The following is a 55,199-nucleotide window of genomic DNA, read 5'->3' as shown; positions in this document are numbered from 1 at the left end:
GAGGTCCGCGATCCCCCAGCCGGCGCGGTCCAGCGCCTTAGCCGTGGCCGGGACCGGGCCCATTCCCATGATCTCCGGCGCGAGTCCTGCGCTGGCACCGCCGGCGATGCGCGCCCGCGGGGTCAGCCCGTACTTCTCCACGGCGGCCTCGGAGGCGACGATCACCGCGGAGGCGCCGTCGTTGAGCGAGGAGGCGTTGCCCGCGGTGACCACGGAGCCGCCGGCGACCACGGGGCGAAGCCCGGCGAGGGTCTCGGCGGTGATCCCGCGTCGGGGGCCCTCGTCGGTGTCCACCACGGTGATCGCGCCCTTGCGTCCGGGGACCTCGACCGGGGTGATCTCCCGGGCCAGCCGGCCGGCGTCGATCGCGGCGAGCGCGCGGCGCTGGGACTCGACGGCGAAGGCGTCGGCGTCTTCACGGGTGACGCCTTCGACCCGGGCGACCTCCTCGGCGGTCTCGGGCATGGAGAAGGTGCGCTTCTCGATGGCCTGGAACTTGGGGTTGGGGAACCGCCAGCCGATGGAGGTGTCGACCACCTCTCCGGGCTTGCCGAAGGCGGTGGTGGGCTTGGCCATCACCCAGGGGGCGCGGGACATGGATTCGACTCCCCCGGCGACGACGATGTCGGCGGCTCCGGCGGCGATCATGTGCTGGGCCTGGGAGATCGCGCTCATCCCGGAGGCGCAGAGCCGGTTCACGGTGATGCCCGGAACGCTGTCCGGGAAGCCGGCGAGCAGCCACGCCATCCGCGCGACGTTGCGGTTCTCCTCCCCGGCGCCGTTGGCGTTGCCGAGGATGACCTCGTCGACGTGGGCCGGGTCGATGCCGGATTCCTCGACCACCTGGCGCACCACCAGGGCGGCGAGGTCATCGGGACGTACCGAGGACAGAGCGCCGCCGTAGCGGCCGACGGGAGTGCGGGTGCCGGAGACAAGATATACAGGGCTGATCGCCACGTCATGCGCCTTTCACAGGAATAACTGACCGATCGTTCACCTGTCACTCTTCCATGAGTGCACTGTGTGGTCAATCACAGCATGATCCCCGGCCGACCCCCACCCTGGTCCACAATGGGGAACATGAGCGAAATCATTGCAGGCATCACCATTCCCGACTCCACGATGGCGCGCGAGGCGACCGAGCTGGTCCGCGACGTGGCCGCCCCGCTGGTCTTCCACCACTCTCGCCGGGTCTACCTCTTCGGGTCGCTGCGCGGCGAGGAGCTGGGCACCAGCGCAGACCCGGAGCTGCTCTACATCGGCGCGATGTTCCACGATCTGGGGCTCACCGAGACCTACCGGCGGACCGACCAGCGATTCGAGATCGACGCCGCCGATGAGGCCCGCCGCTTCCTGCTCAGCCATGGCATCGCCGCGGAGGACGCGCAGAAGGTGTGGAACGGCATCGCGCTGCACACCACCCCGGAGATCCCGCTTCACATGGATCCGGAGGTCGCGCTGGTGACCCGTGGGGTCGAGCTCGACGTGCTGGGCCTGGGCTATGACGCGATCACCGATGAGCAGCGGGCCGCCGTCGTCGAGGCCCATCCCCGGCCGGACTTCAAGAATCAGATCCTCGCGGCGTTCACCGAGGGGCTCAAGGACCGCCCGGAGACCACCTTCGGCAACGTGAAGGCCGATGTGCTCGCCCATTTCATGCCCGGCTTCGAGCGCGGGGACTTCGTCGAGGTCATCCGCAGCTCGCCCTGGGCCGAGTGAGCGCCGGCTGATCCCAAGAAGGGGCCCGGAACGAGCACCGGGCTGAGGCTGAGCATCATCTGCCCGGCCTCAGCCCAGTGTCAGTCCCTGGTCGACCCAGTGTGCGCCTGGTCGATCCGGTGTGCGCGCCGCCCTACTGCAGCAGCGTCTTGTCGTCGACCACAGCACCCTTGAGCTTGCCGAACTCGGCGAGCAGGTCCTGCGGGGTCATCTGGGCCTTCTGCTCGGCGCCGACGTCGAGGATGATCCGGCCTTCGTGCATCATGATCAGCCGGTTGCCGACCTCGAGCGCCTGCACCATGTTGTGCGTGACCATCAGCGTGGTCAGACCTTTGTCCTCCACCACACTCCTGGTCAGCCGGGTGACGAGCTCCGCGCGCTGCGGGTCCAGGGCCGCGGTGTGCTCATCGAGCAGCAGCACGCGAGGGTCGGAGTACGTGGCCATGAGCAGGCTCAGCGCCTGGCGCTGACCGCCGGAGAGCAGCCCGACCTTGGTCTTCAGCCGTCCTTCCAGGCCCAGCTCGAGCTGCTTCAGCGCCTCGGCGAAGCGATCGCGCTTCGACTTGGTCACCCCGCGGGAGAGCCCGCGCGGACGCCCGCGGCGGTCCGCCAGGGAGAGGTTCTCCTCGATGCTGAGGTTAGGGGCGGTGCCTGCCATCGGGTCCTGGAAGACCCGGCCGACCTGCGCGGCCCGCTGGTGCTCCTTGAGCCTGCTGACGTCGGTGCCGTCGAGGGAGACCACGCCGGTGTCCTGGTGGATGCGTCCGGCCACGGTGTTGAGCAGGGTGGACTTGCCCGCGCCGTTGGAGCCGATGACGGTGACGAAGTCACCCTCCTTGAGCTCCAGGTTCACGTCCACCAGCGCGCGGCGCTCGTTGACGGTGTTGGGGAAGAACGTCTTGGAGACTGAGGCGATGTTCAACATGTCAGGCTCCCTTCTCTGCCGAAGTCTTGGACAGGTGCGCATCTGAGGTGGTCAGCGGGGCGGCGGCGTCGGCCAGCGGCGAGGGGCCCTTGCGGCGCAGGCTCAGCTTCGAGAAGCCCTTCCACTGGGGCAGCAGCAGGGCCGCGACGACGAGCACCGCGGACATCAGCTTCATGTCGTTGGGGTTGAGTCCGACGTTGAGCGCGAGCTGGATCGCCAGGCGGTAGACCACGGCGCCGAGGATCACGGCGAGGGTGGCCTGGATGACGCTGCGGCTGCCGAAGATGGCCTGGCCGACGATCACCGAGGCCAGTCCGACCAGGATCAGACCGATGCCCATGCCGATGTCGGCGAATCCCTGGTGCTGGGCGACGACGGCGCCGGCGATGCCGACCAGCCCGTTGGAGAGCATGAGTCCGATGATCTTCTGCCGGTCGGTGCTGACCGCGAAGGAGCTGATCATCTGCTCGTTGTCACCGGTGGCACGCAGGGCCAGCCCGTTGTCCGTCTGCAGGTACCAGTCCATGATCAGCTTGAAGATCAGCGCGACGGCGGCGAGCACGGCCACCGAGGTCCAGCCCACGCCGGTGAATCCGCGCATCATGGAGATGACGGTGTCCTGGCCCAGCAGGGGCACGTTCGCCCCGTCCATGATGCGCAGGTTGATCGAGTACAGCCCGATCATCGTGAGGATGCCTGCCAGCAGCCCGTTGATGTTGCCCTTGGTGTGCAGCAGGCCGGTGATCATCCCGGCGAGGCTGCCGACCACGAAGGCCGCGGCGGTGGCCAGGAACGGGTCCACCTCGTTGGTGATCAGGATCGCCGCCGTCGCCGCACCGGAGGTGAAGGACCCGTCGACGGTCAGGTCGGGGAAGTTAAGAATCCTGAAGGTCAGGTACACGCCCAGGGCCATGATCGCGTAGATCAGCCCGAGCTCGAATGCTGTGATCATGTGTCCTCATTTGTCGTCGCAGCCGGATCAACGGCCGTCGGCGGGTCCACGTCCACTCAGGCGACGGGCGCCGGTGCAGCCTGGTGCGGCTGTTCCGGCGCCCGGCCTGGTGGTCATCTGTCAGTCATAGCCGCCTGAGGCGGCCGTAGGGGGTCGAGTCGAGTCACCCGTGCGGGTCTACTCGTCCTCTTCCTCTTCTGTGTCCTCGTCTTCTGCGTCCTCGTCACCCTCGGCCTCGTCGGCCTCAGCGGGGTCCTCGGCTTCGACGTCCTCGCCGACGACGACGTCGGCGCGGTCAAGCAGCTCCTGGTCCAGCTCGACGCCCATGGCCTCGGCTGCCTCAGGGTTGACGATGAGCTCCAGAGTCTCCTGAGTCTCCACCGCCATGGTTGCCGGGTCCTCACCGTCTTCGAGGATCCGCAGCGCCATCTCGCCGGCCTGGCGGCCGAGGGCGGCGTAGTTGATGCCGTAGGTGGCCACCGAGCCGCGGATGACCGAGTCACCCTCGGAGGCGATCACCGGGATGCTGTTCTGCTGTCCGTACTGCAGCACGGACTCCAGCGCCGAGACGACAGCGTTGTCGGTCGGGACCCAGATCGCGTCGACGTTGAGCGACTCCACACCCTGCTGAACCTCGGAGGAGTTCGAGACGGTCGCCTCCTGGATCTCCAGGCCGAGCTCGTCGGCGGCCTCCTGGGCGAGCTCCACCTGCACGGCGGAGTTCGTCTCGCCGGAGGAGTAGACGATCCCCACGGTCTCGACGTCGGGTGCGATCTCCTGGAGCAGCTCGAACTGCTCCATCACCGGGTTCAGGTCTGAGGCGCCGGTGATGTTGCCGCCGGGCTCTTCCCAGGAATCCACCAGGCCGGCTTCTTCGGGGTCGGTGACCGCGGAGAACACGATCGGCTTGTCGGTGATCGCCTGGGCCGCGGCCTGAGAGGTCGGGGTGGCGATCGCATGGATCAGGTCCATGTCCGAAGTGGCGAAGGTGCCGGCGATGTTGCTGGCGGTGGCCTGCTCGCCCTGGGCGTTCTGCTCATCCCATTCCACCTCGGCGCCTGCGTCCTCGAAGGCCGCCTTGAAGCCGTCGCGCGCCTCGTCGAGGGACGGGTGGGCGACGATCTGGGTGATGCCGATCGAGTAGCTGCCGGCTTCTTCGCCGGCCTCGCCCTCGGTGTCTTCGCCCTCGGTGTCCCCGCCGCAGGCGGTGAGCATCAGTGCCGTGGCGGCAACCGCCGCGGAGAGCCTCATGGTTGTGCTGCGTGATCGCATAGTTGCTCCTCATCTTGGTGCGTCATTCACCGGTGGGGTTCACCGGTGTGATGCTGTGCGTGATTCAGGTGCTGCTGGTGCTGCTGGTACTGCTGGTGCTGCTGGTGCTGCTGGTGCTGCGAGTGATCACCGCGTCTCCGCGGTGTGGAACAGAGATTATCCGCTCCAGGTTGATAAGTCAGCAGGTCAGCGCGATCCCGGCATGACCGAGAATTCCTCGCGCTCGCTGTCGTCGTTGAGATTGATCCCCTGGAGCTTCTTCGGAACCATCGAGACGGCGATGAAGGAGATGATCGCCAGGATCGCGATGTAGAGGCCGATCAGCCAGGACTGTCCGGTGGTGTTCAGGATCGTCTGCGCGATGGTGGCCGCGAAGGCGCCGCCGATGATCGAGCCCAGGGCGTAGCCGATCGACACCCCGGAGAAGCGGATGTTGACCGGGAACATCTCGGCGTAGAGCGCCGACTGCGGACCGTAGGACGGGCCGAGACCGATGGTCAGGATGAAGATCGCCAGGGCGAAGAGCGGCAGCGATGCGGTGTCGAGCAGGAACCACATCGGGATCGCCCAGACGATGATGATGCCGTAGCCGATCTGGAAGGTCTTGACGCGTCCGATGCGGTCGGAGATCCAACCGCCGAAGAGCGTGAAGATGAACCAGCCGACGCCGCCGATCAGCGAGGCGATCAGAGTGTCGTTGCGATCCATGCCCAGCGTGTTCACGCCGTACGCGGCGAAGAAGGCGATCACCAGATAGCCCGCGGCGTTGTTCGCGGCGAAGATCAGCGCGGCAAGGAAGGTGTACTTCTTGTGCGTGGTCACCAGCTCCTTGAGCGGGGCCGAAGATTCCTTCTTGCGCTCCTTCATCTCCAGGAAGACCGGGGACTCGTCGACCTTGAGCCGGATGAGGAAGCCCACGATGATCAGCACGAAGGAGAAGAGGAACGGCACGCGCCAGCCCCACTCGAGGAACTGCTCCTCGGTGGTCATGGCGTTGAGCGCGAACATGAATCCGGTGGCCAGCAGCATGCCCAGCGGGACGCCGATCTGCGGGTATGCGCCGAAGAGTCCGCGCTTGTGCCGGGGGGCGTGTTCGACGGCGAGCAGTGCCGCGCCGCCCCATTCGCCGCCGGCCGAGAGGCCCTGCAGCACGCGAAGCACGATGAGCAGGACCGGCGCCAGGATGCCCCAGCTCGCATAGGTGGGCAGCAGGCCGATGAGCACGGTGGCTCCACCCATGCCCATCAACGTGATGACCAGGACCACCTTGCGGCCGTACCGATCACCGACCATGCCGGCAAGGATCGCGCCGAGCGGGCGGAAGAGGAAGGAGATGCCGACCGAGGCCCAGGCGACGATCTGCGCCAGCGCGGCGTTGTCCTCGCCGAGCGGCTCGAAGTACAGCACCGCCAGCACGAAGCCAGCGGCCTGCGCATAGATGAAGAAGTCGTACCACTCGATGGTGGTGCCGACGAGGGTTCCCGCAAGGACCTTCTTCTCTTCACGAGTCAGGTCATGCCCCTCGCTGCTGAGATAGGTGGTCTGGCTCATATCTGCTCCAAAGGCTGAACACGTCAGGTGACGCACGAGTGATTCCTGGGTTGTGCCTGTGACTCAGGTCACTGGCATGAGCGCTAATGTACCAGAATTAATGACCGAACGGTTGGTCAGTGGGGTGATCAGTGCGAACGTCGTCCGTTACAGTGAAATCACCGTCTCCTCGCGCCAGGGTGCGGCGATGCAGCACCCGGCCCCTCACGAGAGATCCGTTCCCAGGACCATGTCCCAGCCACTGACTGACACCTCCCCTCGCATGCGGTGGATGGATCTGCTGCGCGGCGTCGCCGTGCTGCTGGTGGTGGTGCTCCACGGATCCGACATTCCTCGGGCCAACGGGCTCGGCGTGGATCAGTGGATCCAGCTGAACCTCTACCTCGAGCCGTTCCGGATGCCGCTGCTGATGTTCCTCTCTGGAACCCTGCTGCCGCGCTCGCTGACAAAATCCTCAGCCGCCTACCTCTGGGGGAAGTTCGCCGGCATCATCTGGCCGCTGATGATCTGGCTGGTCGGATTCGGCGTGCTGATCTACCGCGGCGGGCCCGGCAGGCTGCAGTACTGGCTGACGGGTGACTATCTCTGGTTCCTGATGGCGCTGACGCTCTGCTACATCTTCGGGATGCTGCTCAAGCCGCTGGTGTCCCGGCCGCAGCTGCTGAGTGGACTGGCCGTAGTCGTGTTCGTGGTCATGGTCGTCACCCGGCATTTCACCGAGGTGGACAACTCGCTGGTCACCCGCACGCTCTACTACGGGGCCTTCTTCTTCCTCGGTGCGGCCTGCGCGCGGATCCTGCAGCGCTGGGCCACCGCACCCTGGCTGCTGATCGCGGCGCTCGGCGTGGTGATGGCCCTGCTGGCCCATCACGGGCTGGAGAGCCGCGAGTTCCGGGCGGGCAGCCTCTATGCGGCCCCCACCGCCGTGATCGGCATCGCGGTCATCCTGTGGGTGGCGCCGCGAATACCCGCCGGCAAGGTCAACAGCTTTCTGCAATGGGTCGGACGCAACTCCATCGTGGTCTACGTCTGTCACTTCCCGATCATCATCCTGATCCACCGCGGACTCAGCGAGGTCGGCGTGGACCCGGTGCTCCATGTCGCGATCAGCACGGTGGGCGGGCTGCTGCTGAGCCTGGTCGTGGTGTGGCTGCGGCCATGGACCAGCTGGCTCTACATCGTCCCGGGCAATCAGCGAGTGACCGCCCGCCTCGCCGCTCGGAAGCGCGATCCCGACGCTCGCGCGGGGCGCGCTGGGGGCGGCGTGCCGGACCTCGGCTCAGATCAGGACTCCGACCGCATGCGCATGTCCTAGCAAGCAGATAAGGTTTCACACTGTGAGCACCGCCCTGTATCGCCGCTATCGTCCCGACTCCTTCGCCGATGTGATCGGGCAGGAGCACGTCACCGAACCATTGATGACGGCCCTGGGCAAGGACGCGGTCTCCCACGCCTACCTCTTCTCCGGTCCGCGCGGCTGTGGCAAGACCACCTCCGCCCGCATCCTGGCCCGCTGCCTGAACTGTGCACAGGGCCCGACCGGGACCCCCTGCGGGACCTGCGACTCCTGTCTGGACCTCGCCACGGGAGGCTCTGGCTCCCTGGACGTCATCGAGATCGACGCCGCCAGCCATGGCGGCGTCGATGACGCCCGTGATCTGCGCGAACGCGCGACCTTCGCACCGGTGCGCGACCGCTACAAGATCTTCATCATCGATGAGGCCCATATGGTCACCGCCGCGGGCTTCAATGCGCTGCTGAAGATCGTCGAAGAGCCCCCGGAGCACATCAAGTTCATCTTCGCGACCACCGAGCCGGACAAGGTCATCGGGACCATCCGCTCGCGCACCCACCACTACCCGTTCCGACTGGTCCCGCCCGAGCCGCTGATGGAGTACCTGCACCGGCTCTGCGACCAGGAAGGTGTCACCGTCGCCCCCGGCGTGCTGCCCCTGGTGATCCGCGCCGGCGGCGGCTCGGTGCGCGACACCCTCTCCGTGCTGGACCAGCTGATCGCCGGTTCCGCCGAGCGCACCCTGGACTATGACCGGGCGACGGCGCTGCTGGGCTTCACCCACGCCACCATGCTCGACGAGGTCGTGCAGTCCGTGGCGGCGCTCGACGGTGCCACCGCCTTCTCGGTGGTGGATCGAGTGGTCCAGTCGGGGCAGGACCCCCGACGATTCGTCGAGGACCTGCTGGAACGGCTGCGCGATCTGATCGTGGTGAAGTCGGTGCCGGAGAACCCCGGCGCGATCCTGCGCGGGGTCCCCGAGGACCAGATCCGTTCGATGCAGACCCAGGCCGGCCAGCTCGGCTCCGCAGAACTCTCGCGGGCGGCCGACATCAGCGCCCAGGCGCTCACCGACATGGTCGGCGCCACCTCCCCGCGGCTGCACCTCGAACTGCTGATGGCTCGGCTGCTGCTGCCCCATGCCGAGCAGGGCCACGCCTCGGTGGCCGCACGGCTCGAACGCGTCGAACGTCGGCTCGACTTCGCCGCCGGAGCCGGCGTGACGCCCGACGCCGAGGCGGACACAGCCGGCGACGACGCCGGCGACGCCCCGAGTCAGAGCGGCAGCGCCAGCTCGACCGCAGCCAGCTCGACGCCGGACGCAAGCTCAGCGCCGGACGCCGGCTCAGGGTCGAAAGATCGTGCTGAGCCGCAGGCCCCGGCCGATCCGAAGTGGGCCGCCCCCGCGCAGAGCGCAGCGGCCTCCGATCCTCGCCCCGCAGCCGCACCCCCCGGGCGGCAGGCGGGCCCGCCTGCCGGAGACACGCGTCAGTCGGACACGCCTCAGTCGGAAGGGCCTCGGCCAGAAGCATCTCAGCCGCATGATCGCCAGCCTGCGGCCTCGCCGGCCGCGACACCGACCCCCTCGGGTGCTGGCGAACCTGCTGCGGCGTCGCCGCCCGCATCAGCTGCGGGAGGGTCCACGGACGAGATGATGCGCCGGGCGTGGCCCGACATCGTGGATTCGCTGAAGTCCCAGTCGCGCATGCTGTGGATGCTGGTCAAGGGCAATGTGAGCGTCGGCGGCTTCGACGGGCAGGCCCTGAGCCTCGATTTCGCCAATGAGGGCGCACGGACCACGTTCGCCAACCGCAACGGCGAGCAGGCGATGAACGCCGCGATCGAAGACGTGCTGGGCATGAAGGTACGCTTCAAGCTCGTCACCGGAGGCAAATCCTCAGCAGGCGGTGGTGGGGGCCCAAAAGCTGACCGCCGGCTGAGCCCGGCGGCCGCTCCACAGGAGGCCCAGCCTGGGGATGACACCCCTGCCTGGGTCCAGGAGGAGCCGCCCGAGCCCTACGACCCCGGGTTCGCCGAGGCCCCGCCGGAACAGCCGGCAGACCAGCCCTCTGAGCACCCCGCCGAATCCAACGCCTCCGCCGATCTCAACACAGCCGCCGGGTCCAGCGACCCCGATGCGGCCGATCTTGACCCGACCGACCCCGATTCCAACGACCCCGAGGAATCAGCCGCGGCCGACTCCCGCGCAGCTGCGTCTTCCGCGGTCTCCCCCGAAGCGGCTGCGCACCTGAGCAGCGACGCGTCGGCGCTGAAGCCCGACGCCGGAGACGCCTATCGGCCCCTCGCCGAGAAGACACCTGTCCCGGCCTTCGCCCGCCGCGCCGGAACCGGCCCACGCTGGACCGCCCCGGCTGACGTGCTCGCAGCGGGGGACGCCTCCCCTGGCACAGTCTCTTCGCGCGCCGACCCGCAGGACAGCGCAGCAGCACAGGACAGCGCGCCAGCGCAGCACACCGCCGCAGGGAGCACCGCCGGCCCGCCCGGCGGGGGTGCTCCCAGTCGTGCGGCGGAGATCCGCCGTCGGCTGGCCCAGCGCGGCGGGGGCGGATCACCGTCGGCTCCGCCGTCCGAACCCCCTGCTGACCACCCCTCACAGCCGGCTCCACCCCCGGACCCGGCCTGGGACTCAGGCCCGCCGAGCGACTACGACCAGAGCGCGCCGCCGTCGTGGGCTCAGGCTGAGCCGGAGGATGTGGCCAGTGAGGATGATGTCCCGCTGGAGCACTCCGGCGTCTTCGGACGCAAGGCCTTCGAGAAGCACCTGGGAGCCACCCTGCTGGAGGAACGCCGACTCAACGAGTGAGCCCGGTTAGACTGAATCTCCACCCCTGAAGGAAGGCTCGTCCACACCGTGTATGAAGGCGCAGTCCAAGATCTGATCGACGAACTCGGGCGACTTCCCGGCATCGGTCCGAAGTCGGCGCAGCGCGTGGCCTTCCACATCCTCGAGGCCGACGGCGAGGACATGAAGCGCCTGGCCGATGCGATCACCACGGTCAAGGAGAAGGTCAAGTTCTGCGCGATCTGCTTCAACGTCTCCGAGGAGACCACCTGCCGGATCTGCCAGGACAGCCGACGCGATCCCAGCCTGCTCTGCGTGGTCGAAGAGTCCAAGGACGTCATGGCGATCGAACGCACCCGGTCCTTCCGCGGGAAGTATCACGTGCTGGGCGGCTCCATCAATCCGATCGCCGGGATCGGCCCCGACCAGCTGCACATCCGCGAGCTGCTCAGCAGGCTCTCCGATGACACCATCACCGAGGTCATCGTGGCCACCGACCCGAACCTCGAAGGCGAGGCGACCGCCACGTATCTCTACCGGATGCTCGGCTCCGTCGGCATCAAGCTCACCCGTCTGGCCTCGGGGCTTCCGGTGGGCGGAGACCTGGAATACGCCGATGACGTCACCCTCGGGCGGGCCTTCGAAGGCCGCACCGTGATGTCCTGACCTGGGTCCGACACCCCGTATCCAGATAGTTATGCAAGCGTGATCAGGTAATACCCAGGTTTCTTCGCCGTCGTATTTCCGTTCGTTTTCGTCTGCCCTGTTGTCCTAGTCACGTCTGGGAAGCGCGGGTCATCAGCGGATCACCGTGAGGGATTCTTCCGACCATTCCACGGTCCGCTGAAAGCCGCCGAGCGTGGTCGTCTGGCAAGAAATCAGTTTCCAAATCCTCTTTACCGGTCTAGCGTATTGGGACAGGGCGGTTCTGTGCTGTTTTGCAGCATGGTGCCGGACTGACTCGCACCAGACGCACACCAGAGGATGAGGTAAGCACTGATGAGGAACAAGACTTCCATGGCAGTCCGCGCAGGCGCCGTGAGCGCCGCCGCACTGCTGGTTCTGACCGCCTGTGGGGGCGGCGATGATGAGGCCGAGAACGGCGAAGCCGAAGGCGGCGGCGAGGACGTCATCACCGTCGCCATCGCCGGCGAAGAGCCCTATTCGTATCTCAATGACGACGCGGAGCCCGAAGGCGCGACGATCGCCCTGGCCGAGGAGATCTTCGGCGAGATGGGCTACACGATCGAGGCCGAGGTCACCGACTGGGACAGCCTCATACCGGGCCTCAACGCGGATCGCTACGAGGCCGTCTCCGCGGGCATGTCCATTCTTCCCGAGCGTTGTGAAGAGGCTGCCTTCGCCGAGCCCGAGATCATGTACACCACCGCACTGCTGGTGGAAGAGGGCAACCCCTACGGCGTGGAAGATCTCAACGACGTCGCCGAGGCGATTGAATCCGGCGAGGACATCACGCTGGCCACCCTGTCCTCCGGCGTCGAAGCCGGCTACGTCGACGCCCTGGGCATCGACGCTGAAGGCGTGGGCACCGCGGACGACGGCGTGGACATGGTCACCGGTGGTCGCGCGGACGTGTTCGCCCTGACCGCGATCTCGCTGAGCGAGATGGCCGGTGAGATGGACGGCGTCGAGGTCACCGAGGGCTTCGTCCACGACATGGACGGCGTCATGCAGTACGGCGCCGGCTCCACCGTCTTCCCACAGGGCTCGGAGCTTCTCGAGGAATACAACGAGCACCTCGCAGAGCTCAAGGAGAGCGGCGAGCTGCTGGAGATCATCGGCGAATACGGCTTCACCGAGGCAGAGGTCCCGCCCGCCGACCTGACCGCCGAGGCACTCTGCGAAGGCGACCTGGAAGCACTCCAGGACATCGAAGACTGAGCTGAGAGTCTCATACACCCCACGGTGGTCGGCCCTGCAACAGGGCCGACCACCCCAGGCGTGGCAACACCACCGGGTCCCCCCCCCCACAACAACCCTATCACCAACCCACCCCGCCTCTTCTCCAAACCCCCCCCCCGGGGGGCCCCCCCCCCCCCCCCCCCCCCCCCCCGCTTCGGTGACACCACTTCGGTGACACGACCTCCAGCAGAGAGGAACCACCTCCTACCGTGGACTGGTTAGAACAACAGCAGCAGAACTTCGAGTCGCTGCAGAACTTCGGGCCCCGACTCTGGGATGGATTCCTGCTCACCGTGCAGCTCACCCTTCTCGGTGCAGCCCTTGCCTTCGTCATCGCCGTGATCCTCGGCCTGATGGGCGGCAGCCCCAAATGGTGGCTGCGCACCCCCGCCCGCATCATCATCGAGTTCTTCCGCGGCACCTCGCTGCTGGTGCAGCTGTTCTGGGTGTACTACGTGCTGCCCCTCTTCGGGCTGACCCTGGAGAGCCCCTTCACCGTCGGTGTGATCGCGCTCGGCGTGAACTACGGCGCCTACGGCGCCGAAGCGGTCCGCGCCTCGATGACCTCCGTGGCGAGCGGGCAGTGGGAGGCCACCGTGGCGCTCTCCATGTCCTGGACCCATAAGATCCGCCGGGTCATCTTCCCGCAGGCCTGGGCGCTGATGATCCCTTCACTGGCCAACCTGCTGGTGCACCTGCTGAAAGGTTCGGCCATCGTCTACATCGTCGGCCTCAATGACTTCAACTTCGAGCTGGATCAGCTGCGCCGCGTGACCAGCGCCTGGTTCTCCTACGCCTTCGTCGGTCTCATCGGATACTTCGCCTTCGCGCTGGCGCTCACCCAGGGGATGCGGCTGCTTGAGATTCGCGCCAAGCATCGACTCGGCCAGGGGCTCAGCATGCGGGAGATCCTCTCCCCCGCACCCAAGGTGCCCACCTCCGGCATCCAGCCGGGAGGTGCCTCATGATCCCCGTCATGCCATTCACCGCAGACCCGGCCCCCGCCACAGGGTCCACCGGCAACGTCTGGAACTGGGACTTCGCCATCGAGATCTTTCCGGCGATCCTGCGTGCATTCATCGAGGTCACCCTCCTGGTGACCGTCGTGGGCACGGTGATCGCGGCGCTTCTGGGCCTGGTCATCGCCATCCTGCTGCGCGTGCTCCCCCGCCCGCTCGCCTTCGTCCTGCGCTGGGCGGCCAACTTCATCCGGATGACCCCGCTGGTGGTCCAGCTGCTGGTCCTCTACTACGGCTTCACCTGGATGGATCCGCTGACCATAGGCTTCATCGTGTTCGGCATCCACTACGCGACCTACATGTCGGAGGTCTACCGGGCCGGCATCGATTCGGTGCCGAAGGGTCAGTGGGAGGCCACCAAGGCGCTCTCGATGAGCGCCGGGCGGACCTGGCGCCGCGTGGTCATCCCGCAGGCGCTGCGCTCCACCATCCCCTCGCTGGGCAACTACGCGATCTCGATGTTCAAGGACACTCCGTTCCTCTTCGTGATCTCGGTGGCAGAGATGGTCCGGGTCGCGCAGACCATCGGCGCCCAGACCTTCCGCTACACCGAGGCGATCACCATCGCCGGCCTGATCTTCCTCGCCGCCAGCTACCCCACTGCACTGCTGATCAACCGTCTGGAGAAGCGACTTGCCTACGCCAACTGACCCCGAGGTCCCGGTCATCGAGTTCGTCGATGTTCAGAAGAGCTTCGGGGACAACATCGTGCTCAAAGACCTGAACTTCTCGGTCCGGCGCGGAGAACGGGTGACCCTGATCGGTCCCTCCGGTTCAGGAAAGACCACCATCCTGCGCCTGGTGATGACACTCGAGGAGCTCACGGGCGGGTACATCTTCGTCGACGGCGAGCCGCTGACCCACCGGGAGAAGGACGGCAAGCGCGTCGCCGTCTCCTCCAAGGAGCAGAAGAAGCTGCGCACCCGGATCGGGATGGTGTTCCAGCAGTTCAACCTGTTCCCCAACATGACCGTGCTGGAGAACATCATCGAGGCGCCCATCTACGTGCTGGGCCAGTCCAAGGCCGAGGCCACCGCGAAAGCACATTCGCTGCTGGAACAGGTCGGCCTGCCCGACAAGGCCGACCAGCACCCGCTGAGCCTCTCGGGTGGACAGCAGCAGCGCGTCGCCATCGCCCGGGCGCTGGCCATGGACCCGGAGATCCTGCTGCTCGACGAGGTCACCTCCGCACTGGACCCCGAGGTCGTCGGAGACGTGCTCAACATCCTGCGCAACGTCGCGGACACCACCAATGTGACCATGCTGATCGTGACGCATGAGATGAGCTTCGCCCGCGACGTCTCCCATAAGGTGATGATGTTCGACGGCGGCCGCGTCATCGAAGAGGGGGCGCCGGAGAAGATCTTCTCGGACCCCAGCCACCAGCGCACCCAGCAGTTCCTCAGCGCTGTGCTCGGCGACGCCTGATCAGATTTAGAATTGACCTACCTTCCCAAACATCCCCAGGAGTGAGACAACCTGTCATGAGCCTGATCGTTCAGAAGTACGGCGGATCATCCGTTGCAGACGCCGAAAGCATCAAACGAGTGGCGAAGCGGATCGTCGAGACCAAGCGCGCCGGGCACCAGGTCGTGGTGGTCGTGTCCGCGATGGGTGACACCACCGATGACCTGCTCGACCTCGCAGGCCAGCTCACCTCGTCACCGCCGTCCCGCGAGATGGACATCCTGCTCTCCTCCGGTGAGCGCATGTCCATGGCGCTGCTGGCGATGGCGATCCACGAGCTGGGCGAGTCCGCCCAGTCCTTCACCGGCTCCCAGGCCGGCATGATCACCGACGCCATCCACGGCAAGGCCCGCATCATCGAGGTCTCCCCGCTGCGCGTGCAGGAATCCCTCGACGCCGGCCACGTCGGCATCGTCGCAGGGTTCCAGGGGATGAGCCGGGAGTCCCGAGACATCACCACGATGGGACGCGGCGGCTCCGACACCACCGCCGTCGCCCTGGCGGCCGCGCTGAAGGCCGACGCCTGCGAGATCTACACCGACGTCGACGGGGTCTTCACCGCAGATCCGCGCGTGGTCAAGACCGCCCGGAAGATCGATGAGATCTCCAGCGACGAGATGCTGGAGATGGCGGCCGCCGGCACCAAGGTGCTGCATCTGCGCTCGGTGGAGTACGCCCGCCGGTTCGGCGTGAAGCTCCACGTCCGGTCCTCGTTCAGCCAGCTCGAAGGCACCTGGGTCATCCCCAACCCCAAAGACACCGTCAAGATTCAGGAAGGCGAACCCTTGGAACAGCCGATCATCTCCGGCGTCTCTCACGACGCATCCGAAGGAAAACTCACCATCACCGGCGTCCCGGACGTCCCGGGCAAGGCGGCGGAGATCTTCAACCTCATCGCCGAGGGTGCGATCAACATCGACATGATCGTCCAGGACGTCTCCATGGCGACCAAGACCACCAACATCTCCTTCACCCTCCCCGGTGAGGACGGCGAGCGCGCCCAGGAGATGCTCAACGCGCACAAGGCCATCATCGGCTTCGAGTCCCTGGACTTCGTGCCCCAGGTCGGCAAGGTCTCGCTGATCGGCGGCGGGATGCGCAACCACCCCGGCGTCTCGGCACGGTTCTTCACCGCCCTGCGCGACGCCGGGATCAACATCGGCCTGATCTCCACCTCCGAGATCCGCGTCTCGGTGATCACCGACGTCGAGCTGCTGGACCGTGCGGTGGCGGCGATCCACACCGCCTTCGGCCTGGACTCCGACGAAGAGGCGACGGTCTACGCCGGCACCGGCCGCTGAACCCGACCATGGGCACCGTGGTGCGCCCCGCCGTCGGGCGCTTCGATGACTTCGGTGAGGTCGTCGGGGTGAGGAAGCCCGGCGGTCTGGGGTGCTGGTGCATGTCCTACCGGGACTCCCGGATCTCGGGTCCGGACCGGCCGGCCTTCATGGAGGAGACCCCTGGTCGGTGGTCCGCGCCGGATTCCGACGGCGCGGGCTGATGCATGATCTCCTCGACGGTGCCGTGGGGCACGCCGCCGCTCACGGGGCTGCAGTTCTCGAGGGGTATCCGATGGAGCTCGAAGAGGGCACGCGGGTCGATGTGATCAGCGGCTATGTCGGCACCACGGAGCTCTTCCAGGCCCACGGGTTCGAGGTCGCCGGGCCCACCACCGCACACAGCGGACACCGGCCGCGCTGGATCATGCGCCGAGAGCTGGGCTGAGCGGCGTCTGCCCCCGATATCGGCGCCACCAGCACACAGGCGGCAGGTGTACCCTTTACGGGTTCCCTGCCGCCTGCGCACTTGGTACGAGTGATATACCCGATGGTAACCGAAACACCAGCTCCGCTCGGGGCAACACACGGTCTGACCGTGATTCCTGAACAGGAGCACCGCCAGCGAGCTGCCGCCCACCAGGCCGTGGTCAACCGCCTCACCGAGGACTTCCTGGCACGCCGTCATGCCGGCACCAAGCACCCGGTGGAGGACTTCCTCTTCACCTACTACTCCCACTCCCCCGGCAAGCTCTCCCGCTGGCACCCGGGTGCGGGATTCGCGCTCGAGGACTCGCCGGAGACTGAGCGGACCGAATGGAAGCACTACCGCAGCACTCCCGCCGGGGTGACCCTCGACGTCGAGGGCTTCCGCACAGATCGGGCCTCCATGATCGGTTTCGCGCGGCGCCTGTTGAGCACGACGGCGGCCGCGCCGGCCCAGCTGGGATGCTTCGGGCTGCACGAGTGGGCCATGGTGTACAAGTCGGTGGACCATGGCCAGCGCCACGACCAGGTCCCGCTGCGGCTCGGCGCCGCCGGCACCGACGAGGTGGTGGAGGCCGCGAACATCCGGTGCACCCATTTCGACGCCTACCGCTTCTACACGCCCTCGGCCCGGCCGCTCAATGCGCTCGAGCCGACCCGGGAATCGCAGACCCGGATGGAGCAGCCGGGCTGCCTGCACGCCAATATGGACCTCTATAAATGGGCCTATAAGCTCATTCCCGCGGTCAGCAGCGACCTGCTCCTCGAGTGCTTCGATCTGGCCTCACGGATCCGCCGGCTGGATATGCGCGCCTCCCCCTACGACTTGAGCGACTGGGGCTACGAGCCGGTGCCGATCGAGACTCCCGCGGGGCGATCGGCCTACGCCCGGGCGCAGAAGGGCTTCGCGGAGGAGTCCCAGGTGCTGCGTGGGAAGCTGCTCGCGGTGCTGGAGGAGATTGAGCCGCCTGGCTGACCCTGTGGATCCGGTCTGACCTGTTCCGGTCTGATCAGGCGGATGCAATAACGCCTGATCAGACCGCTGAGCAGCCTGCCTCAGGCGTTGGCGAGCACCCGGCTGCATTCGCTGAGCAGCTCCTGCATCCGCGCGGCGTCGTGGCGGCCGTTGAAGATCTCGGTGCCGTTCTCGAAGGCCCTGCCGGCCGCGAGCGGTCCCGCGTCCACGGCGTCGTAGCCGAGGGAGTCCACGAAGTCCTGGACCAGGGCCTTGGCTGCGGTGTCATCGGCGGCGACGGCGAGCGCCCGGCGCTGCGGGTCCCCGGCCGGGTAGGAATCGATCTCCAGATCGCCGTAGCCGATGTGGTTCAGCGTCTTGACGACCCGCGCACCGCCGAGGAACTCCGCGACGACCTCGCTGGTGCTGGTGCCGTTCTCGAACTCGTCCATGAAGCCATCCACCGGCGCCCAGTAGTTCATGGTGTCGATCACCACCTGGTCTCGCAGCACCGAGGTGTCGATGCTGCGGTACTTGTGCAGCGGCACGGCCAGCACGATGATGTCGGCGCCGCTCAGCTGCTCGCGGTCCACGGCGGCGGCGCCGGGGACGATCACCTCGGTGAGCAGCGCGATGTCTGCAGCGGGCTTGGCGGTCGCGATCTTCACGGCATGACCGGCCCGCACGGCCTGACGGGCGACGGCGGTGCCGACCCGGCCAGCACCGAGCACTCCGATGGTCAGTGGCGTCTGCGTCATGGTGATCCCGTCCCTCGGCCAGCGGTGGACCGATTCTTCAAAAACTGTAAGATTTCGCCTGGCATAACGTGAGCGGCTGCGGTTTTGTTCCACCCGCCGGGTGACTGGCTCCCCACCGCTGAGCCCCCGGCGGCAGGACGGCTCACCTCTGCGAGAGCCACTGCTCGGCCGTCGTGGTGGTGATGACCGTGGGTGAGGGCGGGATCAGCGCCCCGCTGCCCAGCGCGGTCCCTCCCAGCGGGATCCGCACCACCCGGCGGGCCACATGATCCTGCTCGTTGATCGCCCTGGCCAGCTCCGCCATGTCGACCTGCTCTGGACCGCAGACCTCGGTGACCTCGGCAGGCTGCTGGGTCAGGGCCTGCTCCACCAGCTGTTCCGCGGCCTCTGCGACCGCGATCGGACGCGAGAGCAGGCCGGGGACGAACGCCGTGCCCGCCAGCCGCGTCTGTCTCAGGAGCTGTTCGGCCAGTTCGAACCACTGGGTCGTGCCCACGATGCTCAGCGGAAGCCCGCTTCCGCGGTAGACCCTCTCCTGGGCTGCCTTGCCGCGGTAGTGCCCGAGCCAGCGGTTGACGCGAGGGTCGCCCGCATTGACGATCGAGAGGCAGACGACGCGGGCCCGCGTCCCCTCCAGGGCGGCCACCACGTTCCGCGCGGCGGGCTCGAAGAACCCTGCCGCGGCCCGCGCCGTGAAGCTCTGATGATTCAGACAGTCCACGACGACCTCAGCCCCCACCAGCGCGCGCCGCAGCGCTGCAAGATCGCCGATGTCTACACCGAGATGCCGGCTGACGCCCACGGTCTCCACCCCACGGCTCGGCAGACGCCGCATCACCAGCGATCCGGCCAGCCCTGAGGCTCCCAGCACTGCCACTCGTGTCGCTGCCATGCCACGGTCCTCTGCCCGCTGGATCTCTTGACGTTCGCCCACTGTAGACGCTCCCGCGGATGCACGTCAGGGGTTCAGCTCACGTCACCGTCGACGTAGAGCCACTGGCCGGACTCGCGGCGGAACCGGCTCAGTTCGCGCAGCCTCCCCCCGGCGCCCTGATGATCGTGGTGCAGGTAGGTGGCCACGAACTCCACCGTCCCGGTGTCGTGGAACGGGCCGCCCGCCGTCGTGCCCAGGATGCTCAACCGGGTCCAGTCCGGGCCTGGCGCGGTGAGGTCGCTCAGCGCGGGCCGGGTCTCGGCGGCCCAGGTGCGGTGCAGATAGCCGCCGAAGCGTCCTGGATCGCGGTGAAGCAGCGCGTTCGCGCTGAAGCGGGACCGCATCAATGCTTCCGCCGTCGGAGCCGGTGCGCCCAGGTGGAAGCGCTCGCAGCAGGCGGTGTAGGCGTCGCCGGATCCGCAGGGACAGCGCGGGTCGCCATGCCGCTGCTCGGTGTCCGACGGGCCGGCGCCGGGCTGGTCGGTGTCCGGCTGCTCGGCGCCGGGCTGGGCGGATGCGTTCTCGGTCATCGCTCCAGCATCTCATCAGGCTCACCCGTCATCCCTGGCGCGGGCACCCGGTAGACTGATCCGGCAAGCTCGCGGAGCGTGCCGCCGTCGTCCCCAGCCGTGCTGATCTGGACCCGCGCGGTGCGTGAGACGGCACCTCGTAGCGGTCCCGCGGGCTCATCCACTCGCACCATCGCACAGGAGACCCTATGCCGCGCATCATCGTCGAGGTCATGCCCAAGCCAGAGATTCTCGATCCCCAGGGCAAGGCCATCGCCTCCGCGCTGCCGCACCTGGGATTCACCGACTTCTCCGGCGTCCGCCAGGGCAAGCGCTTCGAGCTCACCTTCGAGGGTGTTGTCACCGAGCAGGTCTTGGAGAGCGCCCGAACCGCCGCGGCAGAGATGCTCTCGAACCCCGTGATCGAAGACGTCATCAGCGTGCGCGTCGATGATGAGGGCGCTGCATGAGCACGGAGACTCCTCTGATCGGGGACTTCCATGCGGCCCCCGCCGCGAACCCGCTGAGCGGGGCGCGCATCGGCGTCGTCACCTTCCCCGGCACCCTCGATGACCGCGACGCCGCGCGCGCCGTCCGCCTCGGCGGCGGCACCGCCGTCCCGCTCTGGCACGCCGATGAGTCGCTGCAGAATGTGGACGCCATCGTGCTCCCCGGCGGCTTCTCCTACGGGGACTACCTGCGCGCCGGCGCCATCGCCCGCTTCGCCCCGATGATGAACAAGATCATCGAGGCAGCCACCGCCAGCTCAGGCACCCGACTCCCGGTGCTGGGCATCTGCAACGGATTCCAGATGCTCACCGAATCCCACCTGCTGCCGGGTTCGATGGTGAAGAACGATCACCTGAAGTTCCTCTGCCGTGACCAGGTGCTGCGTGTGGAGAACACCTCCACCCCGTGGACCTCACAGTTCACCCCCGAGGAGCTCATCGCGATCCCGCTGAAGAACCAGGACGGCCAGTACCTCGCCGACCCGGCCACCCTGGAGGCGCTCGAGGCCGAGGGCCGCGTGGTCTTCCGCTACGTGGGCGAGAACCCCAACGGTTCACGCAACCGCATCGCCGGCGTGACCAACGAGACTCACAACGTGGTGGGCCTGATGCCGCACCCCGAGCACGCCGTGGAAGCCGGCTACGGTCCCGATGACGCCACCGGGATGCGCAGCGGCACCGACGGACTGACCATCTTCACCTCCGTGATCGCATCTCTTGCCGGAGGTGCCCAGTGAGCGAGCCGACTGTGACAGACAAAGAATTCAACATCGACACCGTGGAGCACGCCTCCACCACCCCCGACACCGACCTGCCCTGGGCCGAGCTCGGCCTGAAGTCCGACGAGTATGACCGGATCGTCTCGATCCTGGGGCGGCGGCCGACGGCGGCCGAGCTGGCCATGTACTCGGTGATGTGGTCCGAGCACTGCTCGTACAAGTCCTCCAAGGTCCACCTGCGCCAGTTCGGCGAAAAGGTCACCGAGGAGATGAAGAAGGACCTGATGGTCGGCATCGGCGAGAACGCCGGCGTCACCGACCTCGGCGACGGCTGGGCCGTCACCTTCAAGATCGAGTCGCACAACCACCCCAGCTTCGTGGAGCCCTACCAGGGCGCTGCCACCGGTGTGGGCGGAATCGTGCGCGACATCATCTCCATGGGCGCCCGCCCGGTGGCGGTGATGGATCCGCTGCGCTTCGGCGACATCGATCACCCTGACACCTTGCGGGTGCTGCCCGGCGTGGTCTCCGGCATCGGCGGCTACGGCAACTCCCTGGGCCTGCCCAACATCGGCGGCGAAGTCGTCTTCGACTCCGTCTACCAGGACAACCCGCTGGTCAACGCGCTGGCCGTGGGCGTGATGCGCCATGAGGACCTCCGCCTGGCCAACGCCTCGGGCGTGGGCAACAAGGTGGTCCTCTTCGGTGCCCGCACCGGCGGCGACGGGATCGGCGGAGCCTCGGTGCTGGCCTCGGAGTCCTTCGACGACTCCAAGCCCTCCAAGCGTCCCGCGGTGCAGGTCGGTGACCCCTTCGCCGAGAAGGTGCTCATCGAGTGCTGCCTCGAGCTCTTCCACGCCGAACTGGTCGAGGGCATCCAGGACCTCGGTGCAGCCGGCATCTCCTGCGCCACCTCCGAGCTCGCCTCCAACGGCGAGGGCGGCATGCACGTGGAGCTCACCGACGTGCTGCTGCGCGATCCCTCGCTGACCCCGGGAGAGATCCTGATGTCAGAGTCCCAGGAACGCATGATGGCAGTGGTCACCCCGGCCAACGCCGCCGAGTTCGAGCGCGTCATGGCCAAGTGGGAGGTCGAATACTCCTGGCTGGGCGAGGTCACCGACACCGGCCGGCTGATCATCGAATGGGACGGCGAGACCATCGTCGACGTCGACCCGCGCACCGTCGCCCATGACGGCCCGGTCTACGAGCGGCCCTACCACCGACCGGACTGGCAGGACGCCCTGCAGGCCGACACCTTCCGCTCATCAGCCGCAGGCGAGAACCTGCCGCAGACCGCGCAGGAGCTCGGCGGCGCCGTCGTGGACCTGATGACCAGCCCGAACATGGCGGACGTCTCCTGGATCACCGATCAGTACGACCGCTTCGTCGGCGGCAACACCGCGCTCTCCCAGCCCGATGACTCCGGTGTGATCCGGGTGGACGAGGAGACCGGGCTCGGCGTCGCCCTCTCCACCGACGCCAACGCGCGCTACACCTATCTGGACCCCTACACCGGGGCGCAGCTGGCGCTGGCCGAGTCCTACCGCAACGTGGCCACCACCGGGGCCATCCCGATGGCGGTCTCGGACTGCCTGAACTTCGGCTCCCCGGAGGACCCGGAGGTCATGTGGCAGTTCGCCGAGGCCGTGCGCGGCCTCGCCGACGGCTGCCAGGAGCTCGGCGTGCCGGTCACCGGGGGAAACGTCTCGCTGTATAACCAGACCGCCGGCCGGGCCATCCACCCCACCCCGGTGGTGGGCGTGCTGGGCAAGTTCGACGACGTCAGCCGGCGCACCCCCTCGGGCTTCGAGCGCTGGGCCGACGGCCAGGCGATCTACCTGCTCGGGACCACCCACGATGAGCTCGACGGCTCCGAGTTCGCCCGCGGCCGCGACCACCTGGGCGGGCTGCCGCCGAAGGTGGACCTTGGCGCGGAGAAGATGCTCGGCGAGATCCTGATCAACGCTTCCCGCGACGGCATGATCGACGCCGCCCACGACCTCTCCGAGGGCGGGCTCGCCGCCGGACTGGCCGAGATGGGCCTGCGCTTCGGCGTGGGCGCCCGGGTGGCCGTGGACGGGATCTGCGAACGCGACGGCGTGGACCCGTTCACCGCGCTCTTCAGCGAGTCCCAGGCCCGCGCCCTGGTCGCGCTGCCCCGGTCGGAGGAGCTGCGCTTCACCGATATGACCACGGCGCGGGGCTTCGCGGCGCTGCGCATCGGCGTGGTGGATGCGAGCTCCGGGGACCTCGAGGTCGCCGGACCCTATGCGGGCGACAGCTTCACGCTGGGCCTGGATGAGCTGCGCGAGGCATGGAGCGCGGTCATCCCCTCGCGCTTCGCCACCCTGGGTGAGGCCACCGAAGCGGTCCGCCAGGAGAAGTAGAGCACGGCCGCTGGAGCAGACCAGCGCCGGCCGAGACGAAGAGACCACCCTGGCGGATGCCAGGGTGGTCTCTTCGTCTTGGGTCAGATCCCCAGCGAGGCCTGCACCTGGGCCAGCGCCTGCGCGGAGTCACGCAGCGCCTGGGCCTCGTTCGCCGCGAAGGGGGTGGTCGTCACCGGCTGCACACCGCTGGCGGAGACCACGGTCGGGATGGACAGCGCCACCCCGCTGATGTCGAGGAATCCGTCGAGGACGCTGCTGACCGGAAGGATCGCGTTCTCATCGTTGAGCACCGCCTCCACGATCCGGGCCGCGGAGAGCCCGATCGCGTAGTTCGTGGCACCCTTGCCGGCGATCACCTTGTAGGCGGCGTTGCGCACCTCATCGGAGAGGGTCTCGAGCTCCTCGGTGTCGAAGACCCGCAGCCCTTCACGCTCCCAGTCCAGCAGCGGGGTCACCCCGATGCTGGCCGCGGACCAGAGCGGGAACTCGGTGTCGCCGTGCTCCCCCACGATGTGGGCGTGCACGCTGGACTGCGCGACACCGGCGCGCTGGGCCAGCTTCCAGCGCAGTCGCGCGGTGTCCAGCACGGTCCCGGAGGAGAACACCCGACTGCTGGGCAGCCCGGTGATCTGCTGGGCGGCCACGGTCAGCACGTCGCAGGGATTGGTGACCAGCAGATACACCGCATCCGGAGCGCGCTCCAGCAGCTTCGGGAGCATGCTGCGCAGGATGTCCACATTGGTGCCGGCCAGGTCGAGTCTGGTCTGTCCGGGGTGCTGTTTGGCCCCGGCCGTGATGACGACGACGTCGGCGCCCTCCACGTGCCTGAGGTCCGCGCCGCCGTCGATGTCCGTGGCGCCGGTGAACTGGCTGCCGTGGGCAAGGTCGAGGACCTCTGCTTCGACCCGGGCGGCGTCGATGTCATAGAGGCGCACTTGCCGTGCGGAGCCGCGGATCATGGCCGCATAGGCGGTGGATGTGCCGACGCTTCCCGCTCCGACGATGGCCAGGGTGGAGTTCTCGATGACGCTCATGGGCTCAGCCTGTCACAGCAGCGGACGCTCGAACAGAGGCTGTTCCCGGGACCGCGGATTCAGCTGAGCGTCAGTGCCGGCAGAGACAGGACGGGTGTCCTGCGGGGTCGGCGTAGACGTTGAAGCGCTGCGCGCCGGTGGCCATCCGCAGCACCTCGGCCCACAGCGCGACGACCTCGGTCTGCGCCGGGCCTGATGACCGGTCAGGGGCGGCTCGGGGCAGGGGCGGCTCGGGGCAGGCCAGGGCGGCCCAGCTCCGTTCCCGCACGGCTCAGAACGGGTTGAGCAGCCGGTGCACGAACTGCCGGGTGCGCTCCTGCGTCGGCGCGCGCAGCACGTCCTCGGCGGGGCCCTGCTCGACGACGACTCCGCCGTCCATGAAGACGACCGTGTCGGCCACCTCGCGGGCGAAGGCGAGCTCGTGGGTCACCAGGACCATGGTCCAGCCCTCCTCGGCGAGCTCCTTGATCACGGTGAGCACGTCGCCCACAAGTTCGGGATCCAGCGCAGAGGTGGGCTCGTCGAAGAGCAGCAGCGCGGGCTGCTGGGCCAGTGCCCGGACGATGCCCACCCGCTGCTGCTGTCCACCGGAGAGCTGGTGCGGATAGTCGTCGCGCTTCTCGGCGAGACCGACCCGGGCCAGCAGCCGCTCGGCCTCCGCGATGGCCTCGGCCTTGGGGCGCTTCTGGACCTGGATCGGGCCCTCAGTGACGTTCTGCAGCACGGTCCTGTGCGGGAAGAGGTTGTAGCCCTGGAAGACCATCGCCGAGCGGGTCCGCAGCGACTCCTTCTCTCGGCGGGTGGTCTTCGCGGTGAAGGTCACCGCCGGGCCGCCGGAGAATTCCACGGTGCCGGCGTCGGGCTTCTCCAGGCCGTTGAGGCAGCGCAGCACGGTGGTCTTGCCGGAGCCGGAGGGCCCGACGAGGGCGAGCACCTGACCGGGCTGCACCTGCAGGTCGATGGAGCGCAGCACCTCGTTCTCACCGAAGGACTTGTTCAGTCCGGAGACGCGGAGCAGCGGGTCCCTCTGTGCGGGGTCAGTGGGCGACATAGCGATCCAATCTGCGCTCCAGGCGGTCCTGCACGGTGGAGAGCACGAGGCAGAAGACCCAGTAGATCATTGCGGCCTCCACGTAGAGCAGCATGAACTCCTGGCTGAAGGCGGCCACCTGCTGGGCCTGCCGGAACATCTCGGTGACCAGGATCAGCGAGGCCAGTGAGGTGTCCTTGACCAGGGAGATGAAGGTGTTCGAGAGCGGCGGCACCGAGACCCGGGCCGCCTGCGGCAGGATCAGCCGACGCAGCGCCTGGTTGCGGGACATCCCGATCGTGTACCCGGCCTCCCACTGACCCTTGGGCACCGAGAGGATCGCCGCGCGGATGACCTCGGCGGCGTATCCGCCGACGTTCATCGAGAACGCGATCACCGCGCTGGGCCAGGGGTCGATGGTGACCCCGATCGAGGGCAGGCCGAAGAAGATCACGAACAGCTGCACCAGCAGCGGGGTGCCGCGGATCACCGAGATGTAGGCCCTCGCGATCCCCGACAGCAGCCGATTCCCACTGATCCGCATCAGTGCGAGCACCAGGGCGAGCGCGAGCCCGACGGTGAAGCTGGCAAGGGTCAGCGGGATGGTCCCGGTCAGGCCCCCGCGCAGCAGCGGCCAGAACGAGTCGATCGCCAGTTCCCAGTTGATGTCCATCGGTTCCATCAGTTCCGAGCCGCCCACGGGCGCAGCGCGTCACCGATCATTCGGTGACGTCGGCGCCGAAGTACTTCTCGGAGATCTCGGTGAGCGTGCCGTCCTCGGCCAAGGCTGCCAGCGCCTCGTCCACTGCCTCGACCAGGGATTCGCTGCCCTGCCGGAAGGTCAGTGCCGCCTGCGACTGATCCTCGGTCTCGGCGGCGATCTTGATGTTCTCGTTGCCCTCGGTCTCCTGGTAGTCCAGGTAGGTGAGCTTGTCGTTGATGGTCGCGTCGACGCGTCCCTGCTCGAGCAGGGTCACCGACTGTGCCCAGCCCTCCACGGCCTCGACGTTCGCGCCGGATTGGGTGGCCAGGTCGTTCCAGTTGGAGGTCAGCGACTGCGCAGTCGTGGCGCCGTCGAGATCCTCGAAGCTGGAGATCTCCTCGTTCTCCGCCAGGGTGACGATCACGCCGTTGGACACGGTGTAGGGCGCGGAGAACAGGTAGCTCTCCTCGCGCTCCTCGGTGATCGAGACCTGGTTGGCGATCACGTCGAAGCGCTCGGACTCCAGGCCGGCGAACATCGCGTCCCACTGGGTCTCCTCGAAGTCCGCCTCCACGCCGAGCTCCTCGGCGACGGCGGTGACGATCTCGACGTCGTAGCCGGTCAGCTCTCCGGCGCCGCCCTCATGGAAGCTGAACGGACGGTAGGTCCCCTCGGTGCCCACGGTGAGCACCCCGGTCTCCTGCACCTCTTCGAGGGTGAGTCCCGCGGCCGACTCCTCGGCCGGTGCACCGTCCTCCTGCGCCTCGTCGCCTCCGCCGCAGGAGGCCAGCGTCAGGGCCGCGGCGGCAGAGATGGCGAGGGTGGAGAGCAGGCGTGTGGTCATAGGTGGTGCCCCTAGGGTGAAGCGTCGGAGAGTGCCGGCGCGCAATGGTCCGGTCATGGACAGGCACAGAACGGTAGCATCCGCGATGCCCGGGTCAGCGTGCTCTGTTACGCCAGACGTCGCGCAACCCGGTTAGCCTGGAGGGATGCGTATCTGGAGCCTGGACCCCGGCTATCTGGACCGGCAGGGGCTCGTCGCCTGCTGGCGGGAGACGCTGCTCGCCCAGGCGGTGCTGCAGGGCCGGACGAAGGGGTACATGAGTCACCCGCAGCTGGTGCGCTTTCGCGCGCAGGCTGACCCGCTGATCGCGATCGGCGCGTATCTGCAGGGCGTGCTGAGCGAGGCGAGCGCGCGCGGCTACCGCTTCGACGCGACCAAGATCAGCAGCACCGGTGAGCAGGAGCTGATGCCGGTGACGACGGGCCAGCTGCTGCTGGAATGGGATCACCTGGGCGCGAAGCTGCGAACCCGTTCCCCGCTGAAGGCGCAGCAGAACCTGCAGGCGCTGCGTGCCCTGCGTGCCTCGACCGGGGAGACGGCCGTCCCCGCCGCGCACCCGATGATGCGGGTCGTCCCGGGCGGGATCGAGCCCTGGGAGCGCGCGGAGCCGGGCTGAGCCCCGAGCCTGAGCCCCGAGCCTGAGCCCGGGGCCCGCCCGGCGGACCAGCCTCAGAAGGCCGGCATCAGCGTCTCGTCGTGCTCCTCGATGAGGAACTCGCGGACCTCGTCGCTGGTCATGGCGCGCTCGAGGGCCTCGATCTTCTCGGAGTCGAGGTCGCCCTCGCGGGCCACCAGCGAGATCGCGAAGCGCTCGTCGATGTTCTCCTCCACCGCGATGGCGTCCTGAGGGGTCAGCCCGAGGCTGGCGATGTAGGTCGGGTAGTTGAAGACCGCGGCGATGCCGTCCTCCTCATAGGCCGAGGTCAGGTTCAACAGGTCCACCTGGACCCACTCGAGGTCCTTCGGGTTCTCCTCGATGTCCTCGAGCGTGCCTTCGAAGCCGACACCCTCGGCCAGGGTGATCAGCCCCTGGTCGGCGAGGATCGCCAGCGCGCGGCCCTCGTTGGACTCATCGTTGGGCAGCGCGACCTGGGCGCCGTCGGGGATCTCCTCCATGGAGTCGTAGTCCCGGGAGTAGAAGCCCACGCGGGCGTTGTAGATCGGCTGGACGACGGCGAGCTCGGCGTCGTGCTCAGCGTTGTAGGCCTCCATATACGGCTGGTGCTGCGCGAAGTTCGCGTCGACCTCGCCGTCGGCGAGCAGCCGGTTGTACTGGACGTTGTCGCTGACCTCGACGAGCTCGATGGTGTAGCCATCCTCCTCGGCGACCTCGGCGGCGGCTTCGACCACGTCGGTCATCGGCGTGGTGTGCGAGGCGACTTGGATCAGCGTGTCATCACCTTCCGCGTCGCCCGGCTCCGAGGAGCAGGCCGCGGTGGCGAAGAGTGCAAGGACGACGGCGGCCCCGCTGATTGCGCGGACGGGACGGTTCTGCAGTTGGGCAGTCAAGATGCTCCTCGTTCGGATGGGCGGACCCGTGCCGGGCCCGATGGTTTCAACGACGTCGGCGCGCCGGTTATGCCAGGCACGCCGGTGCGGCGGAGTCAGTGGTGCGGCGGAATCAATGGTGCGGCGGAATCAAGCGTGCGGCGTCAGCGTGACCGGTGGTCCAGCGCCATGGAGAGTCGAGTGCCGAAGGTCTGGATCAGCATCACCAGCACCACGATCACCGCGATGGTCACGTACATGATGTCGTACTCATACCGCTGGTAGCCGTAGCGGATGGCGAAGTCACCGACGCCGCCGCCGCCCACGACCCCCATGATCGTGGAGTAGGAGATCATCGAGATGGTGACCGTGGTCAACGAGAGGACGAGCCCGGAGCGTGCCTCCGGGTAGAGGAACCGGGTGACCAGCTGAAGCGTGTCGGCGCCGAGGGAGTCGGCGAGCTCCACGGTGTCGCGGGGGATGTCCACCAGGGTCTGCTCCACCCAGCGGGCGTAGAGCGCGACGGCGACGAAGGAGAGCGGGACCGCCGCGGCGGTGGTCCCGAAGGACGTGCCCACCGCCCAGCGGGTGAACGGGATCAGCGCGACCACGAAGAGCAGGAACGGCACCGAGCGGACCACGTTGACGAAGCCGTTGAGCCCGGTGTAGACCCAGCCCCGCTCCTTGGGCCCGCCACGGCGGGCCAGATACATCCCGGTGCCCATGGGCAGCCCGACCAGCACCGCGGCGAGCAGCGACCAGCCCAGCATCGCGCCGGTCTCCACGATCGAGGTGATGATCTCGCCCCGGTATTCGCTCAGGCGTCGCGCCAGCTCGTTCACTCCTGCTCCCCCTGGAGGTACCGGCGGGCGCGCTCGGAATAGCTGTCGAACTTCTCGCGTGCCTGCAGGTGGGCGATCTCGGCGATGCCGGTCAGCCGGCCGGACTCCAGGATCGCGGCGCGGTCGCAGGCGCCGCGGATGACTTCGAGCTCATGGCTGACCAGCAGGATGGAGGTCCCCATCTCGGCGCGCACGCGCAGCAGGGTGGCCATGACCTCGTCGGTGTGCTGGCTGTCCAGCGAGGAGGTGGGCTCGTCGCAGAGCAGGATGTCGGGCTCGTTGACCAGCGCGCGCGCGATCGCCACCCGCTGCTTCTCTCCGCCGCTGAGCTGGGCGGGATGTTTCAGGGAGTGGGCTCCCATGTTCACGAAGTCGAGCATCTCGCGGGCCCGGTCCTCGGATCGGGAGACTTCGGAACCGGATCTCGGTGATCCTGGTCCGCGCCTTTCGAGGCCGCCGCGGCGCCGGTGCAGGTTCAGCGGCAGCGCCACATTGGCCACGACGGTCTTGTTCGCGAGCAGGTTGAACTGCTGGAAGACCATGCCGATCCGGCGACGCTGGGCGCGTCGCTCGCGTGGGCGCAGCGCGGCGAGGTTGACCCCGTTGACGGTGACGTCTCCCGAGCTGGGCATCTCCAGCGCGTTGACCATCCGCAGCAGGGTGGACTTGCCCGAGCCTGACTCCCCCACCACGCCGAAGATCTCGGACTCTCCGACGCTGAGGCTGACCTCGTGCAGCGCGTGGACCGTCTCGCCTCGGCGAACAGGTCGGGTGTAGCTCTTGGTGACCCGATCGAATTCGATCATCGGTGAAGCAGGATCAAGGGCTTGGATCAGCTCAGACCGTAGGCGATGAGTGAGCCGGCCCAGTCCTCGATCCCGGGCCAGTCGCGGAAGTCCGCGTTCTCGGGTGCCTTGACCACCTTGAGCTGAAGCTTCTCGAAGAAGCTGAGCTTCTCGGCGTCGATGGCGCCGCGGAAGTAGGTGACCTCGCGGTGCGGGTAGCTGCGCAGCGTCTCGGCCAGCTCGGGCTTGAGGCTGGGTCCGCCGCCGGAGGCGAAGAGGAACAGCGGCTTGCCGCCGAGCTCGGTCCGGTGAGCGTCGAGGAACATCATCGCCGGGCCCCACAGCTTCTCCCGGTAGACGGGGATGCCCAGGACCACGTTGTCGGTCTCGAAGAGCCACCGGCCAGCCTCGGAGACGTCCTTGACGTGGGCAGAGACGCCCCGGTTCTTCAGCGTGGAGGCGATGTGCTCGCCGATCTCCGCGGTGGACCCGTGCTTGCTCGCGACAACGACCATCGTGGTCATAGTTCATCCGCCCTCTCGCAGAAACTTATGTTCTTGGCTGAGCCTATCAACGCAGGTCGCGCTGCGGGAGCGCCGGGATCACCGAGATGCGCGATCACCGGACTCCGCGCAGGTCCAGGGTCAGCTCGCTCTGCGCGCCGACTTCAAGCGTGACCGGGATGCCCCAGTCCTGCTGGTAGAGGTGGCAGGCGGCGTGCATCGGGATCTCTTCTCCGGGTGCGCCGTCGCAGGCGGCGGCCCGGGCGGTGATGTGCAGGACTCCCTCGCTGACCTCTGGGTTCAGCTGCAGCGTCCGGCGCAGCCCCTCGGAGTTCCCGGCGCCGGTGAGCAGCAGGTTCTCCGGGGAGGAAGAGACCTTCAGCTGGGTCGGATCGCCCCAGCGGTCATCGAGCTTCTGACCCGTGGGGGCCGTGAAGCCGATGGCGAGGGAGAACTCTCCCGGTGCCACCGCGGTGGACGGGCGCTGGCTCTGTGTGGCGCCCTCGTCCACGGTGAGGTATTCCTTGGGCACCGCGATGCGGACCAGCTCGTGCGCGTTGGTCTCCACCACGAGCAGGCTCGTGCCGTCGGCGTCGAGCAGCACGTCGGAGGGTTCCTTCAGCCCGCGCGCCACGGTCGAGACGCTGGCCGCCACGGTGGTGCCGTCGGCGGCGAGGTGCTCACCGCGGTAGCGGCGGATCGCACCGTTATAGGTGTCAGCCATCAGCACCGAGCCGTCCGGAAGCGCGGTCACCCCCAGCGGGTGCTGCAGCCTGGCCTGCCCGGGTGCTCCGTCGCGGAACCCGAAGTCGAAGAGGCCCTCGCCGATGAGCGTCTCCACCACCGGGGACGGCGCTTCCGTGCCGCCTGCTCCGGCCGCCGTGGCGTCCTCGGCGCTGGCGGCACCGGTGCGGATCACGCGCAGCGCGGAGGTCTCGGAGTCAGCGATCCAGATGTCGCCTGCGGCGTCCTCGGTGAGTCCCGAGGTCTGCGCGAACCAGGCGGTCTCGGCGGAGCCGTCGAGGAGACCTTCGAGGCCGGTGCCGGCGAAGATCGACAGCTCCCCGGTGGCGGGGTCGAAGGTGAAGATCTGGTGGGTGCCGGCCATGGCGATGACCACCAGGTCCAGGGTGTTGGACCAGAGCACGTCCCAGGGGGAGGACAGCGAGACGTTCAGCGGATCGGTGCCCAGGCTGCCGGACTCCACCGCGCCGGCCCGGGCGCGCTCGGCGTCGAGGAGGCGCTGTACGCCGTTGCCGGCCACGGTGGTGACCTCTCCGGTCTCGGCGTTGATGCCGCGGAGCCGGTGGTTGACCGTGTCGGCGACCACGATGTCGTAGCCGACCTGCTGCGCCAGCTCGGCCGGGAGCACGGTCAGGCCCTGGGGCTCGTTGAACCGGGCGGCTGCGGGGTCGCCGTCGTGGTGGCCCTTCTGAAGGTCCTCTCCCCCGCCCCAGGAACGGACCACGGTAGCCAAGTCCGCGTCGAGCTCCACGATCCGGTGGTGGCCGGTGTCAGAGACCAGGAAGTGACCCTGTGCGGCGTCGGATCCGCCGAGCTCGCGGCCGACCGGGACGGCTTTGCCGGGGAAGCGCAGCGTGCGCGAGACCGGCTCGGGTGGGACATAGGGGCCGTCGCCGCGGTGCAGCGTGCCCTTGGCCTCATGCTCGGTGACGAGCTCCTCGACCAGCGAGGTCAGTCCGGCCACGTGGCCCTCGCCGGCGAGGTTCGCGGCGATGTAGCCCTGCGGGTCGATGACCACCAGGGTCGGCCAGGCGCGGGCCGAATAGGCCTGCCAGGTCACCAGGTTCGGGTCGTCCAGGACCGGGTGGGCGATCTCGTAGCGCTCGACGGCGGCGGCGAGCGCGTCGGGGTCAGCCTCGTGCTCGAACTTCGGGGAGTGCACGCCGACGGTGACCAGGACGTCGCTGAAGCGCTGCTCCAGCGGGCGCAGCTCGTCGAGCACATGCAGGCAGTTGATGCAGCAGAAGGTCCAGAAGTCCAGGATGACGATCTTCCCGCGCAGGTCCTCCAGTGAGACGTCCTTGCCCCCGGTGTTCAGCCAGCCTCGTCCGAGAAGCTCGGATGCGCGCACCCGCTCGGTGCGGCGAATCGTCTCAGTCTCAGTCATGCGGGGTCTCCCTTGAGTCGTGCCTGGCTATTCTGCGGTCTCCAGCGCGGCGGATGCTTCGGCGGCGATGGCCTCGGCGATGGAGGTGAACTCCGCCGAGCCTGCCGCCTCACCGCCGGTGAAGGAGACCATGATGATGTCATCGTCCACCTGCGTGAACAGGATCTGCGCGAAAGTTGTTCCTTCACCGCCGCTGCGCTCCCAGGAATAGGCCGCGGTGTTCTCCGCCTGCTCGGAGGCGACCCCGTTCTGGTCCTGCAGCGTCGGCTCCTCGATGCGCAGCTCGTAGTCGATCCCGTCCAGGGTGAACTCGGTGTCCCGGCAGGAGTCCAGCAGCGCCGCGACATTCCCCAGGTGCTCGGCGACACGCTCCTGGTCGGCCTCGCCGTCCAAGGTGGCCAGCTCGATGGAGCCGGCCCCGGAGAAGCTGTCTGCGAAGTAGTCGGCGCGCACGGTCTCCTCGCCGAGCAGCAGCGGTGAGAAGTCGACGGCGGCGAGCGGCTGCGCGCAGGCCTCGGGGCTCACCTGCGCCTCGGGGTCCTCCCCGGCCAGGGAGTTCTCCTCGAGCAGCTCGCGGTAGGAGCCGGCCACCTCGTCGGAGACGAACCCCATCTCGGTGAAGCCGAAGCTCGCCGCGCGTCCGGCGCCCTCCTGGGCGGCGGTGATCAGCCGGTCGGGGGCGCTCAGGCCTGCGGCACTCGCGCCGTCACCCTGCGCCTCGCCGTCACCGTCACCGTCACCGTCACCGTCAGTCTCACCGTCGGTGGCAGCCTCCTCCCCGTCGACCCCGGAGTGGTCGGCATCATCGGGGACTTCGTCGGGGGCTGACCCGCAGGCGCTGAGCAGCAGCGCCGCGGCGAGGGCGGCTCCGAACACCGGAAGGGGCGCTGGCTTCATCGTGGTCCGTCCCGTTCGGCCATCTCGGCGAACATGTCGTTGTAGTCGTTGAGCTCCGCGTTCTGGGTGCGGTCGGCCTCGCGGTCCAGTCGCCTGGTCTCGCGCTTGTCCTCCCGGGACCAGATGACCCCGGCCACGAAGGACATCAGGATCGCCGGGATCTCGCCCAGCGCCCACATCAGTTCACCGCCGCTGCGCTGATCCTCCAGTGCGGTGAACCCCCAGTCGTAGCCCATGTTGCCGAACCAGGAAGCCTGGATCAGCTGGTCCGAGCTGGTCATCGCCACCGCCAGAAAGGCGTGGAAGACCATGGTGGCCAGCAGGATGATCAGCCGCATCGGGTGCGCCGGCCGGGCGGGCAGCGGGTCCTGACCGATCAGCACCAGCGCGAAGATGTACCCGGTGGCCAGGAAGTGGAAGATCATCAGCTCGTGGCCCACATGGTATTCCAGCACCAGTCCGAAGATCGGGGTGTAGTAGAAGATCAGCAGCGAGCCGGCGAAGTTCACCGCCGCGACGATCGGGTTGGTGATGATCCGCGAGAAGCGCGAGTGCACGATCCAGAGGATCCACTCCCGCGGGCCGCGGGTCCCGTCGGTGCGCACCGGCAGCGCGCGCAGCGCCAGGGTCACCGGAGAGCCCATCACCAGGAAGATCGGGGCGACCATGGTCAGCGTCATGTGCTGGATCATGTGTCCGGAGAACAGCACCATCCCGTAGACCGCCGGCCCGCCGGAGGTGACCCAGAGCAGCACCAGCAGCCCGAAGAGCCAGCTGGCCGTGCGCAGCACCGACCAGGAGTCCCCGCGCCGGCGCATCCGCACCATCGCCAGCACATACCAGGCGGCCAGGAAGACGACGATGGCGACCCACAGCCAGTCCGGGCGCCAGAGGGTCAGCCAGAGGCTGCCGGTGGGCTCGGGGGGCAGGTCGTAGCCGGTGAGCAGCCGGGCCGGGGTGGCGTCGGGGGGAAGCTCCTCGGGCACCGGAGGGGCGGTGCGTCCCAGGATCGTGCTGACCCCGATCACCGCGGCCATGATTGCGACCTCCACGAGGATCAGCTGGAAGAGCAGCCCCGCGGGACGCGCACCGCTGCCCAGCCGCGGGATGATCCAGGATCGGTGCATCCACCCGATGACCGCCAGGGCCAGGGTGGCCAGCAGCTTGGCGGAGAGCATCAGCCCATAGCTGGTGGAGGTGAGCTGCCCCAGCGACTCGATGCGCAGGCTCGCGTTGATGATCCCGGAGGCCGCCACCGTGAGCAGCGCCAGCCCGGCCAGGGTCGAGTAGCGCCGCAGCAGCGTCTCGGTCATCCCAGGTGCCGGTTTCGCGCTGGCTGGCGCGGCGCTGGTCGACGTCGCGGCCGAGCGCTCGCGCGCCTCCGCGGCCTCCCGGCTCAGCGCGGGGCCCAGCAGCGCCAGGACCACCAGCCCGCCGACCCAGATGACGACGCCGAGCAGATGCAGCCCCAGCGAGTTGACCGCCGCGTAGTGGTCATCACCGGAGGCGGAGTGCCCGACCAGCGCCATCGGGAGGATCGCGGTGAGTCCGAGCACCGCGATGAAGAACAGTCCTGCCGGGGCGCGCACGGCGGTGACCAGGGTGGCGAAGACCGCTGCGATCAGCACCACTGCGGCCCAGGCCTGGCCGGTGGCGATGGACTGCACGTAGCCGAAGAATCCGGCGGCGAAGGAGTCCGAGGCGGAGAGCTCGAGCCCGGAGAGCGAGGAGAAGGTCAGCACCAGCACGGCCACCGCCGCCACGGTCCAGACCACCCCGGCCAGGCTGGCGATCTGCAGGGTCCGGGCGAACAGCGGATGCTCGGCGGCTGGGTCGTCGGTCGGCAGCTTCCTGCGTCGCCGCGGACCGGCCTGCGGCGGCACCGCCACGGCGGCAAGGATCACCGCGGCGATCGCGGTGGCCATGGCGAGGTGGTGGACGAACCGGGCGACCGGCAGTCCCCATCGGGTCAGCGCACCGGGGTCCGAGAGCTCGCTGGGGTCGTTGGTGCCGGTGAGCACGCCGGTGACGATCAGCGCCAGCAGCCCGGTGCAGAGCGCGGCGGCGGTCAGCGGCAGCGGTGCGGTCCAGAGCCGGGCCGGCGCCTGCCGGGCAGGCAAGGTCACAGAGCTGCTCACGCGTCGTCGTTCCTGGGCGGGTCCTGCCGGGGATCCCGCTGCGGGCCCTGCCGGGGGTTCTTCCGGGGGTCATCGCCGTCGACGTCCTCCTGGGACCGCTGCCGCCAGCGCGCGGACTCCTGCATCTTGCGTCGGGCCAGCACGATGACCAGGACCAGCACGAGCAGGCTGCCGATGCCGAAGACCAGCGGAGCCCAGTCGGGCAGGTCGGGGGCGGCAGGTGCTGCCGCGGTGAATGCGAGTGAGGCTGTCATGGCGGGGCTGCACCTTCCTTGGGTCTTGGGGACTTCGGCGTCCAACGATTCTACGCCGTGTAGAAGAGTCGGTGTGGAAGAGCCTGCGCAGACGACGTCGGCCCCTCGCCCGTTTCTCGGGGCGAGGGGCCGACGGCGTGGGCTGGGGCGGGGCGACTCTGCTTCACAGAGTGCCGCGGCTCATCGGGCTCATTTGCCGGTGGCAGCAGCCTTCAGCTTGGAACCTGCGGAGAGCTTCACGGAGTAGCCCTCCGGGATCTGGATGGTCTCACCGGTCTGCGGGTTGCGTCCGGTGCGGGCGGCGCGCTTGGTGCGCTCCACTGCCAGCCAACCGGGAATGCTGACCTTCTCGCCCTTGGAAACCTGCTCGGTGAAGACCTCGAAGACCGAATCCAGAACGCCGTTGACGGCGGCCTGGGAGTTTCCGGACTTCTCTGCGACTGCTGCGACGAGCTCGCTGCGGTTCAGTGCCATGTGTTTGTCCTCCTGGACGTATTCGGTGGCAGTCCCCGGCATGACCTGCGCAATGCGTGCGACTGACGCGCTCTTCTGCGTCGCCGGACCGGTCATGCCGCGTGGGGCTTTCAGAACGGCAACTTACCACGCAGGCCCGGCCGAACCAGCATGGAACCGCGTGATCCTGGGCCAGAACGACGCATTTCCCGCTCCGCGAACACACCGCACGGCGGCCGGGGAGGGTGATATGAACAAAAAGCTCACGAACAAAAAGCCACCCGTGGGAGGACTGATGCTGTTCCTCCAGGGGGTGAGGAACAGGAGCCTCCGCACGGGTGGCGGTCTTTGTGGAGCTCGTTCGCCGAGGCGAGCGAGCTCTGGGTCCAATCTACAGCAGAATGTGTATTGGACAACCACCGAAGGGGCGGGCCGCCCGAAGGCGACCCACCCCTTCAGAGATGGTTCTGCTTCAGCCGCGGCTGATCACCAGGAAGACTTGGTGATACCGGGCAGCTCACCCTTGTGAGCCATATCCCGGAAGCGGATGCGCGAGATGCCGAACTTCTGGAAGGTGCCGCGGGGGCGACCATCGATGGAGTCGCGGTTGCGCACGCGGATCGGGGAAGCATCGCGGGGAAGCTTCTGCAGACCCACGCGAGCTGCTTCGCGGTCCTCGTCCGACGCGTTGGGATCAACGAGGGTCTTCTTCAGCTGCAGACGCTTCTCGGCGTAGCGCTCAACGATGACCTTGCGCTGTTCGTTCTTTGCGATCTTGGATTTCTTAGCCATGATCAGCGCTCCTCTCGGAAGTCGACATGCTTGCGAACGACCGGATCGTACTTCTTGAGCACGATGCGGTCGGGGTTGTTGCGGCGGTTCTTACGGGTCACATAGGTGAACCCGGTGCCTGCCGTCGACTTCAGCTTGATGATGGGACGTACGTCCTTGTCCTTGGCCATTAGAGCTTCTCACCCTTCTCGATCAGCTCGGCGACGACAACGTCGATGCCGCGGACGTCGATGGTCTTGATGCCCTTGACGGACAAGGTCAGCGTCACATTGCGTCCCAATGAAGGAACCCAGTAGCGCTTCTTCTGGATGTTCGGGTCGAACCGGCGCTTGGTGCGCCGATGCGAGTGGGAGATCGAGTTGCCGAACTGCGGCCCCACTCCGGTCACCTGGCAACGTGCTGCCATGATCACTCCTCTTGCGTAAGTACGTGAATGTATACGGGCGGTCCCCGATTCTGGGTCCCGCCACCAGCTATGACACCGTTACTTGCGAGGACGGACCAGGCTGGGTGAGATCCAACCGAAGTGTCTTCTCATTCGTCCAGCGAGACGCTGAACGGACGGTGGTGCTTGATGTGGTGCTCTGGAATCCAGGCCTCACAACTGCCATGCTGCTTTCCGGCGCTGGTACCCATGACAGCCCCCGCTCCAAGAGGACACGCATGTGCACAGCGCAGCACGGCTTGCGACTGTCTATGTTAGCCCGGGCTCGGCCATTCGGCAAAGCGGGTGAGAATCGGGCTCGAGCGGCGGCGGTACAGTCATGGCGTGACTCAGAACGCCACCCGCACCCGCACAGCACTGCCGGTGGCGGCCATCATCGCCACGGTGCTCATGTGGGCCTCATCCTTCGTCCTCATCCGATGGTCGGCCGGGGAGCTCTCCCCCGGGCCGCTCGCGCTGCTGCGGCTGCTCGCCGGAGCGGTGACGCTGAGCGCGCTGCTGCTCTGGGTCCGCCGTGGGAGGCTGCACCGGCCCACCCGAGCTGCGCTCGGACTCACCGCGCTCTTCGGGGTCAGCTGGTTCGCGCTCTACACCGTGGTTTTCAACCTCGCCGGGCACTACCTCGACGCCGGGACCATCGCGATGGTGGTCAATCTCGCCCCGCTGATGGTCGGGGTCGGCGCGGTGCTGTTCTTCAAGGAGTCCTTCTCCACCCGGCTCTTCATGGGGATGCTGGTCTCGCTCTGCGGCATCGGACTGATCACCGTGGCCGGATCCACCGGCCAGCTGGCCCTGATCGGGCTGGGCATCGCGCTGATCGCGGCGTTCCTCTATGCCGCCGGCATGCTGATCCAGAAGCTGGCACTGCGCCACACCGACCCGTTGACCGCCACCTGGTTGGCCTGCGCCGCGGGCACCATCGCGTTGCTGCCCTTCCTCGGCGCGACCTGGGAAGAGCTGCAGACCACCTCGACACCGGTGATCATCGGCGCCATCTACATGGGCATCGGACCCACCGCGCTGGGCTTCTGGTTCTGGGGCTACGCGATGAACCACTTCCCCACCGGCAAGGTCGCCGCCAGCACGCTGGCGGTGCCCGCCGTCGTCGTGGTGATGTCCTGGCTCACTCTCGGAGAGATCCCGCCGCTGCTGGGGATCATCGGCGGCGCGGTGACGCTGACCGGTGTGGCTATCGCACAGCTCCGTCGACCCGGGCGACCGGCGCGGCCTGTCGGGCCGGCGCCACCGTCGCACTGAACTTCTCACCGCTGGCCAGCTCGTAGGCCCGGGCCGCGCGCAGCACCGAGCGGTCCCGCGTCCTGGCCGCGACGATCTGCAGCCCCACCGGCAGCCCGGCGCTGGTCAGCCCGCAGGGCACCGAGATGGCGGGCTGCTGGGTCATGTTGAACGGGATGGTGTACGGGGTCCAGCTGGTCCACAGGTCCGAGGGCCAACCGACGGGAGCCTGCCGGTTCGCGTCGAAGGCAGGGATCGGCATGGTGGGAGTGACCAGCAGATCGTATTTCTGGTGGAACGCCCCCATGCGCACCCCCAGGTTCATGCGCACCCCGGTGGCGCTGAGATAGTCCAGCGCCGAGGCATCGGCGTACTTCTCGATGCCCGCGCGCAGGCCTGGATCCACATGCTCCAGCGCGCCGGGGCCATAGGCCTCGAGCACCTTCGCCGCACCGGTGAACCAGAGCACGTGGAACGCCTCCATCAGATCCTCCAGATCGGGGTCCACCTGCTCCACCTGGGCGCCCAGCGAGACCAGCACCTGGACCGCCTCATCGACCCGCGCCTCGACCTCGGGATCATTGCTCCCGAGGCCAAGGGTGGGCGAGTAGCCGATCCGCACTCCGGCGAGCGAGCCCCCGTCGACCTCGAGCTCGGCGAGCTCTGCCGAGAAGGGGCGCGTCTGTGAGGGCAGCGCGGACCAGTCGCGGGCGTCGAAGCCGGCGATCACATCGAGCAGCAGCGCGGTGTCGGTGACGGTGCGCGCCATCGGCCCGGCATGGGCGAGGGTCCCGAAGGGGCTTGCGGGGTACATCGGCACGGTGCCGTAGGTGGCCTTGATCGCCACGGTGCCGGTGAAGGCCGCCGGGATCCTGACCGAGCCGCCACCGTCGGTGCCCACCGCCCAGGGGCCCATCCCGGCCCCGACCGCCGCGGCCGCGCCGCCGGAGGATCCGCCCGCGGTCAGGGCGGGGTTCCAGGGGTTGGTGGTGGCGCCGAACCGCAGCGAGTCGGTGGTGCCCTTCCAGGCGAACTCCGGCGTCGCCGTCTTGCCCAGCAGCACCGCCCCGGTCTCGCGCAGCCGTGCCACGCAGGGTGCGTCGAAATCCCAGGGGCCGGCCTCATCGATCAGCCTGCTGCCGCGCAGGGTCGGCCAGCCCACGGTCGGGAAGATGTCCTTGATCGAGGTGGGCACCCCGTCCCCGGGGCCCAGCGTCTCACCGGAGCTCCAGCGCCGTGCCGAGCCCCGGGCGGACTCGAGGGCGGACTCCCGGTCCACCAGCACGAAGGCGTTCAGCGCCCCGTTGTGCGCCTCGATCCGCTCCAGGGCGGCCTCTGTGGCGTCCACCGGGGTGAAGTCGCCGGTACGGTAGCCCGCGAGAAGTTCGACGGCGGTCAGGTCAGCAAGGTGCGTCATGCGCCCCTCCTCAAGCTCTGGAGTCCGAGGACTCGTCTGGTGCAGCAGGTCGGGTGGGTGAAGCGTCGGCTGGGTCAGATTCAGTTCAATGTCGCGGGACGTATCCCTTGGCGGTGTCCACGATGTTCTTCAGCTCCGCCCCGTCGAGCCAGCGCTGCGCGTTGTCCACGAACTGCTCCGCGAGCGCCTTGCGCCAGCCGACCACGTCTCCGGACATGTGGGCGGAGATCGTCACCGACTCCATCGTCCAGAGCGGCGAGTCCACCGGCAGCGGCTCCTGAGCGAAGACGTCGAGGGTGGCGCGGGCGAGGCGGCCCGCTTCCAGCGCCTCGACCAGCGCGGGCTCATCCACGGATTCTCCGCGACCGATGTTGATCAGGTGCGCACCGCTGCGCATGGCCGCCAGGGACTGGGCGCCGATCAGCCCGGTGGTCTGCGCGGTGAGCGGGGCGGCGTTGATGATGTGATCGAAGCCGCCGATGTGCTGGGGCAGCTGCGCGCTGTCCACCACCGTGCCGAAGTCTGGGTCCTGCTCGCGGGCGGTGCGTCCGGCTCCGGTGACCGTGATCCCGACCGCGCGCAGCAGCCGCGCCGTCTCCCGGCCGATCGCCCCGGTGCCGATGACCAGCGCGGAGGTTCCCTGCACCTGCAGCGTCTCGCGGTGCACCCACTGGCGCTGCTGCTGGTGGCGCAGGCTTGCCGCGAAGTCCTTGGCATGGGCGAAGATCGCTGCCAGCACGTATTCCGCGATCGGCCGGTCGAAGATTCCCTGCGCGTTGGTCACCGTGACCTCGGAGCTGCGCAGCTCCTCGAACATCAGCGCGTCGACTCCGGCCGCGGCCACATGGATCCATCTCAGCGCGTCCGCCTGCGGCCAGGCCTGTCGCACCGCCGGGGAGAAGAAGTCCCAGAGGAAGAGCGCCTGCGCGCCCTCGAGCGCGGCGCCGAGCCCGGCGGCGTCGGTGTACCTGACCTCGGCCAGGCGCTCGATCGGCTCCAGCCCTGCGGGTCGCTGGAGCTCGGCTGAATTCTGAGCTGAATCTTGTGATGCGTCCTGTGATTCGTCCTCCGGTGCCGCCTCTGCAGTGGGACACAGCACCGTGATGATCGGTCTCGCTGGGGTCATGTTCACCTGCTCATTCCTGGCCCGTCGTATCGGCCCTGCTCGGCCCATGTCTGGTCTGCCGACCTTTCATCTCCAGTGCGGCTATGCTATGAATACCTGTGAAGATTGTCAACAATCCGGAGATATTATGAGTTCCGCGTCAGGCTTTCAACCCGTCCCCCGTGAGTCCACCTCCTCGCTGATCACCCGCCAGCTGCGCGAGGGAATCATGAGAGGCGCCCTGCCCGCAGGCACCCAGCTCTCCGAGGTGGCCCTGGCGGCCGAGTTCGGCGTCAGTCGGGGCCCGCTGCGCGAGGCCATGCAGCGCCTGGTCCAGGAAGGCCTGGTCCGCAGCGAGCTCAATCGCGGACTCTTCGTCAAGGAGCTGGACGAGGCCGAGATCCGTGATCTCTACCTGACCCGCACGGCGATCGAGACCACCGCGGCCCGCGCGGTGGCCCACAGCGAGGCGGTGATACCGGGCACCGAGCGCCTTCGCGCCCGAGCTGCCGCGATGGCCGCCGCCGCAGCAGCCGGGGACCTTGAGGCGCTCGCGGACGCGGACTTCGCCTTTCACGAGGAGCTGGTGAGTCTGGCCGGAAGCCCCCGGCTGCACCGGGTCCACGAGACCCTGATGGTGGAGACCAGGATGTGCATGACGGCGCTGCAGGGGACCTACTTCGATCCCGAGGACCAGGTCGCGGAGCATTCACGCATCGTCGAGGCCATCGCCTCCGGCGACGATGCCGCGCTGGTGCGGGAGATCGAGGAACACATGCAGGAAGCCCTGGACCGCCTGGTCAGAGCCTCTCGGTGAACTCCTCACGCACCCCATGGTCCTGCGCGGCCGACGGGGATAAGGTCGAAGAATGGAATTCAGATATCTCGGACATTCAGGCCTGAAAATCTCAGAGATCACCTACGGCAACTGGTTGACCCACGGCTCACAGGTCGAGAACGACGTCGCGACCGAGTGCGTCCACGCAGCGCTCGACGCCGGGATCACGACCTTCGACACCGCGGACGTCTATGCCAACACCGTGGCCGAACAGGTCCTCGGCGACGCACTGGCCGGGCAGCGCCGTGAGTCCCTGGAGATCTTCACCAAGGTCTATTTCCCGACCGGCCCCAAGGGGCACAATGACACCGGACTCTCCCGCAAACACATCATGGAGTCGATCAACGGTTCGCTGACCCGACTCGGCACCGAATACGTCGACCTCTACCAGGCGCACCGCTATGACTACGAGACTCCGCTCGAGGAGACCATGCAGGCCTTCGCCGACGTGGTCCGCTCCGGCAAGGCGCTCTACATCGGGGTCTCCGAGTGGACCGCGGATCAGCTGCGTGCGGGACACGCGCTGGCCAAGGACCTCGGCGTGCAGCTGATCAGCAACCAGCCGCAGTACAACATGCTCTGGCGGGTCATCGAGCCCGAGGTGGTGCCGGCGTCGGAGGATCTCGGCATCTCCCAGATCGTCTGGTCACCCATCGCCCAGGGCGTGCTGACCGGAAAGTATCTGCCGGGCCGGGCCGCTCCGGAGGGTTCCCGCGCCTCGGACAAGGAGGCAGGAAAGTTCATCGAGCGGTACATGGACCAGGAGATCCTCACCGCGGTGCAGAACCTGAAGCCGATCGCCGCGGACCACGGCCTGGATCTCGCGCAGCTCGCCGTGGCGTGGGTGCTGCAGAACCCGAACGTCGCCTCCGCGCTGGTCGGCGCGTCCCGTCCGGAGCAGATCTCCGGGAACGTCGCCGCCGCCGGAGTCACCCTTGACGACGCCGCGATGCACGCCATCGACGCGGTGCTCGGGGATCTGGCCGAGCAGGATCCGAGCCTGACGAAGTCCCCGGAGACGCGCATCAGCTGACCCCAGAGACCCCTCGTCTCCCCCCCCCCGGCGGGATGCGGAGCGCGCCCGGTGATGCAGCGCATCGGGCGCGCTCCGCAGTCGTCTCGAAATCCGGTCACCTTTACCGTTTCGTTATGAAAATGGTGGCCCGGAACGTACACTGGCCGCTGGACTGAAGACATGGACAGCCGCCTGAACATGGGCGCAGCTGACCACCGGCGCGGGGAGCAGGACTGGATGAAGCGAGGAGCACGGCGGGCCGTCCCGCTCAGCGGCGCAGCCCTGGTGAGCATCGCCCTGCTCGTGGGCGCAGCCCCGACCGCAGCCGTCGCGTCCCCCGATGCCCCGTCGACTTCCGCCGCTCCCACCGCGGGCACCGCGGGCACCGCGGGCACTGGTGACACGGTTGACCAGCAGGTCGATGGAGACGCTTCGGAGTCGACCGATGACGTCGCGGACCCGGGTCCTGCACCTTCGCCGGAGCCCGCCCCGGAGCAGCTCGATCCCAGCGAAGATCCCGGCGAGGATCCCCTCGAGTCCCCGGCTGATCCCATGGACACGCCGGAGCCAGAGCCGGTCGATCCTGGACCGACTGACCCCGCGCCCACCGATCCTGAGCCCACCGCTCCTGGACCCACCGGTCCTGGACCCACCGGTCCTGGACCCACCGAATCTGGACCTACCGAGCCCGAGTCCACAGACCCCGAGCTCCCCCAGCCCGAGCCCACCGACGAGGAGTCCCCACCGGTCTTCCCGACCGATCCGGAGGAGGAGATCTCGGCGCCTGCGGAGGGCGAGCACTACCTTCGCTGCGGCTCCGCCTTCGCCTCCCCGGGGCAGACCGAGACCCTGCGCCTGCAGATGAGCAGCGGACTGACCGACCTCACCGTCGGCTCGAGCCTGACCGGCGCCACCATCTGGATCGACGGCGGGGTCGTCTACTATCAGGCCCCCTCACCGCTGCCGCCTGGTTCTGCACAGGATGATTTCGCGGTTCGTGGAATCTCCCCGAGCGGGGAGCGGGTCGCAGACCGATGCAACATCGGTCTGCAGTCCACATCGGAGGGTGCCGACGACGCGGTGCAGCCGACCCCACCCCAGGAGCCCGACGCGGGCGAGGACATCCCGGCGCCTGTCACACCGGAGACTCCCGAGGCGGCCGAGACCCCGAGCGCCGCGAGCACCCCCGCAGAAGCCTCCGAGACCTTCAGCGGCCCGCCGATTCCTGGAATGCCCGGCTATTCGCTGCCCGGGCGGGATGCCTCCGGCACCAGCCCCTCCGCGTCGGCCGCACAGCCCACCGAAGCCTCGGAGCAGGCCGCGCCTTCGAAGCTGGCCGAGGACTCGGAGCTGGCGGCGACCGGACTGAACACCCTCCAGGGCTTCAACGCGGTCGTCTTGGCGCTGGTGGCGATCCTCGCCGGCGCCGCCGCGATGGTCGTGGCCGCTCGCCGGTCCGACTCCCCCGGCTGAGCCGCCTCACCAGGTGTTGGGAGCCGTCTTCCGGGCGGCCGGCAGCGCCGAATCGCGCCGCCAGGTCTGGAGCTCCTCACTGACAGAGAGGTCCTCCGGCACCTCGTGGCCGAGGTCGCGGATCGCGCCGAGGATCTCGACATTGGGCACGGGGCCCGCGCTGGAGAGCAGCCGGCCGGCGACGTGGGCCCGAACGTAGATCTCACCGTCGACCACGGCTCGCTGCTCGAAGTAGAAGCACTTCTCATCGAAGCCGATCATGCGGGTGTGAATCTCGAACCGAGTCATGAACGTCACCGAGCGTCGGAAGGTGATCTGCTCGGACTGGACCACCGGTGACCATCCGCGCTTACGCATCTGTGCCCAGAGTCCGGAGCGTGCCATGAGGTCGAACCGACCGAGATCGAAGAGTGAGAAGTACTGGCCGTTGTTGATGTGGCGGGCGATGTCGACGTCGGTGGGCAGCGCGCGCATCGTGACCACCGAGGATTCCCAGGGAGTCATGGTGGGTCGACGGCGGGCCTGGAGCAGCACCAGCAGGGTGCGGAATATCACATGCATGGGCACAGTGTGCCACAAGCTACCAGCCAGTAATAAGTTGACCTGGGGCTCGACCCTCAGGGCGAGCCCGCCGAGGATGCCGACGACGGGCTGGATGGTCCATGATCCGCCGGGCGCAGCACGTATCCGGCCCCTCTGACGGTGTGGATCATCCGGGGCATGTCGGCCTCGATCTTCTTGCGCACATAAGAGATGTAGAGCTCCACGATGTTGGCCTGTCCGGCGAACTCGTACTCCCATACCTGCTGCAGGATCTCGGCCTTGGGCAGGACCGTCCTGGCATGGCGCATCAGCAGGCGCAGCAGACGAAACTCCGTGTCGGAGAGGTCTATGTCTCGGCCGCCTCGGCGCACCGTGCGTGCCGCGGTGTCCAGCTCGAGATCACCGACCAGCAGACGTTCACCCTCGGTCCGCTCCGGGAGCCGCGCCGTGATGAGGTGGAGCCGGCGCAGCGCCTCCTGAACGGAGATCGAACCCGCCATGTGGTCATCCTGCGGGTGCACGGTCTCGAGCAGCCGTTCCAGCTCGACGTCCGCGTCGAACCAGTGCAGCACCGCAGACGGCTCGGTGCTCGCGCGCAGACCCTCCATGACCCGCTCCAGGTCACCCACTCGCCGGCTGGAGCGCGCGTCCACCACGAAGAGCTCCGGGGCGTCCACCTGCAGCGCCTGCCGGGCGGTCTCCGCGCTGGAGGCCAGCAGCACCTTCACATCGATCCCACGCAGCCGCTGACTCAGCTCCGAGGCCGCCGGGGAGGGTCCGCCGAGGATGAGCACCGGCGAGGAGATCATCAGCGCGGGCCCGAGCACCGGGTGCACGGAGGCCATCGGGAACTCATGCAGTGGCCCGGCACTGTTCTCTCCCGCCATCGCACCTCCCCGGTCTGTCTGCTGAACTGCCTGATCAGGACGTGGCAGATATCCCGGAACTCTACAGACTGTCAAGCTCTGATCCTAGGGCGAAGCCCCAGAGTCAACAACAGATCGGCCCCTCAGTCCTTCAGAACGAGCTGAGGTTTCATGAAAGACTGGCCGCGGTGACTGACATCACCCCTTGTCCGTCACCGGTTCACCCCTGCCGACCCGCCGCACCTGGCATTTACCGAGGAGAACACATGATCATCGGAGTCCCCGCCGAAGTGAAGAACAACGAGTACCGCGTGGCCCTGACACCGGCCGGAACGGTGGACCTCACCGCCCGCGGACACCGGGTGCTGATCGAGAGCGGCGCCGGCACCGGATCCGGCTTCGCCGATCAGGACTATCGTGCGGCAGGGGCTGAGATCCTCGGCGGCGCCGATGAGGTCTGGGAGCACGCCGAGATGATCGTGAAGGTCAAGGAGCCCCAGGCCGAGGAGTTCCCGCGGATGCGCGCAGGTCAGGTGCTCTTCACCTATCTCCACCTCGCGGCGGAGCCCGACTGCGCCCGCGCGCTGCAGGAGCGCGGCGTCACCGCGATCGCCTACGAGACGGTCACCGGCACCCATGGGCTGCCGCTGCTGGCCCCGATGAGCGAGGTCGCCGGACGGCTGGCTCCCCAGGTCGGCGCCTATCACCTGATGCACTCCCAGGGCGGTCCCGGCATCCTCATCGGCGGCGTTCCAGGGGCGCGGCCCGCAAAGGTCGTGGTCATCGGCGGCGGCAAGGCCGGCGAGCAGGCGGCCCTGACCGCGCAGGGCATGGGCGCCGATGTCACCGTGCTGGACCTGAACATCGAACGGCTCCGGGAGCTCTCCGCGCTCTCCGGTCGCGGTCTGACCACGCTCGCCTCGAACACGCTGACCCTCACCGAAGAGGTGGCCGCCGCGGATCTGGTGATCGGGTCGGTGCTGGTCCCCGGAGCGACCGCGCCGAAGCTGGTGACCCGCGAGATGGCCGCGGCGATGCGCCCAGGGTCGGTGCTGGTGGACATCGCCATCGACCAGGGAGGCTGCTTCGAGGGCTCCCGTCCCACCACCCATGCCGATCCCACCTTCACCATCGGGGAGCAGATCTACTACTGCGTGGCGAACATGCCCGGCGCGGTGCCGCACACCTCCACCGCAGCGTTGACGAACTCCACGCTGCGTTACATCTTCGCCCTGGCGGACAAGGGCTGGAAGCAGGCGCTGCGTGAGGACCCGCATCTGGCCAACGGGCTGAACGTGCACGCCGGTGCCGTCACCAACGCTCCGGTGGCCGAGGCCCTGGGGGCGCAGTATCGCGCCACGGCCGACGTGCTGGCCTGATCGGCAGCCTGGTCCCTTCGACGGTCCCACCCCTTCGACGATCCGGGTCGCCGGCCTGCCTCAGCTCACAGGCTCTGGCGGTCGGCGAGCCGGTGCCCCGGGACAGGGGTGAAGTAGGTCTGCACCAGCTCGAGGTCCACGGCTTCGAGCGTGCCGGGGCTCCACTGCGGGGCCCGGTCCTTGTCGATGATCTGCGCGCGGATGCCTTCTCTGAAGTCTGCTGAGCGAAGCATGTGCACCGCAACGGTGAACTCCGCCTCCAGCGCCTGGGGCAGCGTGAGCTCCTGGGCGGCCAGGATGGCCCGATGCGCGACCTTCAGCGAGACCGGAGACTTCTTCCGGAGGGACTCGGCGGCCGCCGCGGCGGCCTCCTCGGTGAGCGCCAGCTCGTCCAGTCGCTGAAGCGCCGCCTCCACATTCGGCGCGGCATAGGCCTGGTCGATCCAGCTGCGCGAACGCGCCAACGTCGAGGCTTCCGGGGTGCGCGTGAAGCGCGGGAGCGCATCCGCCACGAGTTCGGTGCTCAGTGCCTGGGTCAGTTCAGCGAGGACGTCACTTGGGACCTCGACGTCGGCCAGGCCCAGGGTGATCGCATCGGCGGCGTCGAGGTGAGCGCCGGTGAGGCCTGCGTGCAGCCCCAGCCGACCCGGGGCCTGCCCCAGCAGCCAGGTGCCTCCGACATCAGGAGCGAATCCGATGGTGGTCTCGGGCATGCCGGCTCGGGTGCGCTCGGTGACGATCCGGTGGGATCCGTGGGCGGAGACCCCGATGCCGCCGCCGAGGACCAGACCGTCCATCAGTGCGACATAGGGCTTGGGATACTCGGCGATCGTGCGGTTGAGCGCATATTCATTCGCCAGGAACGTCTCGCTGGTGAATTCGGCCTCGTAGCCTGGGGCGCCGGCGGGGAGGACGGCGCCGCCGTCGAGCCCCTGAAGCTGGACCATCTCCTGGTACAGGCTGGAGACGTCGCCGCCGGCACAGAGCCCGCGGTCTCCGGCGCCGCGGATGAGCACCTGGCTCACCCGATCATCGACGGCCCAGTCCTGCAGCTGCACCAGGATGCACTCACACATCAGCTGGGTCAGCGCATTGACCGCATGGGGTCGATTCAGCGTGATGATGCCGAGGTGTCCGCGCAGCTCAAAGGCCACATCGCCGGTATATGTCTCCCTGCCCATGTGACAGAGGTTACACGGGGCCCTGCGGCTGACCCAACAGCGGCGCCGGGGAAGCCCTCCGGCGCCGGATCAGACGCTGGAGATGCAGGTCAGGCGCTGGAGAGGCAGGTCAGGCGCTGGAGAGGCAGGTCAGGCGTTCCAGAGACCGTAGGAGTCCGCCAGGGAGGCGATCTTCTGCGCCCGCGCCAGGCGCGGGAGGTAGGAGCCATCGCCGATGGAGCCGCCGGCCTCGTGCGCCTCGATCAGCTCGCGGGCCCAGTTCAGCTCATCCTCCGACGGCGCCAGGCCGGTGTTGATGTGCTCGACCTGGGCGCGGTTCAGCGAGAGCTTGCCGGTCATGCCCATGCTGGCAGTGACCTGGCAGGCTTCGGCCGTCTGCTGCGGGTCCGCATCCGGCGCCGTCGGGCCGTCGATGGCCCCGGGGAGACCACCCACGCGAGAGGCGATGACCAGGCGCGCCCTTGCATAGGCCAGCGCCATCGGATCGGCGGAGACGCCAACATCCTTGCGGAAGTCATTGGTGCCGAAGGCCAGCCGGAAGGTGCCCGGGGCCGACGCGATCTGGGTGGCGTTCTCCACGCCGAGCGCGGACTCCACAAGTGCGATGACCGGGGTTCCAGCGCGCAGGCGCATCGCGGTGTAGGTGACCTGCTCGGGATGCTCGGTCTCAGCCAGCATCACTCCGCGCAGCCCGTCTGCCCGCGAGAGCGCCGCCAGGTCGTCTTCCCAGTGCTCGGAGGTGGTGGGGCTGACCCGGACCCAGGCAGTCATCCCGCCGTTGAGCGCGCGCAACACCGCCTCTCGGGCGGCGACCTTTCCGTCATCGGGGACCGACGCCTCCAGGTCGAAGATCACAGAATCGGCCTCGCTGGCCAGTCCGGGAGCGAAGTCCTGCTCCTTGGCGGCGTTGATCAGCAGCCACGAGCGGGAGAGTTTGGCGGGAAGCGCGGCCGCGCGACGGTTCCGGATGGGCATGCCTCCAGCCTACCGGAGAAGCCCGGTCCGGCAGGCGGCAGGTGCTCTGGGTCACCGGCGAACGATTGAACCAGAGGTGTTGACATCGAACCGTCTGAGATTCAGAATGAAGTTCGGTTGAACTTCAAGTTTGAAACACCTTGCTTGGACGTCAATTCCGGACGCGGTCTCAGGATGCCCCCGTTTCTCCTGGCCGTCGTCGCCCTGTGGGGAGGAACTGCTGGCTGGGTGCATGACAAGCGCCCCCGTCTGCACCCGGTTTCCTCATCCCATTCAGCGGGCAGAAGGCCGCCCCCCGGCACAGCGCCTTCTGCCCGCGAGGGCCCCCGGAGCCCTCGTCCCCCGACTCTGCGGTCACCGCCGAGCATTCCCGGCGCTCCTCAGACGGCCGCGGATTCGGTCTGCGCGGGAGCAGCTCCTATCCTGGTGCCATGACTCCGACCCACCAGCCCCGCGCTCGCGTGCTCGTCAGTGCGGGCTCCATCGGGCTCGCAGTGCTGCTCGCCGGCTGCGGCTCCTCGGATCCGGAGCCGGAGGAGCAGGAGGTGCCGAGCAACACGATCCCGCAGCCCGAGGTCGAAGCCGACGACACGGTGCGGCTTCCGCTGGCCATGGTGAGCCCTGACGGGCAGGCCCAGGCGGCTCCGCTGAGCGGGGAGGGAACCCTGGAGGACGAGCAGGCACCAGGCAGCCCGGTGGAGGAGACTCCCGACGGCGAGCAGGCCCAGGAGATCGAGATCGCCCGGACTGCCGCCTTCGGCTGTGACGACACCGTCTCGGTGATCCGGTCCGTGCCGACGGTGACCGAGGACCCAGCTGTGGCCGCCCTGGAGTTTCTGATCGACGACGAGCTCTTCTCCCATGGCTCGCCGGCATTCTCCAACCCGCTCGCCGCCTCCGAAGAGCTCAGCGTGGACTCGGTGGAGGTTGAACAGGACATGGTGCGCGTCGCCCTGAGCGGCGAACCGGTCACCACGGGGGAATGCGAGTCCTGGCAGATCCTGACCCAGATCGAGACCACCGCCCGTGTCGCGACCGGGGCCACCGACAGCGAGGTCACCGTGGACGGCCAGCCGCTGGCCGAGCTGCTCGGGCTCCCGGCGGACCGGGAGCCGCTGCAGATCAACGAGATCGAGCGCTGAGCGCCCGACCGATCTGCAGGGCCGAACCGTCCTGCGGGCCCCGCCCGACTGCGCCGCTAGTCGATCAGCAGGCCCGGCTGCTCCATGACCGCCGCGACGTCGGAGATGAACCGCCCGGCGAGATCCCCGTCGATCAGCCGATGATCGAAGGACCCGCCGATCACCATGACATCGCGCGGCACGATCTGTCCCTCCACGACCCAGGGCTTCTTCCGCACTGCGCCCAGCGCCACGATCGAGGCCTGCCCCGGAGGCAGGATCGGAGTTCCGCTGTCGAGTCCCAGGGTGCCGATGTTGGTGATCGAGACGGTGCCGCCCTGCATCTCCCCCGGCGTGGTCCTGCCCTCGCGCGCGTCGATGGCCAGCTGGGTCAGCGCCGCGGCCAGACCACGGGTGTTGAAGGCATGGGCCTCATGGATGACCGGAACCACCAGTCCGCGCGGGGTCGCGGCCGCGACCCCGAGGTTCAGGTAGTTCTTCAAGGTGTAGTGCGTGTCATGCCATGTGGCGTTGACCTGCGGATTGCGCCGCACCGCCCAGATGATGGCCTTGGCGGCGAAGAGCATCGGTGAGACGCTCAGCCCCGCATAGGAGGGGTCCTTCTTCAACGCCTGACGCAGCTCCATGGTGCGCGTGACGTCGACCTCCTTGAACACCGAGACATGCGGCACGGTGGTCGCCGAGGCAGTCACGTTGCGCGCAGTCGCCTTGCGCACTCCACGGACCTGGATGTTCTCCTCGCGCGGCCCCTCGAAGAGCAGGCCCTCCTCGGCCGGAGTGGTCTTGCGGCGCCCCGGAGCCGGAGCCCCGGGCGCCGGCATCTGGCCGGAGGCGCGCTGTTCGCGCTTCTGCTGAGCCTGTCGCTCCACATCATCGCGCGTGATCTGCCCGTTGCGGCCAGAGCCTACGAGCTCCCAGACGGCCACACCGAGGCGCTTGGCCAGGGCCCGCACCGGAGGGCTGGCCCGGGCGACGATGTCGGCGATGTCGGTGTAGGTGCCCGACGCCGAGGCGGGGGCGGCGATCTCGAGGCCCTCCAGGTCGACCAGGTCCGGTGCCGTGGAACGGGTCCGGACGCGCCTCGAGGCGGAGTCCGCCTTGGGACCTGAGCCGACCAGGGCCTCATTCTGCGTGGGGGTCTTCTGCTCGTCTCGCGCAGAGCCGTCCCGCTGGGAGTTCCCACGTTCGGAATCACCCCGTTCGGAGCCTTCACGCTTCTGGGCTGCGGCCTTCTTCGCGCGCGCCGAGCGCGAGCGGCCTGGCTTCTCCTCGGCGGCGGGCTGCTCGGGGCTCTGCTGCTCAGCGGGCTCAGAGGCGGCCTCCGGCGCCGAACCTGGATCGGGCACCTCCTCCCCCTCGGCGGCGATCCGGATCAGCGGGGCCCCGACCTCTAGGGTCTCCCCCTCGGCGGCGAGGAGCTCGGTGACGATGCCGGCGTAGGGCACCGGCAGCTCGACCAGTGACTTGGCGGTCTCGATCTCGACCACGATGTCGTTGACCTCGACCGTCGCCCCCACGGTGGTCCGCCAGGTGACGATCTCGGCCTCGGTCAGTCCTTCGCCGACGTCGGGAAGGTTGAAGGTCTCAGCCATGCTCAGGCACTCCTCTGGTAGCTGAAGCTGCGGTCCACGGCTTCCAGCATCCGATCGATGTCCGGAAGGTACCGATGCTCCTGGGCCGACGGTGGATACGGCATGTGGAACCCACCCACACGCAGCACCGGGGAGAGCAGCCGATGGTGGGCCCGTTCGGCCACGCGTGCGGCGATCTCTCCGCCGATGCCGCCGAAGGTCGGCGCCTCGTGCGCGACGATCAGCCGCTGGGTCTTGGCGGCGGAGCGGGCGATGGTCTCGTCGTCGAGCGGGCTGATCGAGCGGATGTCCACCACTTCGATGCTGCGGTTCTCCGCCCGGGCGGCCTCAGCCGCGGCCAGCGCCACCGGCACCAGCGGACCGTAGGTGGCGATGGTGGCGTCGGTGCCCGCACGGAGCACCTGGGCCCGGAATGCGTCCGGCGCCGGGTTCTCGAGGTCGACCTTCCCTTTGAGCCAGTACCGGCGCTTCGGCTCGAGGATGATGACCGGATCATCGCTGACGATGGCCTGGCGCGTCATCCAGTAGGCGTCCTGCGGGTTCGACGGCGCGAGGATGCGCAGCCCCGCGGTGTGCGCGAAGAGCGCCTCGGGAGATTCGGAGTGGTGCTCGATCGACCCGATGTGCCCGCCATAGGGCAGTCGGATCGTCACCGGCACCTTGATGTTCCCGTCGGTGCGGTTGTGCATCTTGGCCAGCTGGGTGGTGATCTGGTTGAACGCGGGGAAGACGAATCCGTCGAACTGGATCTCGGCCACCGGACGGTAGCCGCGCATGGCCATGCCGATGCAGGTTCCGACGATGCCGGACTCGGCCAGCGGAGAGTCGATCACGCGGTGGGTGCCGAACTCGGCCTGCAGCCCCTCGGTGACGCGGAAGACTCCGCCGAGCGCCCCGATGTCCTCACCGATCAGCAGCGTCTTCTGGTCTGCGGCGAGTTCGTCGCGCAGCGCCGCGGTGATCGCCTTCGCCATGACCATCTCTTTGATCGCGCTCATCGTGCGGTGCCCGCCTCCGTCTGATCTTCCGCGAATCCTGCTTCGTAGTCCTTCAGCCAGGCCTTCTCGGTCTCCACCTGGCGGTGCGGCTCCGAATACACGGTGTCGAAGACCCGTTCCAGGTCGATGGGCTCCATGGCAAGCACGGACCTGCGCATATCGGCGGCGAGGTCCTTGTATTCGGCGTCCACCTCGGCGAAGAAGCTCTCATCGGCGTGGTCCGCGGAGCTCAGCCAGGAGCGGTAGCGCCGGATCGGGTCGCGGCCCTCCCAGAGCTCCACCTCTTCGGAGCTGCGGTACTTGGTGGGATCATCTGCGGTGGTGTGGGCGCCCATCCGGTAGGTGACCGATTCGATCAGCTTGGGCCCCTTGCCGGCACGGATCTCGTCGGAGAGCTTGGTGGCCACCGCGTAGCTGGCGAGCACGTCGTTGCCGTCCACCCGCACGCCTTCGAACCCGTAGCCCTGCGCCCGGTTGACCAGGGGGCCGCGGGACTGGGTGCGGGTGGGCACCGAGATCGCCCAGTGGTTGTTCTGGATGAAGTAGAGCAGCGGCAGCTCGTAGGAGGAGGCGAAGACCATGGACTCGTGGACATCGCCCTGGCTGGTGGCGCCGTCGCCGATGCAGGCCACGACGATCTCGTCCTCGGCGCGGTCACGGGGCACGCTGCCCATCCGCAGGTCCTGGTTGATCCCCATGGCCCAGCCGGCGGCGTGCAGGGTCTGCGCGGCGAGCACCAGGGTGTAGACGTGGAAGTTGTGGTCGCGCGGGTCCCATCCGGTGTGCCGGGTGGCCCGGAACATGGTCAGCAGCTCCTCTGGGGAGATGCCTCGGTAGAGCGCCATGGCATGTTCTCGGTAGGTGGGAAACACCATGTCGGAGGACTTGATCGCCGCGATGGTGCCCACCTGGGCGGCCTCCTGGCCCAGCGCCGGCGCCCAGAGCGCGAGCTGGCCCTGGCGCTGCAGCGAGGTGGCCTCGGCGTCGAGCCGGCGCTCCATGGCCATGTAGCGGTAGAGCTCGCGCAGCTTCTCCGCGCTCAGCTCGGCGATGAACGGGCCGTAGACCTCGTTCTCAGCGAGCTTTCCATCCGGGGTGAGCAGCTGTACGGGCTGCACCTCTTGTGGCTGCACAGTGTGATCCTCTCCGGTGGCACCGCTGATGGCCGCCCTGCAGGTGAGGACGGCCACCGTTCATTGTGTCAGCTCAACTCAGGCTTCGAATCTGTAGGTCCGGCACAACTCGATGAATCGATCATTGGCTTCGACCTCACCGATGGTGACCCGTACGCCCTCGCCGGGGAATCCGCGGACGGCCAGCGCCTGGAGTCCGGCCGCCTCGGCGAAGGCGGCGGTCTTCTCACCCAGCGGGAGCCAGACGAAGTTGCCCTGGGCCTCGGGGATCTTCCAGCCGGCCTCGGCCAGGGCCGAGGTGACCCGGTCCCGCTCGGCGACGAGGGAGTCCACCCGCTCGTGGACCTGCTCCAGGTGTTCCAGCGAGGCCAGTGCCGCGACCTCGGCCAGAGTGGAGACGCTGAAGGGCGCCGCGACGACGCGCAGGTGGCGGGTGATCTCCTGGCCGGCGATGGAGTAGCCCACGCGCAGCGCGGCCAGACCGTGTGCCTTGGAAAAG

58 protein-coding genes (2 of these 58 cut by a window edge) are annotated in these 55,199 nt (G+C 68.1%); 23 read left to right on the top strand and 35 right to left on the bottom strand.

The window, feature by feature from the left end; all coding sequences use genetic code 11:
- Positions 1 to 957, bottom strand: partial view of an acetyl-CoA C-acyltransferase gene (locus tag LTH96_RS01050; protein ID WP_370642669.1) — the 5' portion only. 249 nt of this gene lie to the left of the window's left edge; only the first 957 of its 1,206 coding nucleotides appear in the window; its start codon is at positions 955 to 957; its stop codon lies beyond the left edge, outside the window.
- Between the two features lie 123 nt (positions 958 to 1,080).
- Between LTH96_RS01050 and LTH96_RS01045 the strand changes: the two genes are divergently transcribed.
- Positions 1,081 to 1,719 carry an HD domain-containing protein gene (locus LTH96_RS01045; RefSeq protein ID WP_241463759.1) on the top strand — a complete coding sequence of 213 codons (639 nt, stop codon included), beginning with the start codon at positions 1,081 to 1,083 and terminating at the stop codon, positions 1,717 to 1,719.
- Positions 1,720 to 1,852: 133 nt separating this feature from the next.
- On the opposite strand, the gene LTH96_RS01040 is transcribed toward LTH96_RS01045, so the two are convergent.
- The 3 genes from LTH96_RS01040 to LTH96_RS01030 form a co-directional block, all read right to left on the bottom strand.
- A complete protein-coding gene (locus tag LTH96_RS01040) occupies positions 1,853 to 2,644 on the bottom strand; it encodes an ABC transporter ATP-binding protein (protein WP_241463758.1) in 792 nt (263 codons plus the stop codon).
- Between the two features lies 1 nt (position 2,645).
- Positions 2,646 to 3,596, bottom strand: a complete 951-nt coding sequence (locus tag LTH96_RS01035; RefSeq protein WP_241463757.1) for an ABC transporter permease — start codon at positions 3,594 to 3,596, stop codon at positions 2,646 to 2,648.
- Positions 3,597 to 3,773: 177 nt separating this feature from the next.
- Positions 3,774 to 4,868: an ABC transporter substrate-binding protein gene (locus tag LTH96_RS01030; RefSeq protein WP_241463756.1), complete on the bottom strand. Its 1,095-nt coding sequence runs from the start codon at positions 4,866 to 4,868 to the stop codon at positions 3,774 to 3,776.
- A 17-nt stretch (positions 4,869 to 4,885) separates the two neighbouring features.
- Here LTH96_RS01030 and LTH96_RS01025 point away from each other — a divergent pair, with 17 nt between their 5' ends.
- Positions 4,886 to 5,074 carry a hypothetical protein gene (locus LTH96_RS01025; RefSeq protein WP_241463755.1) on the top strand — a complete coding sequence of 63 codons (189 nt, stop codon included), beginning with the start codon at positions 4,886 to 4,888 and terminating at the stop codon, positions 5,072 to 5,074.
- Here LTH96_RS01025 and LTH96_RS01020 read toward each other — a convergent pair.
- Complete coding sequence (locus LTH96_RS01020) at positions 5,055 to 6,419, bottom strand: MFS transporter (protein WP_241463754.1); 1,365 nt, start codon at positions 6,417 to 6,419, stop codon at positions 5,055 to 5,057. The two genes, LTH96_RS01025 and LTH96_RS01020, sit on opposite strands and share 20 nt — an antisense overlap.
- A gap of 271 nt (positions 6,420 to 6,690) precedes the next feature.
- On the opposite strand from LTH96_RS01020, the gene LTH96_RS01015 reads away from it, so the two are divergent.
- The 11 genes from LTH96_RS01015 to LTH96_RS00965 all read left to right on the top strand — a co-directional run bounded on the left by LTH96_RS01015 (position 6,691) and on the right by LTH96_RS00965 (position 17,667).
- Complete coding sequence (locus LTH96_RS01015) at positions 6,691 to 7,734, top strand: acyltransferase family protein (protein ID WP_241463753.1); 1,044 nt, start codon at positions 6,691 to 6,693, stop codon at positions 7,732 to 7,734.
- 22 nt (positions 7,735 to 7,756) lie between these two features.
- Positions 7,757 to 10,537: a DNA polymerase III subunit gamma and tau gene (locus tag LTH96_RS01010; protein WP_241463752.1), complete on the top strand. Its 2,781-nt coding sequence runs from the start codon at positions 7,757 to 7,759 to the stop codon at positions 10,535 to 10,537.
- A 48-nt stretch (positions 10,538 to 10,585) separates the two neighbouring features.
- A complete protein-coding gene (gene recR / locus LTH96_RS01005; RefSeq protein ID WP_241463751.1) occupies positions 10,586 to 11,182 on the top strand; it encodes a recombination mediator RecR in 597 nt (198 codons plus the stop codon).
- 333 nt (positions 11,183 to 11,515) lie between these two features.
- On the top strand, positions 11,516 to 12,418 hold the full coding sequence (locus tag LTH96_RS01000) for a transporter substrate-binding domain-containing protein (protein ID WP_241463750.1): 903 nt from the start codon (positions 11,516 to 11,518) through the stop codon (positions 12,416 to 12,418).
- Positions 12,419 to 12,648: 230 nt separating this feature from the next.
- Complete coding sequence (locus LTH96_RS00995; protein WP_241463749.1) at positions 12,649 to 13,407, top strand: amino acid ABC transporter permease; 759 nt, start codon at positions 12,649 to 12,651, stop codon at positions 13,405 to 13,407.
- Positions 13,408 to 13,415: 8 nt separating this feature from the next.
- Positions 13,416 to 14,108, top strand: coding sequence for an ectoine/hydroxyectoine ABC transporter permease subunit EhuD (gene ehuD, locus LTH96_RS00990; RefSeq protein ID WP_241463748.1), 693 nt, complete (start codon positions 13,416 to 13,418; stop codon positions 14,106 to 14,108).
- On the top strand, positions 14,092 to 14,886 hold the full coding sequence (locus LTH96_RS00985; RefSeq protein ID WP_241463747.1) for an amino acid ABC transporter ATP-binding protein: 795 nt from the start codon (positions 14,092 to 14,094) through the stop codon (positions 14,884 to 14,886). Before ehuD ends, LTH96_RS00985 begins: the two co-directional genes overlap by 17 nt.
- Before the next feature lie 56 nt (positions 14,887 to 14,942).
- A complete protein-coding gene (locus tag LTH96_RS00980) occupies positions 14,943 to 16,226 on the top strand; it encodes an aspartate kinase (protein WP_241463746.1) in 1,284 nt (427 codons plus the stop codon).
- A gap of 8 nt (positions 16,227 to 16,234) precedes the next feature.
- On the top strand, positions 16,235 to 16,429 hold the full coding sequence (locus LTH96_RS00975) for a hypothetical protein (protein WP_241463745.1): 195 nt from the start codon (positions 16,235 to 16,237) through the stop codon (positions 16,427 to 16,429).
- Positions 16,429 to 16,653: a hypothetical protein gene (locus tag LTH96_RS00970; protein ID WP_241463744.1), complete on the top strand. Its 225-nt coding sequence runs from the start codon at positions 16,429 to 16,431 to the stop codon at positions 16,651 to 16,653. Before LTH96_RS00975 ends, LTH96_RS00970 begins: the two co-directional genes overlap by 1 nt.
- Positions 16,654 to 16,803: 150 nt before the next feature.
- Positions 16,804 to 17,667 carry a 3-methyladenine DNA glycosylase gene (locus LTH96_RS00965; RefSeq protein WP_241463743.1) on the top strand — a complete coding sequence of 288 codons (864 nt, stop codon included), beginning with the start codon at positions 16,804 to 16,806 and terminating at the stop codon, positions 17,665 to 17,667.
- An 80-nt stretch (positions 17,668 to 17,747) separates the two neighbouring features.
- On the opposite strand, the gene LTH96_RS00960 is transcribed toward LTH96_RS00965, so the two are convergent.
- The 3 genes from LTH96_RS00960 to LTH96_RS00950 form a co-directional block, all read right to left on the bottom strand.
- Positions 17,748 to 18,404 (bottom strand): NAD(P)-binding domain-containing protein, encoded by a 657-nt coding sequence (locus tag LTH96_RS00960; protein WP_241463742.1) that lies wholly within the window; start codon positions 18,402 to 18,404, stop codon positions 17,748 to 17,750.
- 142 nt (positions 18,405 to 18,546) lie between these two features.
- Positions 18,547 to 19,296, bottom strand: a complete 750-nt coding sequence (locus LTH96_RS00955) for an SDR family oxidoreductase (RefSeq protein WP_241463741.1) — start codon at positions 19,294 to 19,296, stop codon at positions 18,547 to 18,549.
- Positions 19,297 to 19,370: 74 nt separating this feature from the next.
- Entirely contained in the window at positions 19,371 to 19,868 is a 498-nt protein-coding gene (locus LTH96_RS00950) for a YchJ family protein (RefSeq protein WP_241463740.1), read from the bottom strand.
- A 188-nt stretch (positions 19,869 to 20,056) separates the two neighbouring features.
- On the opposite strand from LTH96_RS00950, the gene purS reads away from it, so the two are divergent.
- The 3 genes from purS to purL are packed head-to-tail and all read left to right on the top strand — an operon-like array spanning position 20,057 to position 23,465.
- A complete protein-coding gene (gene purS / locus LTH96_RS00945; protein WP_241463739.1) occupies positions 20,057 to 20,317 on the top strand; it encodes a phosphoribosylformylglycinamidine synthase subunit PurS in 261 nt (86 codons plus the stop codon).
- A complete protein-coding gene (gene purQ, locus LTH96_RS00940) occupies positions 20,314 to 21,093 on the top strand; it encodes a phosphoribosylformylglycinamidine synthase subunit PurQ (protein ID WP_241463738.1) in 780 nt (259 codons plus the stop codon). The genes purS and purQ overlap by 4 nt, the downstream gene beginning before the upstream one ends.
- An 11-nt stretch (positions 21,094 to 21,104) precedes the next feature.
- Complete coding sequence (purL, locus tag LTH96_RS00935) at positions 21,105 to 23,465, top strand: phosphoribosylformylglycinamidine synthase subunit PurL (protein ID WP_241463737.1); 2,361 nt, start codon at positions 21,105 to 21,107, stop codon at positions 23,463 to 23,465.
- Between the two features lie 83 nt (positions 23,466 to 23,548).
- Here the strand turns inward: purL and LTH96_RS00930 are convergent, their stop codons facing one another.
- The 5 genes from LTH96_RS00930 to LTH96_RS00910 form a co-directional block, all read right to left on the bottom strand.
- Positions 23,549 to 24,502, bottom strand: coding sequence for an L-lactate dehydrogenase (locus LTH96_RS00930; RefSeq protein ID WP_241463736.1), 954 nt, complete (start codon positions 24,500 to 24,502; stop codon positions 23,549 to 23,551).
- 70 nt (positions 24,503 to 24,572) lie between these two features.
- Positions 24,573 to 24,770: a hypothetical protein gene (locus LTH96_RS00925; protein WP_241463735.1), complete on the bottom strand. Its 198-nt coding sequence runs from the start codon at positions 24,768 to 24,770 to the stop codon at positions 24,573 to 24,575.
- A 3-nt stretch (positions 24,771 to 24,773) separates the two neighbouring features.
- Positions 24,774 to 25,553, bottom strand: a complete 780-nt coding sequence (locus LTH96_RS00920; protein ID WP_304653910.1) for an amino acid ABC transporter ATP-binding protein — start codon at positions 25,551 to 25,553, stop codon at positions 24,774 to 24,776.
- On the bottom strand, positions 25,540 to 26,205 hold the full coding sequence (locus LTH96_RS00915; protein WP_241464419.1) for an amino acid ABC transporter permease: 666 nt from the start codon (positions 26,203 to 26,205) through the stop codon (positions 25,540 to 25,542). The genes LTH96_RS00920 and LTH96_RS00915 overlap by 14 nt, the downstream gene beginning before the upstream one ends.
- Before the next feature lie 46 nt (positions 26,206 to 26,251).
- Positions 26,252 to 27,079, bottom strand: a complete 828-nt coding sequence (locus tag LTH96_RS00910; protein ID WP_241463734.1) for an amino acid ABC transporter substrate-binding protein — start codon at positions 27,077 to 27,079, stop codon at positions 26,252 to 26,254.
- Positions 27,080 to 27,224: 145 nt separating this feature from the next.
- Between LTH96_RS00910 and LTH96_RS00905 the strand changes: the two genes are divergently transcribed.
- Positions 27,225 to 27,695, top strand: coding sequence for a pyrimidine dimer DNA glycosylase/endonuclease V (locus LTH96_RS00905; RefSeq protein WP_241463733.1), 471 nt, complete (start codon positions 27,225 to 27,227; stop codon positions 27,693 to 27,695).
- Positions 27,696 to 27,748: 53 nt separating this feature from the next.
- On the opposite strand, the gene LTH96_RS00900 is transcribed toward LTH96_RS00905, so the two are convergent.
- The 12 genes from LTH96_RS00900 to rpmB all read right to left on the bottom strand — a co-directional run bounded on the left by LTH96_RS00900 (position 27,749) and on the right by rpmB (position 37,768).
- On the bottom strand, positions 27,749 to 28,588 hold the full coding sequence (locus LTH96_RS00900) for a MetQ/NlpA family ABC transporter substrate-binding protein (protein ID WP_241463732.1): 840 nt from the start codon (positions 28,586 to 28,588) through the stop codon (positions 27,749 to 27,751).
- 143 nt (positions 28,589 to 28,731) lie between these two features.
- Positions 28,732 to 29,409, bottom strand: coding sequence for a methionine ABC transporter permease (locus LTH96_RS00895; RefSeq protein ID WP_241463731.1), 678 nt, complete (start codon positions 29,407 to 29,409; stop codon positions 28,732 to 28,734).
- Positions 29,406 to 30,215 carry a methionine ABC transporter ATP-binding protein gene (locus LTH96_RS00890; protein ID WP_241463730.1) on the bottom strand — a complete coding sequence of 270 codons (810 nt, stop codon included), beginning with the start codon at positions 30,213 to 30,215 and terminating at the stop codon, positions 29,406 to 29,408. Before LTH96_RS00890 ends, LTH96_RS00895 begins: the two co-directional genes overlap by 4 nt.
- Before the next feature lie 26 nt (positions 30,216 to 30,241).
- Positions 30,242 to 30,718 carry a flavodoxin domain-containing protein gene (locus LTH96_RS00885; RefSeq protein ID WP_241463729.1) on the bottom strand — a complete coding sequence of 159 codons (477 nt, stop codon included), beginning with the start codon at positions 30,716 to 30,718 and terminating at the stop codon, positions 30,242 to 30,244.
- A gap of 94 nt (positions 30,719 to 30,812) precedes the next feature.
- Positions 30,813 to 32,828: an NHL domain-containing thioredoxin family protein gene (locus LTH96_RS00880; protein ID WP_241463728.1), complete on the bottom strand. Its 2,016-nt coding sequence runs from the start codon at positions 32,826 to 32,828 to the stop codon at positions 30,813 to 30,815.
- Between the two features lie 27 nt (positions 32,829 to 32,855).
- A complete protein-coding gene (locus LTH96_RS00875; protein WP_241463727.1) occupies positions 32,856 to 33,725 on the bottom strand; it encodes a hypothetical protein in 870 nt (289 codons plus the stop codon).
- On the bottom strand, positions 33,722 to 35,863 hold the full coding sequence (locus tag LTH96_RS00870; RefSeq protein WP_241463726.1) for a cytochrome c oxidase assembly protein: 2,142 nt from the start codon (positions 35,861 to 35,863) through the stop codon (positions 33,722 to 33,724). Before LTH96_RS00870 ends, LTH96_RS00875 begins: the two co-directional genes overlap by 4 nt.
- Positions 35,860 to 36,117: a hypothetical protein gene (locus tag LTH96_RS00865; protein ID WP_241463725.1), complete on the bottom strand. Its 258-nt coding sequence runs from the start codon at positions 36,115 to 36,117 to the stop codon at positions 35,860 to 35,862. The genes LTH96_RS00870 and LTH96_RS00865 overlap by 4 nt, the downstream gene beginning before the upstream one ends.
- A 189-nt stretch (positions 36,118 to 36,306) precedes the next feature.
- Entirely contained in the window at positions 36,307 to 36,591 is a 285-nt protein-coding gene (locus LTH96_RS00860) for an HU family DNA-binding protein (protein WP_241463724.1), read from the bottom strand.
- Between the two features lie 465 nt (positions 36,592 to 37,056).
- Positions 37,057 to 37,362: a 30S ribosomal protein S14 gene (gene rpsN, locus LTH96_RS00855; protein WP_036474463.1), complete on the bottom strand. Its 306-nt coding sequence runs from the start codon at positions 37,360 to 37,362 to the stop codon at positions 37,057 to 37,059.
- A 2-nt stretch (positions 37,363 to 37,364) separates the two neighbouring features.
- Complete coding sequence (gene rpmG, locus LTH96_RS00850) at positions 37,365 to 37,532, bottom strand: 50S ribosomal protein L33 (protein ID WP_022872124.1); 168 nt, start codon at positions 37,530 to 37,532, stop codon at positions 37,365 to 37,367.
- Entirely contained in the window at positions 37,532 to 37,768 is a 237-nt protein-coding gene (gene rpmB, locus LTH96_RS00845) for a 50S ribosomal protein L28 (protein ID WP_036474464.1), read from the bottom strand. Before rpmB ends, rpmG begins: the two co-directional genes overlap by 1 nt.
- A gap of 363 nt (positions 37,769 to 38,131) precedes the next feature.
- Between rpmB and LTH96_RS00840 the strand changes: the two genes are divergently transcribed.
- Complete coding sequence (locus LTH96_RS00840) at positions 38,132 to 39,064, top strand: DMT family transporter (RefSeq protein ID WP_241463723.1); 933 nt, start codon at positions 38,132 to 38,134, stop codon at positions 39,062 to 39,064.
- Here the strand turns inward: LTH96_RS00840 and LTH96_RS00835 are convergent.
- Complete coding sequence (locus LTH96_RS00835) at positions 38,997 to 40,460, bottom strand: amidase (protein ID WP_241463722.1); 1,464 nt, start codon at positions 40,458 to 40,460, stop codon at positions 38,997 to 38,999. The two genes, LTH96_RS00840 and LTH96_RS00835, sit on opposite strands and share 68 nt — an antisense overlap.
- An 85-nt stretch (positions 40,461 to 40,545) precedes the next feature.
- The gene (locus LTH96_RS00830; RefSeq protein ID WP_241463721.1) at positions 40,546 to 41,586 is read right to left on the bottom strand and encodes a D-2-hydroxyacid dehydrogenase; all 1,041 of its coding nucleotides are present in this window, start codon (positions 41,584 to 41,586) and stop codon (positions 40,546 to 40,548) included.
- Positions 41,587 to 41,713: 127 nt separating this feature from the next.
- Between LTH96_RS00830 and LTH96_RS00825 the strand changes: the two genes are divergently transcribed.
- From LTH96_RS00825 to LTH96_RS00815, 3 genes are all read left to right on the top strand, one after another.
- Entirely contained in the window at positions 41,714 to 42,382 is a 669-nt protein-coding gene (locus tag LTH96_RS00825; protein ID WP_241463720.1) for a GntR family transcriptional regulator, read from the top strand.
- A 52-nt stretch (positions 42,383 to 42,434) separates the two neighbouring features.
- Positions 42,435 to 43,436, top strand: a complete 1,002-nt coding sequence (locus tag LTH96_RS00820) for an aldo/keto reductase family protein (protein ID WP_241463719.1) — start codon at positions 42,435 to 42,437, stop codon at positions 43,434 to 43,436.
- Between the two features lie 162 nt (positions 43,437 to 43,598).
- The gene (locus LTH96_RS00815) at positions 43,599 to 44,891 is read left to right on the top strand and encodes a hypothetical protein (protein WP_241464453.1); all 1,293 of its coding nucleotides are present in this window, start codon (positions 43,599 to 43,601) and stop codon (positions 44,889 to 44,891) included.
- Between the two features lie 6 nt (positions 44,892 to 44,897).
- On the opposite strand, the gene LTH96_RS00810 is transcribed toward LTH96_RS00815, so the two are convergent.
- Entirely contained in the window at positions 44,898 to 45,452 is a 555-nt protein-coding gene (locus LTH96_RS00810; RefSeq protein ID WP_241463718.1) for a thioesterase family protein, read from the bottom strand.
- Between the two features lie 56 nt (positions 45,453 to 45,508).
- Positions 45,509 to 46,279 carry a response regulator transcription factor gene (locus LTH96_RS00805; protein ID WP_241463717.1) on the bottom strand — a complete coding sequence of 257 codons (771 nt, stop codon included), beginning with the start codon at positions 46,277 to 46,279 and terminating at the stop codon, positions 45,509 to 45,511.
- 287 nt (positions 46,280 to 46,566) lie between these two features.
- Between LTH96_RS00805 and ald the strand changes: the two genes are divergently transcribed.
- The gene (gene ald / locus LTH96_RS00800; RefSeq protein WP_241463716.1) at positions 46,567 to 47,679 is read left to right on the top strand and encodes an alanine dehydrogenase; all 1,113 of its coding nucleotides are present in this window, start codon (positions 46,567 to 46,569) and stop codon (positions 47,677 to 47,679) included.
- A 65-nt stretch (positions 47,680 to 47,744) separates the two neighbouring features.
- Here ald and LTH96_RS00795 read toward each other — a convergent pair whose 3' ends face one another.
- Both LTH96_RS00795 and LTH96_RS00790 read right to left on the bottom strand, forming a co-directional pair.
- Complete coding sequence (locus LTH96_RS00795) at positions 47,745 to 48,860, bottom strand: 3-hydroxyisobutyryl-CoA hydrolase (protein WP_241463715.1); 1,116 nt, start codon at positions 48,858 to 48,860, stop codon at positions 47,745 to 47,747.
- A gap of 129 nt (positions 48,861 to 48,989) precedes the next feature.
- Positions 48,990 to 49,835 carry a CoA ester lyase gene (locus tag LTH96_RS00790; RefSeq protein WP_241463714.1) on the bottom strand — a complete coding sequence of 282 codons (846 nt, stop codon included), beginning with the start codon at positions 49,833 to 49,835 and terminating at the stop codon, positions 48,990 to 48,992.
- Positions 49,836 to 50,266: 431 nt separating this feature from the next.
- Here LTH96_RS00790 and LTH96_RS00785 point away from each other — a divergent pair, with 431 nt between their 5' ends.
- Positions 50,267 to 50,977, top strand: coding sequence for a GerMN domain-containing protein (locus LTH96_RS00785; protein WP_241463713.1), 711 nt, complete (start codon positions 50,267 to 50,269; stop codon positions 50,975 to 50,977).
- A gap of 56 nt (positions 50,978 to 51,033) precedes the next feature.
- Here the strand turns inward: LTH96_RS00785 and LTH96_RS00780 are convergent, their stop codons facing one another.
- The 4 genes from LTH96_RS00780 to hisC form a co-directional block, all read right to left on the bottom strand.
- The gene (locus tag LTH96_RS00780; protein ID WP_241463712.1) at positions 51,034 to 52,569 is read right to left on the bottom strand and encodes a dihydrolipoamide acetyltransferase family protein; all 1,536 of its coding nucleotides are present in this window, start codon (positions 52,567 to 52,569) and stop codon (positions 51,034 to 51,036) included.
- Between the two features lie 2 nt (positions 52,570 to 52,571).
- Positions 52,572 to 53,558 carry a transketolase C-terminal domain-containing protein gene (locus LTH96_RS00775; protein WP_241464418.1) on the bottom strand — a complete coding sequence of 329 codons (987 nt, stop codon included), beginning with the start codon at positions 53,556 to 53,558 and terminating at the stop codon, positions 52,572 to 52,574.
- A 5-nt stretch (positions 53,559 to 53,563) separates the two neighbouring features.
- On the bottom strand, positions 53,564 to 54,700 hold the full coding sequence (locus tag LTH96_RS00770) for a thiamine pyrophosphate-dependent dehydrogenase E1 component subunit alpha (RefSeq protein ID WP_241463711.1): 1,137 nt from the start codon (positions 54,698 to 54,700) through the stop codon (positions 53,564 to 53,566).
- A gap of 78 nt (positions 54,701 to 54,778) precedes the next feature.
- A protein-coding gene (hisC, locus tag LTH96_RS00765; RefSeq protein WP_241463710.1) for a histidinol-phosphate transaminase crosses the window boundary here: on the bottom strand, positions 54,779 to 55,199 show its final stretch. The gene runs 686 nt beyond the window's last position; the window shows 421 of its 1,107 coding nt (coding positions 687-1,107); its start codon lies beyond the right edge, outside the window; the stop codon is at positions 54,779 to 54,781.

The sequence above is a fragment of the Nesterenkonia sp. LB17 genome (genome assembly GCF_022565915.1).
Taxonomy (GTDB): domain Bacteria; phylum Actinomycetota; class Actinomycetes; order Actinomycetales; family Micrococcaceae; genus Nesterenkonia.
This window is presented reverse-complemented; position numbering and strand designations above follow the sequence as displayed.

Bases quoted from the DNA above. Each gene is read 5' to 3' on its own strand.
- LTH96_RS00835 (WP_241463722.1), bottom strand. From the start codon at position 40,460: ATGACGCACCTTGCTGACCTGACCGCCGTCGAACTTCTCGCGGGCTAC.
- LTH96_RS00815 (WP_241464453.1), top strand. From the start codon at position 43,599: ATGGACAGCCGCCTGAACATGGGCGCAGCTGACCACCGGCGCGGGGAG.
- LTH96_RS00810 (WP_241463718.1), bottom strand. From the start codon at position 45,452: ATGCATGTGATATTCCGCACCCTGCTGGTGCTGCTCCAGGCCCGCCGT.
- LTH96_RS00805 (WP_241463717.1), bottom strand. From the start codon at position 46,279: ATGGCCTCCGTGCACCCGGTGCTCGGGCCCGCGCTGATGATCTCCTCG.
- LTH96_RS00905 (WP_241463733.1), top strand. From the start codon at position 27,225: ATGCGTATCTGGAGCCTGGACCCCGGCTATCTGGACCGGCAGGGGCTC.
- LTH96_RS00910 (WP_241463734.1), bottom strand. From the start codon at position 27,079: ATGACCACACGCCTGCTCTCCACCCTCGCCATCTCTGCCGCCGCGGCC.
- rpmB (WP_036474464.1), bottom strand. From the start codon at position 37,768: ATGGCAGCACGTTGCCAGGTGACCGGAGTGGGGCCGCAGTTCGGCAAC.
- LTH96_RS00830 (WP_241463721.1), bottom strand. From the start codon at position 41,586: ATGACCCCAGCGAGACCGATCATCACGGTGCTGTGTCCCACTGCAGAG.
- rpsN (WP_036474463.1), bottom strand. From the start codon at position 37,362: ATGGCTAAGAAATCCAAGATCGCAAAGAACGAACAGCGCAAGGTCATC.
- LTH96_RS01020 (WP_241463754.1), bottom strand. From the start codon at position 6,419: ATGAGCCAGACCACCTATCTCAGCAGCGAGGGGCATGACCTGACTCGT.
- LTH96_RS00890 (WP_241463730.1), bottom strand. From the start codon at position 30,215: ATGATCGAATTCGATCGGGTCACCAAGAGCTACACCCGACCTGTTCGC.
- LTH96_RS00920 (WP_304653910.1), bottom strand. From the start codon at position 25,553: ATGTCGCCCACTGACCCCGCACAGAGGGACCCGCTGCTCCGCGTCTCC.
- LTH96_RS00825 (WP_241463720.1), top strand. From the start codon at position 41,714: ATGAGTTCCGCGTCAGGCTTTCAACCCGTCCCCCGTGAGTCCACCTCC.
- purQ (WP_241463738.1), top strand. From the start codon at position 20,314: ATGAGCACGGAGACTCCTCTGATCGGGGACTTCCATGCGGCCCCCGCC.
- LTH96_RS00955 (WP_241463741.1), bottom strand. From the start codon at position 19,296: ATGGCAGCGACACGAGTGGCAGTGCTGGGAGCCTCAGGGCTGGCCGGA.
- ald (WP_241463716.1), top strand. From the start codon at position 46,567: ATGATCATCGGAGTCCCCGCCGAAGTGAAGAACAACGAGTACCGCGTG.
- LTH96_RS00795 (WP_241463715.1), bottom strand. From the start codon at position 48,860: ATGGGCAGGGAGACATATACCGGCGATGTGGCCTTTGAGCTGCGCGGA.
- rpmG (WP_022872124.1), bottom strand. From the start codon at position 37,532: ATGGCCAAGGACAAGGACGTACGTCCCATCATCAAGCTGAAGTCGACG.
- LTH96_RS00790 (WP_241463714.1), bottom strand. From the start codon at position 49,835: ATGCCCATCCGGAACCGTCGCGCGGCCGCGCTTCCCGCCAAACTCTCC.
- LTH96_RS00950 (WP_241463740.1), bottom strand. From the start codon at position 19,868: ATGACCGAGAACGCATCCGCCCAGCCCGGCGCCGAGCAGCCGGACACC.
- LTH96_RS01035 (WP_241463757.1), bottom strand. From the start codon at position 3,596: ATGATCACAGCATTCGAGCTCGGGCTGATCTACGCGATCATGGCCCTG.
- LTH96_RS00930 (WP_241463736.1), bottom strand. From the start codon at position 24,502: ATGAGCGTCATCGAGAACTCCACCCTGGCCATCGTCGGAGCGGGAAGC.
- LTH96_RS00885 (WP_241463729.1), bottom strand. From the start codon at position 30,718: ATGACCACGATGGTCGTTGTCGCGAGCAAGCACGGGTCCACCGCGGAG.
- LTH96_RS01015 (WP_241463753.1), top strand. From the start codon at position 6,691: ATGGATCTGCTGCGCGGCGTCGCCGTGCTGCTGGTGGTGGTGCTCCAC.
- LTH96_RS01040 (WP_241463758.1), bottom strand. From the start codon at position 2,644: ATGTTGAACATCGCCTCAGTCTCCAAGACGTTCTTCCCCAACACCGTC.
- ehuD (WP_241463748.1), top strand. From the start codon at position 13,416: ATGCCATTCACCGCAGACCCGGCCCCCGCCACAGGGTCCACCGGCAAC.
- LTH96_RS00975 (WP_241463745.1), top strand. From the start codon at position 16,235: ATGGGCACCGTGGTGCGCCCCGCCGTCGGGCGCTTCGATGACTTCGGT.
- LTH96_RS00915 (WP_241464419.1), bottom strand. From the start codon at position 26,205: ATGGACATCAACTGGGAACTGGCGATCGACTCGTTCTGGCCGCTGCTG.
- LTH96_RS00865 (WP_241463725.1), bottom strand. From the start codon at position 36,117: ATGACAGCCTCACTCGCATTCACCGCGGCAGCACCTGCCGCCCCCGAC.
- LTH96_RS00820 (WP_241463719.1), top strand. From the start codon at position 42,435: ATGGAATTCAGATATCTCGGACATTCAGGCCTGAAAATCTCAGAGATC.
- LTH96_RS00880 (WP_241463728.1), bottom strand. From the start codon at position 32,828: ATGACTGAGACTGAGACGATTCGCCGCACCGAGCGGGTGCGCGCATCC.
- LTH96_RS01045 (WP_241463759.1), top strand. From the start codon at position 1,081: ATGAGCGAAATCATTGCAGGCATCACCATTCCCGACTCCACGATGGCG.
- LTH96_RS00860 (WP_241463724.1), bottom strand. From the start codon at position 36,591: ATGGCACTGAACCGCAGCGAGCTCGTCGCAGCAGTCGCAGAGAAGTCC.
- LTH96_RS00960 (WP_241463742.1), bottom strand. From the start codon at position 18,404: ATGACGCAGACGCCACTGACCATCGGAGTGCTCGGTGCTGGCCGGGTC.
- LTH96_RS00780 (WP_241463712.1), bottom strand. From the start codon at position 52,569: ATGGCTGAGACCTTCAACCTTCCCGACGTCGGCGAAGGACTGACCGAG.
- LTH96_RS00785 (WP_241463713.1), top strand. From the start codon at position 50,267: ATGACTCCGACCCACCAGCCCCGCGCTCGCGTGCTCGTCAGTGCGGGC.
- LTH96_RS00970 (WP_241463744.1), top strand. From the start codon at position 16,429: ATGCATGATCTCCTCGACGGTGCCGTGGGGCACGCCGCCGCTCACGGG.
- purS (WP_241463739.1), top strand. From the start codon at position 20,057: ATGCCGCGCATCATCGTCGAGGTCATGCCCAAGCCAGAGATTCTCGAT.
- LTH96_RS01000 (WP_241463750.1), top strand. From the start codon at position 11,516: ATGAGGAACAAGACTTCCATGGCAGTCCGCGCAGGCGCCGTGAGCGCC.
- LTH96_RS00980 (WP_241463746.1), top strand. From the start codon at position 14,943: ATGAGCCTGATCGTTCAGAAGTACGGCGGATCATCCGTTGCAGACGCC.
- LTH96_RS01030 (WP_241463756.1), bottom strand. From the start codon at position 4,868: ATGCGATCACGCAGCACAACCATGAGGCTCTCCGCGGCGGTTGCCGCC.
- LTH96_RS00875 (WP_241463727.1), bottom strand. From the start codon at position 33,725: ATGAAGCCAGCGCCCCTTCCGGTGTTCGGAGCCGCCCTCGCCGCGGCG.